This window comes from Hymenobacter elongatus (assembly GCF_004745955.1).
GTDB classification, from domain to species: Bacteria; Bacteroidota; Bacteroidia; order Cytophagales; family Hymenobacteraceae; genus Hymenobacter; species Hymenobacter elongatus.
The window spans coordinates 57672-115342 of the sequence record NZ_SRLD01000004.1 but is presented as its reverse complement, the minus strand read 5'-3'; the positions used below and the strand labels follow the sequence as shown (position 1 = coordinate 115342).

The 57671-nt window shown below is 58.2% G+C and carries 53 protein-coding genes (2 of these 53 cut by a window edge); 28 read left to right on the top strand and 25 right to left on the bottom strand.

Annotated features, from left to right (window positions below; translation table 11 throughout):
* From E5J99_RS03530 to E5J99_RS03520, 3 genes are all read left to right on the top strand, one after another.
* Positions 1-69, top strand: partial view of a ferritin-like domain-containing protein gene (locus E5J99_RS03530; RefSeq protein ID WP_135496335.1) — the 3' end only. It extends 735 nt beyond the left edge of the window; the window shows 69 of its 804 coding nt (coding positions 736-804); its start codon lies beyond the left edge, outside the window; it ends in the stop codon at positions 67-69.
* Between the two features lie 111 nt (positions 70-180).
* Complete coding sequence (locus tag E5J99_RS03525) at positions 181-573, top strand: hypothetical protein (RefSeq protein WP_135496334.1); 393 nt, start codon at positions 181-183, stop codon at positions 571-573.
* Between the two features lie 116 nt (positions 574-689).
* On the top strand, positions 690-3062 hold the full coding sequence (locus E5J99_RS03520) for a transglycosylase domain-containing protein (RefSeq protein WP_135496333.1): 2373 nt from the start codon (positions 690-692) through the stop codon (positions 3060-3062).
* Between the two features lie 78 nt (positions 3063-3140).
* Here E5J99_RS03520 and E5J99_RS03515 read toward each other — a convergent pair whose 3' ends face one another.
* The 4 genes from E5J99_RS03515 to E5J99_RS03500 form a co-directional block, all read right to left on the bottom strand.
* Positions 3141-3638, bottom strand: a complete 498-nt coding sequence (locus E5J99_RS03515) for a hypothetical protein (RefSeq protein ID WP_167851961.1) — start codon at positions 3636-3638, stop codon at positions 3141-3143.
* A gap of 23 nt (positions 3639-3661) precedes the next feature.
* The gene (locus tag E5J99_RS03510; RefSeq protein WP_135496331.1) at positions 3662-4576 is read right to left on the bottom strand and encodes a TIGR01777 family oxidoreductase; all 915 of its coding nucleotides are present in this window, start codon (positions 4574-4576) and stop codon (positions 3662-3664) included.
* 108 nt (positions 4577-4684) lie between these two features.
* Positions 4685-5362: a GTP cyclohydrolase I FolE gene (gene folE / locus E5J99_RS03505; protein ID WP_135496330.1), complete on the bottom strand. Its 678-nt coding sequence runs from the start codon at positions 5360-5362 to the stop codon at positions 4685-4687.
* Positions 5355-5762: a 6-pyruvoyl trahydropterin synthase family protein gene (locus E5J99_RS03500; protein WP_135496329.1), complete on the bottom strand. Its 408-nt coding sequence runs from the start codon at positions 5760-5762 to the stop codon at positions 5355-5357. Before E5J99_RS03500 ends, folE begins: the two co-directional genes overlap by 8 nt.
* Before the next feature lie 286 nt (positions 5763-6048).
* Here E5J99_RS03500 and E5J99_RS03495 point away from each other — a divergent pair, with 286 nt between their 5' ends.
* Positions 6049-6759, top strand: a complete 711-nt coding sequence (locus E5J99_RS03495; RefSeq protein ID WP_135496328.1) for a DNA repair ATPase — start codon at positions 6049-6051, stop codon at positions 6757-6759.
* A 91-nt stretch (positions 6760-6850) separates the two neighbouring features.
* On the opposite strand, the gene E5J99_RS03490 is transcribed toward E5J99_RS03495, so the two are convergent.
* The gene (locus tag E5J99_RS03490; protein ID WP_135496327.1) at positions 6851-7441 is read right to left on the bottom strand and encodes an inorganic diphosphatase; all 591 of its coding nucleotides are present in this window, start codon (positions 7439-7441) and stop codon (positions 6851-6853) included.
* A gap of 10 nt (positions 7442-7451) precedes the next feature.
* Positions 7452-10415 carry a M1 family metallopeptidase gene (locus E5J99_RS03485; RefSeq protein WP_135496326.1) on the bottom strand — a complete coding sequence of 988 codons (2964 nt, stop codon included), beginning with the start codon at positions 10413-10415 and terminating at the stop codon, positions 7452-7454.
* Positions 10416-10558: 143 nt separating this feature from the next.
* Here E5J99_RS03485 and E5J99_RS03480 point away from each other — a divergent pair, with 143 nt between their 5' ends.
* Positions 10559-10951 carry a hypothetical protein gene (locus E5J99_RS03480; RefSeq protein ID WP_135496325.1) on the top strand — a complete coding sequence of 131 codons (393 nt, stop codon included), beginning with the start codon at positions 10559-10561 and terminating at the stop codon, positions 10949-10951.
* Between the two features lie 87 nt (positions 10952-11038).
* On the opposite strand, the gene rplS is transcribed toward E5J99_RS03480, so the two are convergent.
* From rplS to E5J99_RS03440, 8 genes are all read right to left on the bottom strand, one after another.
* On the bottom strand, positions 11039-11395 hold the full coding sequence (gene rplS / locus E5J99_RS03475) for a 50S ribosomal protein L19 (RefSeq protein WP_135496324.1): 357 nt from the start codon (positions 11393-11395) through the stop codon (positions 11039-11041).
* Positions 11396-11577: 182 nt separating this feature from the next.
* Positions 11578-12255, bottom strand: a complete 678-nt coding sequence (gene trmD, locus E5J99_RS03470; RefSeq protein WP_135496323.1) for a tRNA (guanosine(37)-N1)-methyltransferase TrmD — start codon at positions 12253-12255, stop codon at positions 11578-11580.
* A 5-nt stretch (positions 12256-12260) separates the two neighbouring features.
* A complete protein-coding gene (gene rimM / locus E5J99_RS03465) occupies positions 12261-12887 on the bottom strand; it encodes a ribosome maturation factor RimM (RefSeq protein WP_245318686.1) in 627 nt (208 codons plus the stop codon).
* Between the two features lie 76 nt (positions 12888-12963).
* Positions 12964-13509: a 30S ribosomal protein S16 gene (locus E5J99_RS03460; RefSeq protein ID WP_135496322.1), complete on the bottom strand. Its 546-nt coding sequence runs from the start codon at positions 13507-13509 to the stop codon at positions 12964-12966.
* Between the two features lie 198 nt (positions 13510-13707).
* Positions 13708-14466 (bottom strand): acyl-CoA desaturase, encoded by a 759-nt coding sequence (locus E5J99_RS03455; protein ID WP_135496321.1) that lies wholly within the window; start codon positions 14464-14466, stop codon positions 13708-13710.
* 235 nt (positions 14467-14701) lie between these two features.
* The gene (locus E5J99_RS03450; protein WP_135496320.1) at positions 14702-15415 is read right to left on the bottom strand and encodes an RluA family pseudouridine synthase; all 714 of its coding nucleotides are present in this window, start codon (positions 15413-15415) and stop codon (positions 14702-14704) included.
* Between the two features lie 128 nt (positions 15416-15543).
* Positions 15544-16359, bottom strand: coding sequence for a 3-methyl-2-oxobutanoate hydroxymethyltransferase (gene panB / locus E5J99_RS03445; protein WP_135496319.1), 816 nt, complete (start codon positions 16357-16359; stop codon positions 15544-15546).
* A gap of 159 nt (positions 16360-16518) precedes the next feature.
* Positions 16519-19335 (bottom strand): putative LPS assembly protein LptD, encoded by a 2817-nt coding sequence (locus E5J99_RS03440; RefSeq protein WP_135496318.1) that lies wholly within the window; start codon positions 19333-19335, stop codon positions 16519-16521.
* 147 nt (positions 19336-19482) lie between these two features.
* Here E5J99_RS03440 and E5J99_RS03435 point away from each other — a divergent pair, with 147 nt between their 5' ends.
* The 10 genes from E5J99_RS03435 (at position 19483) to E5J99_RS03390 (ending at position 28587) form a co-directional block, all read left to right on the top strand.
* A complete protein-coding gene (locus tag E5J99_RS03435) occupies positions 19483-20289 on the top strand; it encodes an N-acetylmuramoyl-L-alanine amidase family protein (RefSeq protein ID WP_135496317.1) in 807 nt (268 codons plus the stop codon).
* A gap of 73 nt (positions 20290-20362) precedes the next feature.
* Entirely contained in the window at positions 20363-21373 is a 1011-nt protein-coding gene (locus E5J99_RS03430; RefSeq protein WP_135496316.1) for an MlaD family protein, read from the top strand.
* 379 nt (positions 21374-21752) lie between these two features.
* Positions 21753-23381 (top strand): acyl-CoA carboxylase subunit beta, encoded by a 1629-nt coding sequence (locus E5J99_RS03425; protein WP_135496315.1) that lies wholly within the window; start codon positions 21753-21755, stop codon positions 23379-23381.
* A gap of 31 nt (positions 23382-23412) precedes the next feature.
* A complete protein-coding gene (locus E5J99_RS03420) occupies positions 23413-23841 on the top strand; it encodes a hypothetical protein (RefSeq protein ID WP_135496314.1) in 429 nt (142 codons plus the stop codon).
* A gap of 144 nt (positions 23842-23985) precedes the next feature.
* The gene (locus tag E5J99_RS03415) at positions 23986-24321 is read left to right on the top strand and encodes a hypothetical protein (RefSeq protein ID WP_135496313.1); all 336 of its coding nucleotides are present in this window, start codon (positions 23986-23988) and stop codon (positions 24319-24321) included.
* A 7-nt stretch (positions 24322-24328) separates the two neighbouring features.
* On the top strand, positions 24329-24916 hold the full coding sequence (locus E5J99_RS03410; RefSeq protein WP_135496312.1) for an AAA family ATPase: 588 nt from the start codon (positions 24329-24331) through the stop codon (positions 24914-24916).
* A complete protein-coding gene (locus E5J99_RS03405; RefSeq protein WP_135496311.1) occupies positions 24894-25076 on the top strand; it encodes a hypothetical protein in 183 nt (60 codons plus the stop codon). Before E5J99_RS03410 ends, E5J99_RS03405 begins: the two co-directional genes overlap by 23 nt.
* A 457-nt stretch (positions 25077-25533) precedes the next feature.
* Complete coding sequence (locus E5J99_RS21575; RefSeq protein WP_210114397.1) at positions 25534-26316, top strand: hypothetical protein; 783 nt, start codon at positions 25534-25536, stop codon at positions 26314-26316.
* Positions 26317-26802: 486 nt separating this feature from the next.
* Positions 26803-27324, top strand: coding sequence for a hypothetical protein (locus tag E5J99_RS03395; protein WP_135496310.1), 522 nt, complete (start codon positions 26803-26805; stop codon positions 27322-27324).
* 387 nt (positions 27325-27711) lie between these two features.
* Entirely contained in the window at positions 27712-28587 is an 876-nt protein-coding gene (locus tag E5J99_RS03390) for a transglutaminase-like domain-containing protein (RefSeq protein WP_135496309.1), read from the top strand.
* Positions 28588-28872: 285 nt separating this feature from the next.
* Here the strand turns inward: E5J99_RS03390 and E5J99_RS03385 are convergent, their stop codons facing one another.
* Both E5J99_RS03385 and E5J99_RS03380 read right to left on the bottom strand, forming a co-directional pair.
* Entirely contained in the window at positions 28873-29484 is a 612-nt protein-coding gene (locus E5J99_RS03385; protein ID WP_135496308.1) for a redoxin domain-containing protein, read from the bottom strand.
* Positions 29485-29497: 13 nt separating this feature from the next.
* Positions 29498-30166 (bottom strand): 4'-phosphopantetheinyl transferase superfamily protein, encoded by a 669-nt coding sequence (locus E5J99_RS03380; protein ID WP_135496307.1) that lies wholly within the window; start codon positions 30164-30166, stop codon positions 29498-29500.
* Positions 30167-30322: 156 nt separating this feature from the next.
* On the opposite strand from E5J99_RS03380, the gene E5J99_RS03375 reads away from it, so the two are divergent.
* From E5J99_RS03375 to E5J99_RS03335, 9 genes are all read left to right on the top strand, one after another.
* Positions 30323-31267 carry a WD40 repeat domain-containing protein gene (locus E5J99_RS03375; RefSeq protein WP_135496306.1) on the top strand — a complete coding sequence of 315 codons (945 nt, stop codon included), beginning with the start codon at positions 30323-30325 and terminating at the stop codon, positions 31265-31267.
* Positions 31264-32283 carry a DivIVA domain-containing protein gene (locus E5J99_RS03370; protein ID WP_135496305.1) on the top strand — a complete coding sequence of 340 codons (1020 nt, stop codon included), beginning with the start codon at positions 31264-31266 and terminating at the stop codon, positions 32281-32283. Before E5J99_RS03375 ends, E5J99_RS03370 begins: the two co-directional genes overlap by 4 nt.
* Positions 32284-32774: 491 nt before the next feature.
* Complete coding sequence (gene folB, locus E5J99_RS03365) at positions 32775-33146, top strand: dihydroneopterin aldolase (RefSeq protein ID WP_135496304.1); 372 nt, start codon at positions 32775-32777, stop codon at positions 33144-33146.
* Positions 33147-33387: 241 nt separating this feature from the next.
* Positions 33388-33810, top strand: a complete 423-nt coding sequence (locus E5J99_RS03360) for a BlaI/MecI/CopY family transcriptional regulator (RefSeq protein WP_135496303.1) — start codon at positions 33388-33390, stop codon at positions 33808-33810.
* The gene (locus E5J99_RS03355; protein WP_135496302.1) at positions 33797-36412 is read left to right on the top strand and encodes a M56 family metallopeptidase; all 2616 of its coding nucleotides are present in this window, start codon (positions 33797-33799) and stop codon (positions 36410-36412) included. Before E5J99_RS03360 ends, E5J99_RS03355 begins: the two co-directional genes overlap by 14 nt.
* Positions 36413-36572: 160 nt before the next feature.
* A complete protein-coding gene (locus E5J99_RS03350) occupies positions 36573-39119 on the top strand; it encodes a DUF5916 domain-containing protein (protein WP_167851960.1) in 2547 nt (848 codons plus the stop codon).
* A gap of 594 nt (positions 39120-39713) precedes the next feature.
* Positions 39714-43115: an Ig-like domain-containing protein gene (locus tag E5J99_RS03345; protein WP_135496300.1), complete on the top strand. Its 3402-nt coding sequence runs from the start codon at positions 39714-39716 to the stop codon at positions 43113-43115.
* Between the two features lie 58 nt (positions 43116-43173).
* Entirely contained in the window at positions 43174-43371 is a 198-nt protein-coding gene (locus tag E5J99_RS03340; RefSeq protein WP_135496299.1) for a PID-CTERM protein-sorting domain-containing protein, read from the top strand.
* A gap of 156 nt (positions 43372-43527) precedes the next feature.
* Positions 43528-43908, top strand: coding sequence for a VOC family protein (locus tag E5J99_RS03335; RefSeq protein ID WP_135496298.1), 381 nt, complete (start codon positions 43528-43530; stop codon positions 43906-43908).
* A 4-nt stretch (positions 43909-43912) separates the two neighbouring features.
* On the opposite strand, the gene meaB is transcribed toward E5J99_RS03335, so the two are convergent.
* From meaB to E5J99_RS03310, 5 genes are all read right to left on the bottom strand, one after another.
* A complete protein-coding gene (meaB, locus tag E5J99_RS03330; protein ID WP_135496297.1) occupies positions 43913-44887 on the bottom strand; it encodes a methylmalonyl Co-A mutase-associated GTPase MeaB in 975 nt (324 codons plus the stop codon).
* Positions 44888-45335: 448 nt separating this feature from the next.
* Positions 45336-46439: a YncE family protein gene (locus E5J99_RS03325; RefSeq protein WP_135496296.1), complete on the bottom strand. Its 1104-nt coding sequence runs from the start codon at positions 46437-46439 to the stop codon at positions 45336-45338.
* A 123-nt stretch (positions 46440-46562) separates the two neighbouring features.
* On the bottom strand, positions 46563-47591 hold the full coding sequence (locus E5J99_RS03320) for a hypothetical protein (RefSeq protein WP_135496295.1): 1029 nt from the start codon (positions 47589-47591) through the stop codon (positions 46563-46565).
* 107 nt (positions 47592-47698) lie between these two features.
* Positions 47699-48235 carry an NUDIX hydrolase gene (locus E5J99_RS03315; RefSeq protein WP_135496294.1) on the bottom strand — a complete coding sequence of 179 codons (537 nt, stop codon included), beginning with the start codon at positions 48233-48235 and terminating at the stop codon, positions 47699-47701.
* Positions 48236-48341: 106 nt separating this feature from the next.
* Positions 48342-49085 (bottom strand): L,D-transpeptidase family protein, encoded by a 744-nt coding sequence (locus E5J99_RS03310; protein ID WP_135496293.1) that lies wholly within the window; start codon positions 49083-49085, stop codon positions 48342-48344.
* A 242-nt stretch (positions 49086-49327) separates the two neighbouring features.
* On the opposite strand from E5J99_RS03310, the gene E5J99_RS03305 reads away from it, so the two are divergent.
* The 3 genes from E5J99_RS03305 (at position 49328) to E5J99_RS03295 (ending at position 52206) form a co-directional block, all read left to right on the top strand.
* Positions 49328-50293 (top strand): alpha/beta hydrolase, encoded by a 966-nt coding sequence (locus E5J99_RS03305; RefSeq protein WP_135496292.1) that lies wholly within the window; start codon positions 49328-49330, stop codon positions 50291-50293.
* Positions 50294-50343: 50 nt separating this feature from the next.
* Positions 50344-50730 carry a nuclear transport factor 2 family protein gene (locus E5J99_RS03300; protein ID WP_135496291.1) on the top strand — a complete coding sequence of 129 codons (387 nt, stop codon included), beginning with the start codon at positions 50344-50346 and terminating at the stop codon, positions 50728-50730.
* A gap of 729 nt (positions 50731-51459) precedes the next feature.
* Positions 51460-52206: a J domain-containing protein gene (locus tag E5J99_RS03295; protein ID WP_135496290.1), complete on the top strand. Its 747-nt coding sequence runs from the start codon at positions 51460-51462 to the stop codon at positions 52204-52206.
* Positions 52207-52310: 104 nt separating this feature from the next.
* Here the strand turns inward: E5J99_RS03295 and E5J99_RS03290 are convergent, their stop codons facing one another.
* Together E5J99_RS03290 and E5J99_RS03285 are read right to left on the bottom strand one after the other, a co-directional pair.
* Positions 52311-53939 carry an SBBP repeat-containing protein gene (locus tag E5J99_RS03290; RefSeq protein WP_135496289.1) on the bottom strand — a complete coding sequence of 543 codons (1629 nt, stop codon included), beginning with the start codon at positions 53937-53939 and terminating at the stop codon, positions 52311-52313.
* A 777-nt stretch (positions 53940-54716) separates the two neighbouring features.
* Complete coding sequence (locus tag E5J99_RS03285; RefSeq protein WP_135496288.1) at positions 54717-55448, bottom strand: metal-dependent hydrolase; 732 nt, start codon at positions 55446-55448, stop codon at positions 54717-54719.
* Between the two features lie 333 nt (positions 55449-55781).
* Here E5J99_RS03285 and E5J99_RS03280 point away from each other — a divergent pair, with 333 nt between their 5' ends.
* Positions 55782-56159 carry a DoxX family protein gene (locus E5J99_RS03280; protein ID WP_135496287.1) on the top strand — a complete coding sequence of 126 codons (378 nt, stop codon included), beginning with the start codon at positions 55782-55784 and terminating at the stop codon, positions 56157-56159.
* A gap of 642 nt (positions 56160-56801) precedes the next feature.
* Here E5J99_RS03280 and E5J99_RS03275 read toward each other — a convergent pair.
* On the bottom strand, positions 56802-57218 hold the full coding sequence (locus E5J99_RS03275; RefSeq protein WP_167851959.1) for a hypothetical protein: 417 nt from the start codon (positions 57216-57218) through the stop codon (positions 56802-56804).
* Positions 57218-57671 carry the 3' portion of an AAA family ATPase gene (locus tag E5J99_RS03270; RefSeq protein ID WP_135496285.1) on the bottom strand. The gene runs 845 nt beyond the window's last position, so the window shows 454 of its 1299 coding nt (coding positions 846-1299); the start codon falls outside the window, past its right edge; the stop codon is at positions 57218-57220. The genes E5J99_RS03275 and E5J99_RS03270 overlap by 1 nt, the downstream gene beginning before the upstream one ends.

Sequence of the window (57671 nt, the reverse complement as noted above, 5' to 3'; positions counted from 1 at the left end):
CGCCCCGCTGGCCCGACAGTCTGCTATGCCACTGCTCCCACCTTCCGGGCCCTCTGGGCGGGCGAGTGAGACGGCCCGGCAATCGGACACCAGCCAGCATGCCCCAGCCGCCCCAACAGCACATTTTCCTTAGCTTGCCTACCCAGCCGCTAACGTAGGTGGTAGGCGTAGCTGCTTTGCATGGCCCGTACTTCGTTGCTTATTCTGTTGCTTCTCGCCCTGCTCATCGAGTTGGTACTCACCGTCGGCGGCTTCCTGGCACCTGATCTGCTGCTGGCTAAATTCGGGGTGGGGGTCAACGCCGATACGCGGTTTATGGGCTATGCGCTGGCGTGGCTGCTGCTGTTCGTGTCGCTCGTCGATGCTACGGCGCTGTGGCAGGTGTGGCGGCGGGCGGCTCACTACCATACGCTGTGCTACCTGCTCGGCTTCTGGTGGATTGGCATCGGCCTGGGCCTGTACGTCAGCTATGACCGGGTAGATAATCTGCTGCTCGATTCGGGCAAAGGCCTGCTGATTGTGCTGGCTACCTGGCAAAGCCGCAAGCAGCGCCCGGGGGCAGGAGCGAGCTGAAATCGGGCAAATACTACGCCGGCACTGCCCCGACGCATACGGGGCCGCGCCTAACTGGTATATTTGCTACTTCAGTTGCCGGGAGCCCAGGCTCCTTCTGCCTCTATCCGTCCCGAATGTCCGCTTCCGAACAACCGAAAACCGCTGCTGCTTCCCGCCCCCCGCGCCGCTGGCCCAACATCGTGGCGCGTACCGTTTGGGGGCTTTTCGTAATCGGCGTCGGCGTTTTTCTGCTCTACCCGATTCTGGTGAAAAGCAACTTCCTGTTCCTGTTTGGCAAGTCGCCGAGCCTGGAGGAAATGGAAAGCCCGAAGGTGGAACAGGCCTCCGAGCTGTACACCGCCGATGGCGTGCTGCTGGGCAAATACTTCCGCGAAAATCGCTCGCCGGTTCCCTTCAGCAAGATTTCGCCTCTGCTCATCAAGGCCCTGATTGCCACCGAAGATATCCGGTTCTACGAGCATTCCGGCATCGACCTCACGGCCCTGGCGCGGGCCGTGGCCGGTGGTGGCCGCAACGGCGGCGGCTCCACCATCACGCAGCAGCTGGCCAAAAACCTCTACAAAATCCGGCGCGGCGACCGAGGCCTGCTCGGCTATATTCCCATCGTCAGCACACTCATCAGCAAAACCAAGGAGTGGCTCACGGCCGTGGAGCTGGAGAAGCGCTACACCAAGGAGGAAATTCTGCGGATGTACCTCAATACCGTTGAATACGGCTCCCAAGCCTTCGGTATTAAAGTAGCGGCCAAAACCTTCTTCAATACCTCCCCCGACAGCCTCAACGCCGAACAGGCCGCCATGCTGGTCGGGATGCTGAACAACCCGACGGCTTTCAACCCGCGCTTCCACCCCGAAACGGCCCTCAAGCGCCGCAATCTGGTGCTCGGGCGCATGGGCCAGGCCCAGGTGCTCACCGCCAAAGCCGCCGACTCGATTCAGCAGCGCCCTATCGTGCTGCACTACCGCGTCGAAAAGCACATCGATGGCCCCGACACCTATTTCCGGGGCGCGGTCAGCCAGTTCGTGAACAAGTGGTGCGAGGCCAACGGCTACGATATGTACCGCGACGGCCTGAAAATCTACACCACCATCGACTCGCGCATGCAGCAGCACGCCGAGGATGCCGTGCAGAACCGCATGAAAAACCTCCAGCAGCAGTTCGACCGCTTCTGGAAAAACCGGGGCGGCAACCCCTGGGTAGACGATGAGGGCAAGGAAATTCCTAACTTCATCGAAACCCAGATGAAGCGCACCGACCAGTACAAAATCCTGGCCGCCCGCTACCAGGGCCAGCCCGCCCGCCTCGATTCGGCCCTGCACGCCAAGCGCCCCATGAAGGTATTTACCTGGAAAGGCGACGGCGACACCACCCTGGTTTTGTCCCCCCTCGACTCGCTGGCCTACTACAAGCACTTTCTGCACGCGGGCATGATGACGATGGACCCCTTCACGGGCCACGTGAAAGCCTGGGTGGGCGGTATCAATTTCCGCTTCTTCAAGTACGACCACGTTAAGCAGGGCCGGCGGCAGGCGGGCTCCACCTTCAAGCCCTTCGTCTACCTCACGGCCCTCGACAACGGCTACACGCCCTGCGACCGAATCAGGGACCAGCGCGTGACCATCAACTACGTGGAAAACGGCCAGCCCATGGAGTGGAAGCCCGACAACGTGACCCGCGAATATACGGGCATCAACATGACGCTCCGCCACGCCATGGCGCGTTCCGTCAACTCCGTTACGGCCCAGCTGACCGAGAAAGTAGGCTGGAGCAACGTCGTCAAGTACGCCCACAACGTGGGTATTACGAGCCCGCTACTCTCAGTGCCCAGCATTGGCCTGGGTTCGGGCGGCGACGTGAACGTGTACGAAATGGTGGATGCCTACAGCACTTTCGTCAACAACGGTTTCCAGAGCGAGCCGCAGTTCATTACCCGCATCGAGGACCGCAACGGCAACGTCATTCACCAGTTCGACCCCAAGCAGAAGCGCGTAATTCCTTCCGAAACGGCCTGGTTGATGCTCTATATGCTGCGCGGCGGCATGGACGAGCCCGGCGGCACTTCCCAAGCCCTGTGGGAGTATGACCTCTGGGACAACAACAACCAGATTGGCGGCAAGACCGGCACCACTTCCAACTATTCCGACGGCTGGTATATGGGCGTCACCAAAGAGCTCGTAACAGGCGTTTGGGTGGGCGGCGAAGACCGTAGCATTCACTTCGTGGGCTCGCAGCAGGGCGAAGGTGGGCGGATGGCACTACCCATCTACGGCACCTACATGGAGAAGCTATATCAGGATAAAGACCTCGATATTACGATGGGTCCGTTCCCGAAGCCCACCAGCAAAATCAGCAAAAAGTACATCTGTGTATCCGAGTCGGAGCCGCGCCGCCGCCGGGTAGAGGCAGTGGATACCATTGCTACCGATAATCTGCTGGAGCAGTTGAATAGCGAGGGTGCGACCTTACCGGATAGCTTGAAGCTGTAGCAGCACTCAGTACCCGAAACCAACACAGCTGTTTTTGAGTGTAGTGAGCTACCGCGTATCCGATGGTAGTAACCACTACTAGTTTTTTCGTTGATAAGCTACGCTGTCCATGATCAGCCGGTCTGGATAGACCATTACCCGATACGACTCCCGGAACGCACCGGAATCAAGTACCAGCATACCGCGCTTCAGCTTTTCTTCGAAGCTCAACGATGACGCACTGTCTGCTGGGTTTACCATATGATAACCAATCAGTACGTAGTCGTGGTTGACTAGCAGAAAGTGAGCAACGAGTGAATCACGGTATTGGCTAATCTTGCCTCGAAAGCTGTAAAACCCACCATCGGACGCCGAATACGACTTTTCCTGCTCTTTAACAACAACGGGGACTTGTTCCAAAAAAGCGGAGTCGCCCCGGAAAGTCAACCTATTTTCGTGGTACCAATGGTCTGTGGTGTCATCGGGCGTAATGTCATCACGACTCGACCCCATGCTTTCTAAGCCGATGTAAGAGCCAGCGGCCGGCAGTGCCAGCTGGTCCGAGGGCTGGCTGCAGGCTTGAGCCAGTAGTATCACTACGAGGCTAGTACCAATTCTCATTACTCGTCCCCATAAAACGACTCAAGGGCCGCCTTCAGCTGTGGGTATTCGAACTGAAAACCAGTTTTTAGCACCTTATCAGCACTTACGCGCTGGGAGCCCAGCACGATTTCACTCATCTCGCCCATCATCAGCTTGAGGCCGAAAGCGGGAACTTTGGGGAGCACTAGCGGCCGGTGCATCACCTCGGCCAGTGTCTCGGTAAACTCCTGGTTGGTTACCGGATTGGGAGCCACGGCGTTGTAAGTGCCCTGCCAGCGGGCATCTTCCAACACTTGAATGAACAAGCGGCACAAATCGTCGAGGTGAATCCAGGACATGAACTGCCGGCCCGAGCCCAGCGGAGCACCAGCCATCATTTTCACCGTGCGCGCCAGCGGTACCAGCGCTCCACCTTCCGTGCTCAGCACAATGCCAATGCGCATCAGCACCGTCCGGATTCCTAACGCCTGGACCTGCTGCCCGGCTTTCTCCCACTGCTGCGACACGGCCACCAGAAAGTCACTGGCTGAAGCGGGCGGGGTTTCTTCTGTCACCAGTTGGTCGCCACTGTCGCCGTAGATCCCAATGGCCGAGGCCGACAGGAACGTGCGCACGTGCTGGTTATTCTTCGCCAGCTCCCGTGCTATCAGACTGGTACCCTGCAGCCGGCTGGTCAGAATGTCGCGCTTACGCTCAGTAGTCCACTTGCCATCCGCCACGCTGGAGCCCGCCAGATTGATAATATAATCGGCGTAGGGCACGGCTGCTTCGTCGATAGTGCCCGCACTGGGGTCCCAGCGGAAGCTGCGGTAGCGGCTCTGGCTGGGTTGGCGGCTCAGAATAGCCACTTCGTAGCCGGCATCAATAAGCATGTCGGCCAGGCGGGTGCCAATCAGGCCAGTACCACCGGTGATAAGAACTTTTCGGGACATTTTCGGGAGTGCTGTCGGCGAGTGGCTACCAGCAAGTGGCGGTTTCGTAGCGAAGTAGGTAGAAAACAGGCCGCAAGCTACTACCTAATAGCGAACAGGCGCTCATTTTCATTTCCCAATGAAGCGCAAAAATTCGGCCCGCAACGCCTGATCTTCTTTGAAGATACCCCCGTACTCGGCTGTTAGCGTGCTGCTGCCCGTGTCGTTTACGCCCCGACTCATCACGCACAAGTGGTCGGCTTCGATGAGCACGGCCACATTTTCGGTGCGCAGTGAGTTTTTCAGCTCTTCGGCAATCTGGCGGGTAAGCCGTTCCTGTACCTGCGGCCGGCGAGCATAGTACTGCACAACCCGGTTGAGCTTCGACAAGCCTACGACGTGCTCTTCGGGGAGATATGCAACGTGCGCCTTACCCATAATCGGTACGAAGTGGTGCTCACAGCACGAAAACACCGTAATGTCGCGCTCCACGAGCATCTGCTGGTAGCCATAGCGGTTTTCAAACAGCTTCACATCGGGCCGGTGCTTGGGGTCGAGGCCCCGAAACCATTCCTGCACGTACATTTTGGCCACGCGGCGGGGCGTGCCCTGCAGGCTGTCGTCGGTAAGGTCGAGGCCCAGCAGCTGCATGATTTCGTGAAAGTGTCCGGCGATGCCAGCAATTTTTTCCTCATCCGACAACGCAAAAGCATCCGGGCGAAGAGGAGTGCGCAGGTCCGGCGACAGATGGGCGTCGGCGGGCCCAAAGCGGTGCGCGGCGGCAGCCGCAGGCACGGAATTATCCATGGTATTCAACAAAATTGCGGGCAGTCTCATACAGCGTGACCGACAAGGTCAGATGCGGCTCCACGTGAGTCCGCAGCCGGTTCCAAATCACGACAGCAATATTTTCGGCGGTAGGGTTGAGCGCCCGAAAGTCCTCGGTGTCCAGATTCAGGTTCCGGTGGTCAAAGGTATCCAGAATCTCGTGCTTGATGAGGTCACTCAAGCGCTTGAGGTCATATACGTAACCCGTTGCCGGATCGACTTCGCCCGTGAGGCGAATCGTCAGCTCGTAGTTATGGCCGTGATAATGAGGGTTATTGCACTTGCCGAATACCTGCGCATTTTTTTCGTCGCTCCAGGCTGGGTTGTGCAGGCGGTGAGCAGCATTAAAGTGCTCGGTCCGGCAGACAGTTACTTTCATAGTCGTTCTGAACCGGTGATAAGTTCTTTTGTTTTGATTTCCAAACTACGTTACGCAGGTTCTGCTTACGGAGGTGAGTTTTCTAATTCCTCGTTTAAAAGCATGTATTTTGAATTATTGCAATAGTTGATAGGCTCTATCTAATAAAATGAATATTTGTCGAAAAAAATCCAGGTACAGTGCGTCAACATCAGGGTAGTCTGGTTAAATTTGGTGAGTTGGATTCCTACGCCGGAACCAACCCCACCTTTTGTAATCTCTTTCTTTTCTAACTACTTCATTTCATATGAAACCAGGCGTACTCCTCTCTCTGCTACTGATGCTCTTGCTGTCGGTAACTGGCTACGCGCAGAAATCGCCCGTAGATGAAACAGACATGGCCATCAAGGGCATTCCTCGTAAAGGACAGCGCGTGACTATCCAGCTGGATAGCAAGCGGGTTGACGAATCGTGGCAAAAGCAGCTGAGCGAAAAGTTCGGCAGCAAGTTCAAGTCCGATAAAGGGGTATACACGATGGACAATGTTGTCATCGAAGATATTTCCAAGACGCCGATCCGCATGATCAGCAAAGTAGATGCTACGCCCACCGGCACGACCGTATGGTGGTCTATCGACTTGGGCAACGCTTACTTGAGCAAGGATGCTACGCCCGTGCAGTGGAAAGCGTCGGAGAAATACCTGAAGGATTTTGCCCGCATGCTCTACCGTGAAGACTTGGCCGTACAGGTCTCGGAAGCTGAAAAAGCACTGGTTTCTTCGCAGAACAACCACATGGCCGTTATCAACAAAGCTGACGCCATCAAGAAGGACATTGAGAAGAACAAGCTGAAGAAGCAGGAAATTCAGCAGCAGCTGGCCCAGAACGCCGCCGAATTGCTGCAGTATAACAACCTGATCGACTCGAACCTGAAAGAGCAGGAAGCTGCTCGCGCCGACATTGTTAACATGCGCGTAGCGCTGGAGGCTGTAAAGGAGCGTATGAACAAGATTGAGTAGTTCTTGTAACTACTCCATAAAAAAGCCCGGTCAAGCAATTGACCGGGCTTTTTTTATGCGCCATTCCTACAGTACTACAGTATACGTGAGCTTATTTCATGGCTAAACGCACTTGCTGATCAGCAGCCTTCTCGTCTTTCCAGCCCACGAGCCGAACTTCACCTAACCGGCCCTGGTGCTGAAACCATTGTCCCACCATCTCGCGGGCGCTGGGATATTGCTTGGTAAGGGATTTCCAGGAAGTAATGCCCGGCAGGATTTGCTGACTTGGCCGGGCCGGTACAGCCACCACTACTTGCTGCATGGTGCCATTATCATCTAAGGTCAGCAGGCCAATAGGCAAAATTTCCATTACTGTACCTTCCGCCTGGGTTTCGGCCAAGATGAGGGCTTGCAGGGGCAGGCCAGTGCCTTCGGTGCGAGTGCCCGGAATGAAGCCCTGATTACCGGGGCAAGGCAAAAACTCCACGATATGGTCGAGGCCGGCGCGACGCACCGGATGGAAGGCTTTCTTGGCGGGGTCGTAGCGCTGGGCCCGGTTGGTGCCCGCTGGCACTTCCACTACTACCTGTAGCAGCTTGCGCTCGGTCGAAAACGTAGGTAGGTGAGCATAATCAGTCTGACAGCCGATCATGCCCACACTACACAAGCTCAAAGCCGTTATCCCGAAGGCAAGCCGCATAGGCGAGAAGTTACTGCGCTAGTAGTTGATTGAGCTGCCGGAACGGATTCAGCTGCTCCAGGTGAAGCACGAATCGAATCTGGTCGGTGAAATTCTTACGGCTGCTGGGGAGGCCGTTCTGGTAGTTTGACCCCGCTACCGGAACATACAGTTGAAAGATATCCGGAATCACGGGTATCACCAAGCCCGCATCGTAGAATACCCGCTGACTACTCGATTTTCCTTCGAGCTGCACTTGCTCGTCGGTAGCGCCCAAGTCGGCGAATACAGCCAGGCGCGTCACCGGCAGATCGGCTTGCAGGTTGAGGGTGCTGAGCCATTTTTGGCTGAATACTGGCACAAAGGCTTTGAAGGCGCCATCCCGGTCATCCGTTTGGTGCGACTGGGCGGTGAAGGCGTGGGAAATCTGCTGCCGGTCGAGGAAAGCCGTTTGGCGGCGGTAGTCAGGGCTGCCGCTCAGGCCCATGACGAAATCAGAAGAACTTTTCAGAAACCGCCCACCAAACAAGCGTACCGATACCCGTTTCTTAGGCGAATAATACCGCTGATACGTAGCGAAAGCCCGCAGCAGCGTGGCTTGGGCGGAGTTGGTTTCCTGCGAAATCACGGAAGTCAGCTGGTTGAGCTCCACGTGCGCGGCCCATTTTTGCAAGGCATTGCCGCCCGTCACGTCGTACTCGCCCGTCTGGATGCTGGTCGTCTCGTTGTCCCGGTCCTGATCTTTAATAGCGGTATTGGCCAGGCGTACGGTGTGCTGGGGGCCGCTGTGCGCCGATTTGGGCAACACAACAGTTATGCTGGGCTCTACCTTGAGGTAGCGCTCAAAGCGTTGCACGGTCAGGCCCGTAACAATTTGCCGGGCCACGGAGCCTGGTAGCACACTCACGTTGACGTTGGCAATACCATTGAGCTCGTTGCGCCGGAAGCTGTACATGGGCATGGCCAGAAAATTCAGGTTCTTGTTCTGTACCGGGCTGTTATAAAAAGCCGCGCCAAGCATGAATTTATCGGATGTATTGGCTCCAATAACTGGCACCCAGTTGATGGTCGACCGGTCCCAACGCTCGATGCTGATCAGCGGCTTAATGCGCAGGGGCTCTAAGCGCCGAAAGGAGCCAGTTAGCTTCATGCGGTCGTCGCGGCGGTTGAGCTGGGGCGTGAGGTACTCCGCGTCAACTACCACGGCCGTCACGCCTTCTCTGCGGAAGTTAAGCTGAGCTTCGTCCTGCTCATCCTCGGTGCCGATCAGGGTGGTCCACTGAGTTTCCAGCACTTTGCCCTGCGCATCTACTGTGCTGACGGGCACGGCAAAGGGAGCAGGCGAATCATTGCGCACCAGTACTTTTACCTCCGTGTCGGTCAGCTGTATATCCGATAAGGCCGCGTCGTAACGATAGGTATTGAGCAGCATATCCTTGAAAAACCAGTCGAGCGGCTGGCCAGTCGACATTTCGAACACGGCTTGCATATCCTCGGGGTACGGATGCCGAAATTGCCACGTGTCGTAGTAGGTGCGCATGGCCTTATCGAAGCGCTCTTGCCCCAGATAGCCCGCCAGGTATTTCAGGGCCGCTGCTGTTTGCGAATACACGATGATACCGTAGTTCAGCTTGCCATAGCGGTCGGCCCGCACGCCGCCCACGGCTTGATCGAGTCCGCGGCTGGCCACGGCTTGGTAGGGCACTTGATTCAGGGCCGACGCGGATAAGCCTTCCACTCCGACAGCGCCCGAAAACTTCGACTTGAGCAGGCCTTTAAACTGCCCGGCCTGCGGGTCTTCGCGCTCCGTTATGCGGTTTTCGATGTACGAGTTTACACCTTCGTCGAGCCAGGCATGCTCCCGCTCGTTGGAGCCCAAGATGCCGTAAAACCAGTTGTGACCTACCTCGTGCACGATGGCCGCCGGCATTGTCACGGTCACCATGGGGTACTCCATACCCGAGCCCGCGCTAAGGGCCCCGTCGACGGCTGTAGCGGCAGCATAAGGATATTCGCCTACCCACTGGGAATAGTAGGTAAGCGCTTCATTTACGTCCTGTAGGCCTTTTATCCACTTCTCCGAGTCAGCGTTTGTAAACAGGACCCAAGAGGTCACCTGACGGCCGGAAGGCAGCGTAACGCCGCCTTTTAGCACATTAAAGCGCTTGTCGGCAAACCAGGCGAAGTCGTGTACGCGGTCCTGCACGTAGCGCAGCGTTTTTACCTCCGAGGAAGATGCTGGAAACGACAAATCTTCGCCGAAGTCGGCCTTGGTTTTTTTCAGGGCCGTGGCTGCTGCCAGCTGATCCAGGCGCTGTTGCTCATCGGGATTTTGCAGTACGCCGGTAGCGCCCACAGTATAGTTGGCGGGCAGCGTAATGCGCACGTCGAAGGAGCCAAACTCAGAATAGAACTCGCCCTGGTCGAGGTAGGGCATCTGGTGCCAGCCTTTGCGGTCGTATACGGCCGGCTTAGGATACCATTGCGTCACTTGGTATGACTGCTCGACGTGCCCGAAACGGGAAAATGAATCAGGAATCTTAACGTGGAAAGGCGTAGAAATAGTGGCCTTCGCGCCCGGAGCCAGCGGCTGGGGCAGAATCAGCTGGGCCATATCCGGGTTTTCGGGGTCGTAGGCCAGCTGGGCACTCTGGCCATTCACCTTGAAGTCAAGCTGGTCGATGTAGCCGCGCTGCGCGGCTTTCGCAAACTGGAACTTGCGGTTGCCGTTGCGAAGCTGCTGCTTGGCAAAAGCGGTGGTGTTGTCGCGGTAAGCGTTGGGCCAGAGGTGAAACCAGATAAACGTGAGCTGGTCGGGCGAATTATTGGTGTACTGCAACTCCTCCGTCCCCTTCAGCTCGTGCTGCCGGTCGTCGAGCGTAACATCTATCGAATACGTTACCTGCTGTTGCCAGGAAGCAGAAACAGCGGCTTGCTGGGCAAACGTCAGATAAGGCAAGGCGGCCAGTACGAAGCCGGTTACTATTCTTTTCATAAAGCGGGAACAGGGGAGAGGCAAATGCGCAGCGAAAGTACGTCTTCGGCCCGGAAAAGGTGCGCCGCAGATAACCCCACCGCGTCGGGGCCGTTAGGCTATGCAGAGTACACGCTCTATCTCACCGCCAAAATTCCGCATTCATGGAAAAGACCGAAGTTCAAAACCAAGTTCATCTCGACGCCGCCACTACGCTGCTCACCGGTAATCTGCAGGAAGAAGCCACCCGCGCTGGCCTCGATAACACGCTACAGCGCTGGATTCAGGATATTAAGGATGCCAACAACCCCGAGATGCACCAGATAGTAGTCGACCTACAGGATCTGAAAGCCCATTTTGGTTCCGGCACGCTCGATAAGGACGTTATTGGTCGTCTGCTCACTCGTTTGGGCGAAAACACTCTGAAGGCTGCCGTATTCGCTGAAGGCAATACCAAGCCCCGCGTTGAGCAGCTCGGCGAAGCGCTGTTGGCTGCGGCCAAGCAGGTGCAGCACCCCAGCACTTCTACCGAAGATGGGCTGCAAAACGGCAACTAGCCCAGCGGATTCCAATTCTGTCGTAAACACGCAAAAGCCGGCTCCCGTAAGGAAGCCGGCTTTTGTATGATGGGGTGAGGCGAAGGCCTAACCGCGACGCTCTTTGATCTTGGCTGCTTTGCCCGACAGGCCACGCAGGTAGAACAGACGGGCACGACGTACCTTACCGCGACGCACCAGCTCGATTTTATCGATGTTGGGCGACAGCAGGGGGAAGATACGCTCGGTACCAATCTGGTTCGAGATTTTACGCACGGTGAAGGTTTCGCCGTTGGTGCTGGCGTTTTTGCGCTGAATCACAACACCCTGGAACTGCTGAACGCGCTCCTTGTTGCCCTCGCGAATCTTCACGTGGACGTTGACGGTGTCGCCGGCGGCGAAAACAGGGAAGCTGGCGCGGCGCTCCTGGGACTCCTGCTGGATAAAATCGAGTAATACGCTCATGGCTGGAAAAACTAAAAAAAAGGACGGCGCCGCCGCCCAAGGGGTTTCGCTTAAAGAGGCGCAAATATAGCGCTCTGTTTTGATGATTACAAATGAATGGAACTGTTCACTTACTGATTTGCGGGCTAGGTATGGCTCTACGGCGCAAAAACCAACAATCAGCCCCCGAACCAGTTAACAATTTATTCATTCAGCAGGTCGGGTCGGCGCTGACGCGTCCGTTCCAAGGCCTGTTCGTGGCGCCAGACATCTACCAGCGGCGTATTGCCGGACAGTAGAATATCGGGCACCTTTTCGCCCCGCCACTCAGCCGGCCGGGTATATACCGGCGGGGCCAGCAGGTCATCCTGAAATGAGTCGCTGAGTGCCGATTCCTCGTTGCCGAGTACGCCGGGTAACAGCCGCACTACGGCGTCTACCAGAATAGCCGCGCCTAGTTCGCCCCCGCTCAGCACATAGTCGCCCACGCTGATTTCATGGGTGATATAGGCCTTGCGGATCCGCTCATCGACCCCTTTGTAGTGGCCGCACAGAATGAGCAGGTTGCCGGCCAGCGAAAATCGGTTGACCAGCGGCTGCCGTAGCGTTTCCCCATCGGGCGTCATGTAGATGACGGCATCGTAGGAGCGCTGCGCCAGTAGCTCATCCAGGCAGGCCGCAATCGGCTCAACCCGCAACACCATGCCGGCCCCGCCACCGAATACATAGTCGTCGATCTGGCCGTGCTTGTTGATGGCAAAGCGGCGCAGGTCGTGGACGTGGATTTCGGCCAGCCCTTTTTCCTGAGCCCGCTTCACGATGGAAACGGCGAAAGGGCTGATTAGCAGCTCCGGCTGGCAGGTGACGATGTCGAGACGCATTGAGCTTACTTTTTCTCCGCCGGCCCGATATCCGGACCGTCGAATTCGTCGGGCTCGTCCTGCTCGCGGGAAGCCGGACTCAGATACACATCGAGCAAGCCTTCGGGCAGGCTAACAAAGAGCTTTTTAGCTTCCTGGTCGGCGTGCAGAATCAGCTCATCCACCACTGGCACTAATACCTCCTGGCCCTGGTAGCGCATGCCCATCAGGTCCTGCTGGGGCATCTCGTAGAAGGTTTCGACCACGCCCAACTCTCCCAGCGTCGCATCAACTACGGTGTAGCCGATAACGTCGTGAAAATAGAACTGGTCGTCTTTCAGGGCCGGTAGCTCGGCCAAAGGACGGTAGAGCTTCGCATTGCGCAAAGGCTCGGCTGCTTCTATCGTGTCGATACTAGTGAGTTTGAGCAACGCCTTCTCGTCGGTTTGGGGCTGCAGTTTATCTACCCCGAACTCAGTGAGCACACCCGGCTTGCCGACCATTTCCAGATAAACAGACTTGAGTTTGCGGTACTGGTCCAGATCGTCGACTTCCATAAAGGCTACCACAAAGCCTTTCAGGCCGTGTGTTTTGCCAATGGAACCCAATAGGTAGCAGTCATCGATGGTCATGCGGAGGGAAATAGAGGTCAAAAAAGTAGGGAGTTCGGAAGTCGCGCTGCTTGTCACAACGCCTACCTTCCAAACTCCCTAACTCTGAAACTAACGCTTAGGCGCCAGCTTCCTCGGTCGTATCGGCCGAAGCAGCAGCTTCCGTCGTTTCGCCTTCAGCAACAGCCGCTACGGGCTCAGCCACGGGCGTGTTTTTCTTGCGAATGGCTTCAGCACGCGCTTCTTTCACTTTGGTCTCAGCAGCCAGGGCCGACTTGCGAGCCTCGTCTTTGGCCGAGCCCAGCGAGGTGCGCTTGCCTTCGATTTTAGTGTCTTTCTGCTCTTTCCAGCTAGTGAAACGCTCGTCGGCAACATCTTGCGAAATGGCACCTTTGATAACACCCAGTTGCAGGTGCTTGCGGTAGAGAACACCACGGTACGAAAGCATGGCCCGAACCGTATCCGTAGGCTGTGCGCCTTTCATGATCCAGTCGAATGCTTTTTCGCCGTCGAAGTTGATGGTAGCGGGGTTGGTGTTGGGGTCGTAGGTACCGATTTTCTCGATGAAACGGCCATCACGCGGAGCGCGGGCGTCAGCTACTACGATGTCAAATTGAGCGGCCTTTTTACGGCCACGACGGGCGAGGCGGATTTTAACTGCCATAAACCGGGTTGGTTAAGCGACGCAACTCGTGCGTCTGGTTGAAAAATGAGGTGCAAAGGTAGCGGAAAGATTCGAGCATTGGAACCCCAATTTGTTAGTGGCGGCACCGCTAGGCAATTCACCCACGATGGGTTTTACAAGAAGAAGCCCTAACGCTAGAACAGACGTTAGGGCTTCTTCTTGTACGAGCAGCGGTACTTACGCGGCAGCTTTCAGTTTCTGGGCGGTTACTTTGCGCTTAATCTTAATAATGCGGGCTTTATCCAGAGTCCAGATAACCGAATAGGTAGGGTCAAACTCCCACCACTTCACGCCAAAGTTGACGCGCATGGGCAATTTGTGGTGATTGTTCTGGAACAGCTCGCCGAAAGCCAGGAAATCCAGGGCCAGCGTATTTTTAGAATGGTCGTGGTTGTCGAAGTTCTGGTAGCCGTACTTGTGGCCACCCCAGTTCACGATAGCACCGTGAATTGGGCCCATTAAAAAGTGGACGGGCAGCAGCAGATACATCCACCAAGCGGTGGCGAACTGCACGTAGAACATGACGTAGAGGGCGCCCCAGCCAATACGAGAAACCGCTGTGGCACTGAATTTTTCCAGGGAAACCCACTCCGGATAATCGCCTTCAAAACGCTCAGCAGCGGCATAGTTGTGGTTCAGCACGTCGTTGTAGATCGTCTTGGTCTTCCACATCATGGAAAAGGCATTCGACGAAAACAGGGGCGAGTGCGGGTCCAGTGCGGTGTCGGAGTAGGCGTGGTGCATGCGGTGCAGCAGCGCATACGCCCGGGGCGACAGGAAAGAAGAGCCCTGGCAGATGTAGGTGAACACGAAGAAGAACCGCTCCCAGAATCTGTTCATGGTGAACATCTTGTGGGCCGCGTACCGATGCAGGTAAAACGTCTGGGTGAAGAGCGACAGGTAATAGTGCGCTACGAAGAAGATGAGGATCGGCATGGGCCAAAAAGGATTAGAGACGCAATAGGATGCAACGCAAGCAGTATTGCCCGCAAAAGCACAACGGCAGGTCATTAGTTCATACTTGCTAACACAAACCTACGGCCACGGTTATGGGTGGTCAACAAATTGACCCGAAAGGCCAAAATCTTGTTAGGGCAAGCCGCAAAATGAGTGCGTACATATACCGCAGCGCCGCCAAAGCGCTAAAACGACTACTCGTTGCTGTACGAAGCTAGCGGGTATAGAAAGCCTGGGCTGCTTCCCAGTGTGCCATTTCGGGCACCGGGGCCCGGAAGCACATGGCCTCTTTGGTCACGGGGTGCTCAAACTCCAACTGGCGGGCGTGTAGCGCAATGCTGACGTCGGGCAGGGGAGCCAGGAAGCCGTATTTCACGTCGCCGACGATGGGGGTACCCAGGCCCGTGGCGAGCTGCACTCGGATCTGGTGCGGGCGGCCCGTAATTGGGTTCACCTGAATCAGGAAGCGGTTGCCGGCTGGCCCCAACACCTGGTAGTCCAAATCTGCTTTCAACCCCTGGCCGTGGCGCTCGGTGTAGGCTTTGGTCACATTCCGGATCGGGTCCTTCACCAGCCAGTGCGTGAGGTGGCCGCTTTCGGGCTCCGGACGCTTGCCAACCAGTGCCCAGTAGGTTTTGTGGACTTTGTTGTCGCGGAACATCTCGTTGAGGCGACTCAGGGCTTTGCTGGTTTTGGCCATCGCCACCACGCCGCTCACGGGCCGGTCGATGCGGTGGGCTACGCCAATGAAGGCGGCACCCGGCTTCTTGTACTTAAAGCGCAGGTACTCGGCGGCTTTATCGGACAAAGGCTCATCGCCGGTAGCATCGCCCTGCACCAAAATGCCGGCGGGCTTATTGAGGATAAGCAAGTGGTTGTCTTCAAACAGAATTTCTTTCTGCTCCGACCAGATATTAGGACGATTCACTTTGGGGGAATTAATAACTAACAAGCAAGAATGAAGAAGGAAAAGCTGCTTGTTCAGCGCAGTAAAACGCTGACCGAAAGAAGCTCACACTCTAAATCGGTGCTTATTAATTACTCATTAGTAATTAATCAATACGCTTCCTCAGCGCTCGGAAAATTGTGGTCTTTCACATCCTGCACGTAGCGCGTCACGGCGTCGCTCATGAGGTCGGCCAGCTCGGCGTAGCGGCGCAGAAAGCGGGGCTTGAACTCCTTGGTAATGCCGAGCATGTCGTGCACGACCAACACCTGCCCGTCGACGTTGGGGCCGGCTCCGATGCCGATGACCGGAATGGTGAGCTTTTCGGCTACCTGCTGGGCCAGGGAGGAGGGAATTTTCTCGAGTACCAACGCAAAGCAGCCTAGCTCTTGCAGCAGCTGCGCATCTTCGATGAGCTTCTGGGCTTCGGTTTCTTCCTTGGCCCGCACGGTGTAGGTACCGAACTTGTAAATGCTCTGCGGCGTGAGGCCCAAATGGCCCATTACCGGGATGCCCGCCGTAAGAATACGGGTAATCGACTCCTTGATTTCCGCGCCGCCTTCGAGCTTCACGGCGTGGCCGCCCGATTCCTTCATGATCCGGATGGCCGAGCGTAGCGCCTCCGAGGAGTTGCCCTGGTAGGACCCAAATGGCATATCGACTACTACCAACGCCCGCTTCACGGCCCGCACCACCGAGGAGGCGTGGTAGATCATCTGATCCAGGGTAATGGGCAGCGTGGTTTCGTGGCCCGCCATAACGTTGGAAGCCGAGTCGCCGACCAGCAGCACGTCGATGCCCGCACCGTCGAGAATGGTTGCCATCGAGAAATCGTAGGCAGTAAGCATCGAAATTTTCTCGCCGCGCCGTTTCATGGCGAGTAGTTGATGCGTAGTGACGAGCTTAACTTCTTTGTGCTGCGACATCAGAGGGAGCTGCTAAAGCGGAGTGAGGAGAATAAGGGCAAAGCTGCGTATTTTTTCCATATCCAGCCCGCGCAATGCCCGCAAGGGAGCTTAGGAAGTCCGTAGCGGCAGCACCTCGGCCCGCACGACGAACTGCGGTACAAGCTGTCCACTCTGGTGTTAGCGGTTCATGAAGGAGCGGTTGCGGTTCAGCTTCAGGTCTTGTAATAAGGACGACTTGGCCGCAATGGTAACGAAGTAGCCGCGCTGCAGACCAAAGGGCCGCCAGTTGCCCGAAATCTGCCAGCAGTGCAGGTCGCGGTAAAAATCGAGCGAGGGTGCTACTACCTGCTTGCTGACAAAGTCGTAGCTGGCATTGTAGCCGAAGCGGAAATTGCTGGTCAGCTTCACCGAGCCGCTACCCGTGATGGAAGCGGAGGTAATAGGCCGCCGCAGCCGGGTGCCGCGGGCCGGGAGCGGGCCGGGGTCGGTGTAGGCAGTTGTGAAGCTGGCCGACAGTTCCCAGGGAATCTCGAAGTCTACGTAGTCTTCATAGGGGTTCACCCGATTGGGCGTGCCCAGGGTGGGGTCGTTGGTGGGCGGCAGGTTGCGCGGTATCGCCGATTTTTTCTTGCCCTGCGCGGGGTTGAACTGATAGCTCAAGGACAGATCAGCCGATACCAGGCGGGCCAGGCGCCGATTGGGCTGCTCCAACAGGTACCGGTCGATCAGGCGCCCGGTGGAGTCGCGCTGATAGACCGAGAAGGCGGCGTTGGCATTCACGTTGAGCTTGCGGGCGACCTGGGTGTGGAAAGCCGCGCTCAGGCCCTCCAGCTTGAAGGAGTCGGCCGCCAGGTTGTAGCTGGTATTGAAGTCGAGGCCATCAATGAGGCTGACTTTCTCGAAGGGCGTGGTGCCGGTAGTATCGTTGTTGTTGCGCACCTTCATTTCTACCTGGTTCTGGAGCGAGAAGCTCACGCGGCTGGCTTCGATGCCGCCGGGAGTGCCATACAAAAAGCCATTGTAGCGCGAGTAGCTTATGGGGTTCAGAATCTGACCGTTGGCGGGATTCACCTGGTTATAGCGCTGGCCCTGGCTGTTGGTCAGGTCGCCCAGGGGCTGATTGTTGTTGGTAAAGTACAGGCTGCTGCGCCGGGTGTAGTCGGGCGAGTAGCTGTAGTTGACGCTGGGCGTCAGCTTGTGGCGGATAGCCTGAATCTTGCGCGTGCCTTTGCGCACCAGCGTGCCGTAGATGTTGGTGCCCAGGTTGACCCCGCCCGACCAGTTGTATACCCGGTTGAAGCCCCGTACGGTGTCGATCCGGATGGCGCGGGCCACGTTGTTGTAGGAATAGTCGAGGCGCTTCCCATACCATACTTCCCCGTAGTTGACGGAAGGGGAGATGTTCAGGTGCTTGAGCACCGTGTAGCTGCCCAGCGCAATCTGGAACTGGTGCTGGACGCCGGTTTGGGCATTGCGCAGCAGTGGGCTCAGGTTGGAAAAGCGCACCGGCAGCTGGCTCGACTCGCGGGTGCCGCCCAGCAGCGGAATGTCGCCGCCGAGGGTGCGGGCGGGCAGCGCGTTACTGAGCCGGTTCTGGCCGGTGAAGGTGTAGGCAATAGAAAACTGCTCGTAGAACCGGCCCCGGGGCTCAATGCCCAGCAGCTCGTAGGGATATTGCCGGGCCACGCCCACCGTTACGTCGGGCAGCGTAAAGTCCATGCTGCCTGTGGCCGTGTTCTGGCTTTGGCTCAGCTGCAGGGAGTAGTTGACGGGCGAGTTGCGGATCTGCTTCTGGTAGCTGATGTTGGAGCTAAAAGCAGGCGTCAGGTAGCGGCGCTGGTCGAAGCTGTTCTGCTGGTTGTAGTCGCTGCTGCCGGCTTGCACGCTGGCCGAAAAGCGGCCACCGCCGGGGCGGGGCGTCGGATTGTGGCTCCAGCTCAGCCAGAAGGTGCGCGGCGCGCGGGGGCGGCGGTATTCGGGGTTGGTATTGACCGTATTGGAACGCAGAATCAAATCGGGAGGGCGCTGGCTGTAGCTGAAGTTCAGCAGCCCGGTGTAGGAATAGCGCTTCAGGTACTGCATTTCGGCCGTGGTAGCAAAGCCCCCAAACGAATCGGCGTTGCCGGAGTAGATGTCCCCGGTCACGCGCACGCCGATATTCTGGTTGACGACCCAATAATAGCCGCCGTTGCGCAGGGCAAAGCCCCGGTCGGCTGTTTGCCCGAACGTGGGAATCAGCAGGCCCGAGGCGCGGCTTTTGCCCGGCGTGGGAAAATAGCCGAACAGAAAGCCCAAGGGCGTCGGAATATCGCCGATAACCAGGTTGAAAGGCCCCGTCACGACCTTTTCCTTCGGGATGACCTTCATTTTGGTAGCGTTGATAAAAAAGTGCGGGTGCTCCAGGTTGCAGGTGGTATAGCGCCCGTTGCGGCCGAAGATTTCGTTCAGCTCGTTCTTCTTAATCACTTCCGCGTGCACATAGCCTTCGCCCTGCTGCGTAACGGCGTCGGCAATTTTGCCGCGCTTGGTTTTGAAATTGTAGTTGATACGGCCGGCGGTGTAGGTGCCGCCCCCATCTTTGAACACGGGTTTGCCCTGCACTTTGCCCGTCGTGTCCTGGGCTCCCTCCGCCGTGAGCAGGTTTTTGCTGTAGTCCACCGTAATGCGGGCGGCTTTCATGTCCATCGTCCCGTAGTCGATGCTCGACTTGTTGTAGAGGCGAGCTACTTTGTTCTGCACCTCAAACCGAATCGAGTCGGTGGCGGCATACTTAATAGTGGTTTCGATGTCGCCTTTGGGCCGGGCCGACACGCGCAGGGAGTCGCCGGTGGCGCTGGTGTCGGTGGCGGCCAGCAGGCGCGTGCTGCGGGTAGTGTCGGGGCGCACGTCGGTAATGCGGCGCCCGCTGGGGTCGAGGCGGGGCACCGCAGTGGGCAGCCCGGGCTTCTGGACGCGCTGGCTCCAGGCCTCGGAACTACTGCCCAGCCAGAGCATGGCGACCAAAAACAAATGGTGCCACTGGCGGACACAGGGACGGAAACTCGGCAGGATAGACAGCGTAGTCGGGGCCACGTGATTTTTATCGTTTATTTTGTGGCTGTTTGCAAAGATAACGGGTAGCTACCCCAACTAACGAACTCCGTGCGGAATATTGTCGCTCTTTGCGTATCGGGCCTATTGTTTCTTTCTGGCTCGTCGGGAGCCGTAGGGCCGGGAGCATCCGGTCTGCCGCCCCGAAAGTATCATTTGCGTACCGTGGTGCTCGATGCCGGGCATGGCGGGAAAGACCGTGGCTGCGCCGGGGTGAAAGCCCGCGAGGCCAACGTGTCGCTGAAAATCATCCTGGAAGTGGGCCGCCTCATCGAGGAAAATATGCCCGACGTGAAGGTGGTGTATACCCGCAAAACCGACGTGTTCGTGGAGCTGGCCGACCGGGCGGGCATTGCCAACAAGCACGGGGCCGACCTTTTTATCAGCGTGCATTGCAACGCCAGCGCCCCGTCGGCCTACGGCACGGAAGTCTGGACGATGGGGCCCCACAAGACCGACGCCAACCTCTCGGTGGCCAAGCGCGAAAACGCCGTTATTCTGCAGGAAGACAACTACAAGGAGCGCTACAGCGGTTTCGACCCCACGTCGCCGCAAAGCCACATCCTGTTTTCGCTCTACCAAAGCGCCCACATGGTGAACAGCCTGCGGTTTGCCCAGCAAATCGACCGGCAGTTTCGCACCACCGTGGGCCGCCACTCGCGCGGGGTGAAGCAGGCGGGCTTTCTGGTGCTCTGGAAATCGACCATGCCCTCGGTGCTGATTGAGGCCGGCTTTCTGACCAACCGCGCCGAAGAGCAATACCTCAACGATAAATCGGGGCAGTCGTATATGGCCTCGGGTATCTACCGGGCTTTCCGGGACTATAAGAAAGAACTGGAAGCCATGAACGGGGAATAAACGGCCTTCACCCACGTTAGCCAGCGGTTATTGCCGCCTCATACCACACCACACACTCAAGCCCTGACGCAGCGTGTCAAAAGAAATTAAAGTGGCCCTGCTGGGCATTGTTGCCCTGGCAGCCTTATACATTGGATTTAGCTTTCTGAAAGGCAGCAACCTGCTTTCCTCCGACCGTACCTACTTCGCCAAATACGATAACGTGGACGGCCTGACCGTAGGCAACCCCGTGATTCTGAACGGCGTGAAGGTGGGGCAGGTGAAAAACATGGAGCTCATACCCGAGGAGCGCAACCGCATCAAGGTGTCGCTGGAGCTGCAGAAGGGCATCACCGTCGGCGACTCGACCGTGGCCAGCCTTTCGGGCTCGTTGCTGGGTAGCAAAACCATTACCCTGTTTCTGGGCAAAAACTCGAAAGTCTACGAGGGTGGCCAGGAGCTGAAGTCCTACACCGTGGCCAGCATCACCGATGCTTTCCAGGCCAAAGCCCTGCCCGTGCTCGGCACCGTCGACTCGACGCTGATTAAGGTGAACAGCTTCCTGAGCAAGGAGGCGCGGGTGAGCCTGCAGGCTACGCTGCTCAACGCCCAGGGCTCGACGGAAGCGCTGAAGAATCTGCTGATTATGAACCAGCGCAACATCAACCAGATTACGACCAATATGGCCAAGCTGACCAGCGACCTGAACACGACCAGCAAAAAGTTCGACCGGATTGCGGCCAACTTCGCCGTGCTCAGCGACTCGCTGAAAAGCGCCCCGGTGGGGCCGGCCATGCGCAAGCTCAACGCCACCATGACCGAAGCCCAGACGGCTATGACCGGCGTGAACAAAGCCCTGACCGACCAGAAAGGCTCGCTCGGCAAGCTCATCAACGACACGCTGCTCTACAACAACCTGAACTCGACCGCCCGCAGCTCCGACGCGCTGCTCAAGGACTTCAAGGCCAACCCCAAGCGCTACGTCCACTTCTCGGTGTTTGGCGGCGGAGCTAAGGAGAAGAAAACCAAAACCGAAGTGGAAACCACGGCCACCAAGCCCAACGGCGCGGAAGTCAGCACTGAAACCAAAACGACGGTGAAATAAGCGTCGGTCGCCTGAATTCAGAATATCCTACCTTTGAATCCGCCCCGCTCCGGGGCGGATTTTTTGTGCCCGCACGGTGAAACCGGGGGCTGGTAAACTAGTCTGTGTGGACAGTAATCGAGAAAGCAGTCTTGGATGCTTTGTGAACGTCATGTCGACCAGCGGGAGACATCTCGCGTGCGGTCATTTGCAGTACTACTCCTACGTCCGCACGCGAGATGTCTCCCGCTGGTCGACATGACGTTCTTTGTCCTTACTGTCCACACACCCCGGCCGGCCGTGTGTTCGGCGCGGACTTCCACCGTGGGGCAGTAAACTCACCAGCGTCTCCTTTCATTGCCCCACCACCTCATTCTCTCCATTTCTCCATCCCACCCGCATGAATCTCGAGTTTAACAAAAACGAAGACGGTAGCAAGCAGCTCAATTTTCAACTTTCCCAGCGCCTGAAGAAGGTGCAGCTCGGTGGCGGCGAAAAGCGCATCGAGGCCCACAAGGCCAAGGGCAAGCTCACGGCCCGGGAGCGGATAGCCTACCTGATCGATAAGGAGTCGCGGACGGTGGAAATTGGGGCGTTTGCGGGCGAGGGAATGTACAAGGAGGAGGGCGGCTGCCCTTCGGGGGGCGTGGTCGTCGTTATTGGCTGGGTGCAGGGCCGGCAGTGCGTCATCGTGGCCAACGACGCCACGGTGAAAGCCGGGGCCTGGTTCCCGATTACGGCCAAGAAAAACCTGCGGGCCCAGGAAATTAGCATCGAAAACAAGCTGCCCATTATCTACCTCGTCGACTCGGCGGGCGTGTACCTGCCGATGCAGGACGAGATTTTCCCCGATAAGGAGCACTTCGGCCGCATCTTCCGCAACAATGCCGTGATGAGCTCAATGGGCATCGTGCAGCTGGCCGCCATCATGGGGCCGTGCGTGGCCGGTGGCGCGTATCTGCCGATTATGTCCGACGAAGCCATGATTGTGGACGGCACCGGCTCGGTGTTCCTGGCGGGCTCTTACCTGGTGAAGTCGGCTATCGGCGAAACCATCGACAACGAAACGCTGGGCGGCGCTACCACCCACTCCGAAATTTCGGGCGTGACGGACTACAAGTTTGCCACCGACGAAGAATGCCTCACCCATATCCGCAATATCTTCGACAAGCTCGGGGCCAACCCCACGGCCGGCTTCTCGCGCAAAGCGGCCGTGGTTCCGGCCAAAGACGAAAAGGAAATTCTGGGTCTGCTGCCCTCGGACCGCGCCAAGCCCTACGATATGATGGACATCATCCATCGGCTGGTCGATAACTCGGAGTTTGAGCCTTACAAGGACCTTTACGGTCAGACACTGATCTGCGGCCTGGCCCGCATCGATGGCTGGGCCGTGGGCATCGTGGCCAACCAGCGCAAAATCGTGAAGACCAAGAAAGGCGCCATGCAGATGGGCGGCGTTATCTACAGTGACTCGGCCGACAAGGCGGCGCGCTTTATCATGAACTGCAACCAGAAGAAGATTCCGCTGGTGTTTCTGCACGACGTGTCGGGCTTCATGGTGGGCTCGCAGAGTGAGCACGGCGGCATCATCAAGGACGGGGCCAAGATGGTGAATGCCATGGCCAACTCGGTAGTGCCCAAGTTCTCGGTTATCATCGGCAACAGCTACGGGGCCGGCAACTACGCCATGTGCGGCAAGGCCTACGACCCGCGCCTCATCGTGGCCTGGCCCACGGCCCAGCTGGCCGTGATGAGCGGAGCCGCCGCCGCCAACACGCTGCTCCAGATTCAGGTAGCTTCCCTCAAAGCCAAGGGCGAAGTCATCACGCCCGAAGCCGAAAAGGAGCTGCTGGACCGTATCAAGGCCCGCTACGACGAGCAGCTCTCACCCTACTACGCCGCTGCCCGCCTCTGGGTCGATGCCATCATCAACCCGCTGGAAACCCGCAAAGTCATTTCGGAGGGAATTTCAATGGCAAATCACGCGCCGATTGAGAAGGCGTATAATGTGGGGGTTATTCAGGTGTGATATTCAATTTCACTAAATAATCTCACTAAATATGGCTAATTGGTCAGCAGCAGATTGGGCAGGGGTAATAGGTGCATGTGCGTGGGTGCCTATTATTATTTCGTTTATTAAATCCCGGCTTACTAAGCCTAAACTAAATATCATCCTCCATAGAGAAGCCGAATTAGGGTACACTACATTTGGCCCGATTTTTAATGTGAGCATGGCATTGTCTGCTGAAAATGCAGAGTCATTGGTTAATAAAATTGAAATCGACATACAAGGTCCAAATCAGGAGAAACATCGGTTTGCATGGGATTGGTTTGAAGAAAGATTCTATGATATAGAATATACAGAGATAGGCTCAACTCCTGTTACTAAAAGGCAGAATGCAGTTGCTATTAAAGTTGCCAAAGAAGGTATTGCTGAGAGAAAAATTGGCTATAGCGGTTTCGTGAACGGTGGAACCCGGCTGATGTAGAGACGCGTATTCGCGTCTCATCGTTCGTGCCGCCTGCCCGGTTTCGTTCAACGACGAGACGCGAATACGCGTCTCTACATCGGGTGTCTACGGTTTGCGAAACCGCTATATAATGAAGAGGTTTATAAAATAAATTATAATAGATTGTTTTCTGCTACAAATGAAATGTATGACAATATAAAAAATGGTGAGCAAAATATACAAAGTTTGAAATCAACTAAAGAATATAACGATTTAAAAAATATACTATCGGGTTCTATGCTATGGAAGCAAGGAAAATACAACTGCGTAATGAAGGTTGGTGTACTAAATTTGAAAAAGCCCTTTATTAAAGAATTTAATTTTGAATTATCTGTATTAGAAGTTAAGCTGTTGCAGAAAAACATAAAGGTTTGCGAAGGTATTTTGGATAAACATTACTTTTCAAATGATGAAGCGACTCCTGTAACTTGGAATTGGGTCAATCCTAAACTTATATGATAGGCGCATGAAAACCCTCTACCTCCTGGCCGGCTGCAACGGCGCGGGCAAAACCACGGCTGCCTACGCCCTGCTGCCGAATCTGCTGGATTGCCGGGAGTTCGTGAATGCCGATGAAATTGCGCGGGGCCTCTCGCCGTTTCGGCCGGAGACAGTGAGCGTGCAGGCCGGGCGGCTGATGCTTACGCGGCTGCAGGAGCTGCTGGCCGCCGGCGAAACCTTTGCGCTGGAAACCACGCTGGCTACGCGTATCTATCTGCCGTTTATCGAGCAGGCGCGGGCGCAGGGCTACGCGGTGCACCTACTGTTCTTCTGGCTCAGTTCCGCCGATCAGGCGGTAGCGCGGGTGAAAATACGGGTGCGGGAAGGCGGGCATAACATTCCGGAGCCGGTGATTCGGCGGCGCTACGAAACCGGGCTGCGCTACTTTTTCAGCCGGTATCGAACCGCTGTCGATACCTGGCTATTCGTAGATAATACCACCACGCCCGGCAAAGTGGTGGCCGAGGGCACACCGGATGAAATACTCGTGTCAAATGCGGAAATTTGGCCCCGTCTAACGACCATCTACCATGACGAAGCAGGAAGATATTAACCACGTTCGGCAGCAAGTGCGCAAAGGCTTGCTGGTAGCTTCCGAAAATCTACTGGCCTTTAAGCGCTACAAAAAAACGCCCGTAGTCATTATCCGCGACGGACAAGTGGTGGAAGTTGAACCCGATGCGCTGCCATCGGCCGCGCCGAAAGCGGCATAAGTCCGCCGCTGTAGAACTACTTCCCGGCCCGCCCGCAACCTCCGTTGCGGCGGGCCGCTTTGGTTTCGGGGTTGCAAGTGGCGCTGGCTCCCTGGTCGGTTTTCGCTGCTTGTGGCTACCGGGTATCGTGGGAGTTACACAATCGAAATTTTTTTTTCGATTGTGTAACTCCGCCAGCTCCTCTTCTGAAGGCACTGCGAGCAGTCGCTTGGCGGGGCCGAGTGACGCCTGCGCCTGAGCGGCCGTGCTGCGAAGCAGGCCGCGCCCCAGGAACGGACCCAGCCGCACGCAAACTGCTAACTTGGGCCTGTTGTGCGGCATAGCCAGGCGACTGCGGCAGTTTACATTTACCGCCACATGGATAGCTGACAAGAAATGAAGCTGTTTAGGAGGTCGTTGAAATCAAATAGGACGCCAGATCAAGCATGACGTTCGATAAACTTGTTAAACAGCTTCAATGGGAGTTTTTGGCACCGCACTATTTTCTGACGACCTGGCCGCTGACATTCGGGCTGAATTCAAAGAGCTCATTGGCGATGGTAAGACGCCACAAGAGGCAACGGATGCCTTGGCAGTGACCTATGCGGCGTCACTACATGATGAGGATGAAGCAACCGTTTTTTGGCTGGCGCTGGCCGCGACACAGTGGAAAACGGGCCGCCTCTTACCCGCTGTCAAAGACGAAGCCATCCGCATCATCGACACCGGAGCCGATCTGAACAGGTGGATTGCGGAAGGGGATATAAAGCAAGTGGAGAAGCGAAAAGCCGTATTGCAGCAGCTTCAGGAGCAGCTCCACTCGCCGCTACCGGCTGCTAAGCGCTTGGCCAAGGTCTATAAGAGTTCCACTCCTTTCGAAGTTGGGGACGTATTTAGCTACGCCCATTCTTCGGGCAATTTTGCCTTGCTGCGCGTATTGGGGCACGCCGTCGATGCTGGTGGCTGTTCTCCGCGATGCGAATTGCTGGATTTCTTTGCCAAGGATATTCCGCAGGCGAATGAGGTGTTGGAAAAGCTGCCTTTCGTCATTCTTAGCACCACTTTACTCCCTACGCCAGAGCACACAACTCAACTACGGATAGGAGATATTGCCCGTAAGCATGAGCCGAAAGAGAAAGTCAGGCTGGTGGCTAAGGGCATACAAAGCCAACAGCGAAACATCGGCCCGTGGTGTTGCTATCTGTGGCGGAATTTCGATGAGAAACTGACATCCATTTTCTTAGATACAACGGTTTCGTGAACCGTAGCCACCCAATGTAGAGACGCGTATTCGCGTCTCGTCGTTGACCGAAACCGGGCAGGCGGCGCGGGCGACGAGACGCGAATACGCGTCTCTACAGCAGCCGGGTTGCACCGTTCACGAAACCGCTATAGCTAGTAGGCTTGTTCCTGAATAAAGTGAAACGAAAAAAGAACGTCATGCTCATCTGGCGTCCGCTTGTCGAAGCATCTCTACCGCAGTACCAATTAGATACTACTGCGGTAGAGATGCTTCGACAAGCGGACGCCAGATAGAGCATGACGGCCTATTCGAAACCGCTTTAAGAACGTGTGTGGGAGTTGGTAAAAATCCTGTTTGCGTCCTGCTCATCTGGCATCCGCGCAGCGGAGTCGAAGCATCGCTACCGCTTCGGCGAAAAGCCATTACCGACGCAGTGAGACTACGAGCAAAAGTGGCGGCTTTTCGTTACTTTGTATGTGTCAGCGAGTGTAAAATGACGGTGCTATGGCGACGCATACGAAGCAACGGCTCATCAAGAGGCTGCGGTGGTACCAGCCGGCCGAACTACTCAATGCCGTGCTGGCTACGGGCCTCACGCTGTACGTGCTGCTTGAATATCGGCTGGCCGACACCTACACGCTGGTATTTGGGCTGCTGCTGATGACGTTTATCCTCTACCAAGGCGCGTACTACTGGAAGCTGAAGCTGAAGTCGCTGGCGGGAACCTCGACGCTGAAGCCGGACTCCGTGGACCGTTTCGCCGCCTTCAAGCGCCTCAACGAACTCATGATCGGCAGCGGCCTACTGCTGCTGGCGGTGCAGTTCGTGAGCAACGGATTCAGTTTTCGCCCGGAAAACAGCGCCGGGTGGGCACTGGCCGCCAATGGCTTCGGAATACTGGAATACATCAACTATTACCACCGGCAGCTGATGATCGACAATATGTATGACGTGAGCTACCTGCTGCGCAACAAGCGGCTGAAAATAGCAAGCCTACGCAAAGACCTTGATGACAATCAGAAATAACAGTTGGGTGGCAGCTTGAATTCAGGCTTGGTAACTGCTGATGCTGTTCAGGTCGTGCCAACCTCCCAGAACGTCCTGCTTCGACAAGCGCAGCATGACCCGAAAAGCGAAACCCCAAACACGCTCTAACAGAGTCGGGGACTTCGCGTAATTTTACTGACCGCTCCGAAAAAGCCAGATCCGGCACGCGCAACTGCCCCTAACCCGGATTGCCTGCTGCCGGACCGAAGCAGCCGCGCTCCACAACTCGCTCCGGAATTGAACATTACCCCCCGGCTGATATGTTAATTTCAAGCACCAAGGACCACGATGCGGCTTGGGTTGCCTTTCTTTGCTATTTCCCGTATGCCGGAAGCCCGCTAGCAGCGCCGATCCGCTATCCAATCCATGACCAATAAAGAAATCAAAGCTCTAATCTCCCTGCTGGACGATCCGGAAATCGCCCCGCAGATTCAGGACCGTATCCAGACGCTGGGCGAGAGTATTATTCCATTTCTGGAGGAATCGTGGGAAGAAAGTCTCGACCCCCAGCAGCAGCAGCGCCTTGAAGACCTGATTCACAACCTGCAGTTCGATGGCCTGCAGCAGCGCCTGCGCGTGTGGCGCGACTCGGGCAGCGAAAATCTGCTGGAAGGCATGTGGCTGCTCAATTCCTACCAGTACCCCGATGCCGACCTGCAGGCCCTGAACCGTGCCATCGAGCAGCTGCGCTTCGAGGTCTGGACCCTGCTGCGCCCCGAGATGCACCCCGCCGACCAGATACAGGCGCTGAATTCCGTGTTTTTCCGGACGCACAAGTTCGCGGCCAACACTCAGAACTTTCATTCGCCGGCCAACTCCATGCTGCATCTGGTGCTGGAAACCCGGCGTGGCAATCCGCTGACGCTGTGCGTGATTTACCTGCTGGTGGCTCAGCGCCTGGAGCTGCCGCTCTACGGCGTGAACCTGCCCAACCTGTTCGTGCTGACGTACCGGCCCAAAGACCGCACCGTCCTTCCGTTCTACATCAACTGCTTCAACCGGGGCCTGATTTTGTCCCGCACCGATATTGAGCACTATGTAGCGCAGCTAAACCTGTCGTCGAACGATATTTTCTTCGACCCATGTTCCCACCTCGACATCGTGCGCCGTGCCCTGCGCAACCTGATGCTGAGCTTCGAGAAAATGCAGGAACCCGCCAAAGCGGCCGAAGTCAGCAAGCTGCTGGCTATCCTCATCGACGAAAGCGGCGCGGCCACCGACGCGGCCACGGAAGAGGAATAATAACTACTGATTGCAGCGCGGAGACTTAAAGCGAAGAGTCAAAACATGTGCCCTATTCACCGGAACGCCCCAGCATCTATGCAGATGTTGGGACGTTCCGGTGAATAGGGCACATGTTTGAGTTGTTAAAAACGGTCATGCTGAGCGAAGTCGAAGCATCTCTACCGCTTCGTTGGACTGCTTAAACGAAGCGGTAGAGATGCTTCGACTTCGCTCAGCATGACCGTTTCAGTATTTTTTTGCTAGCTCAAATAGCTCCTAAGACGTGTTGCCAACCGTGAATACTTACGGCTTTTTAATCAGGCAGCCGGCGGCGCGCTTATCTGCCACGCCCACGGGCCGGCCGGCCAGGATATTGTCGAGGGCCTGGGCCAGGTAGCGCTCCTTGGCATACGCTTCCACTTGGGCGTTGTCGTCGATGGCCCCTTTGTAGCGCACCACGAAACCGGTAGCGGTGGGTTGCAGCAGTACGGCCTCGGGCGTTTTAGTGGCTCCCAGCAGCGCGCTCACCTTCTGGCTTTCGTCGGTGAGGTAGGGGTAGTCGTCGGCCCCGGTTACTTTCATCTTCAGTTTCTCCACGTCGGCGGCTTCGGCGGTAGCCTCCAGGTTGATGGGCGTGTTGATGAACAGAAACTGCACCCCCCGGCCGCTGTACGCGGCGTTCAGCGCGTTCAGCCGGTTTTGGTAGAGCTTGGAAAACGCGCAGTTTGGATTCACGAAAACCACCACCACGGCCTTGCTTTGGGCATAGCTGCTGAGCGTAACAGTAGCATTGGTGGGGCTTTGCAAGCTAAAGTCGCTGACGGTCCGGCCATCCTGGGCGCGGGCTACTCCCACGGCGAGGGTACAGAAAACCAGGGCCACGGCGGCAATAAGAGAGATTCGGCGAAAGGTCATAGTGAGGGTAAGGTCAGAGAGAAGGAGGCAGTACGGCTTCTACGCAATGCGTGAGCACATACTCAGGCGTGAGGCGCTGGTAGTAGATCTGGTGTTGGCTGCGGGAGTTTTCTAGCAGCAGGTGTCCCGTCAATACACCGGCCTCCCGCAGCTCAAACGGATTGAGCTGAATTTGCTCCTTGAACACCAGGCCCCGGCGACTGTGCAGCTTATAGAGCGTCTCTTTGGCACTCCAATAGAGACTGTGTTTGGCTACGTCGTCGCCGGTGTTGGCTAATTCGGCTTTCGATAAAAACCTGGTAGCCAACTGTTGCGCTTTGGGGCGTATCAATTCAATATCTGTGCCAACGCGTCCTTGCGTGGCCACGATGCCGGCCAGCCACCGGCCCGAGTGCGACAACGACACGGCATAGTGGGGTAGTTGCTCGAAGAAAGGGCGGCCATTGGCATCGTTGCGCAGCACGGCCTGCGCGCCGGGTGTCACTTGCTGTAGTAAGGCGTGGGCCAGGGCCCGGCCTGCCAACCACTGCAGGCCCCGGTTTTCGTCGCGGGTGACGGGCTGGAGCTGGCTATACAGCTCGGGTCGGGGCACCTGGCGCAATAAGTCGGTCGCCAGGTCCGTGAGCTGCCACAGCCCCAGCAGGGCGTGTTCGGAAAGCGGCGTAACGGAGTGCAAAGGCATAGCGACTATACTACGGGCGCGGCCCGGCCGCCAGATTGCCCGGCCCAAGAATAAAGTGGAGCAGCGGTAGAAAGCAGCAAAGCCGGTTTTCGACTGTCTTATGGGCTCTGCTCGTCAAATCTGAAGTATTTTTGTTCCAAATCCTAACCCAACGCTATGCCGCTGCTCTTTCGTCCGGAGGTCAAGAAACTCGCCACGCTCAGCGGCCACCGCGACTGTGTGTACGCCCTGGCGGGGGCGGCCGGCGAGTCGGTGGTCTACTCCGCCGGCTCCGATGGCTTTGTGGTGGCCTGGAGCAGCGACGCGCCCGAGCAGGATGGCGAGCTGGTGGCCCGGGTCGAAAACTCGGTGTATGCCCTGCGCTACCTGCCCGAGCGGAACCTGCTGCTGATTGGGCATAATTTTCAGGGCGTGCAGGTTATCGATCTGGCCGAGAAAAAGCTGGTGCACGCCACCGCGCTGCCGCCCGTGGCCATCTTCGACATTGCCTACTCCCATACCCGGCAGCGCCTCTACGTAGCCCTGGCCGACGGCACGCTGGCCGTGCTCCACAGCCAGGACTTTCGGCTGCTACAGCTGCTGCGGCTATCTGACAAGAGCCTGCGCTGCCTGGCCCTGCAGGAGGAGAGCGGCGAGCTAGCCGTGGGCGGCAGCGACACGCTGATTCGGGTGCTCGACGCGGCTTCGCTGACGGTGAAATACACGCTGGCCGGCTCCACCAATTCCGTGTTTACGGCCGCTTACTCGCCCGATGGCCGCCACCTGCTCACGGCCGGGCGCGATGCGCACCTGCGCAGCTGGGACGTGGCCGCCGGCTACCAGGAGCGGCAAAGCATTGTGGCGCACCTCTTTACTATTAATAACATTGCCTACAGCCCCGATGGGCAGTTTTTTGCCACCTGTAGCATGGATAAGTCCATTAAGCTCTGGGATGCCGAAAGCTTCCGGCTGCTGCGCGTGCTCGACAAGGCCCGGCACGCCGGGCACGGCACTTCCGTGAACAAGTTATTTTGGTCAGGCCGCCGGAATCGGCTAGTTTCGTGTAGCGACGACCGAAGTCTTGCCGTGTGGGAGCTGCACGTCGCCCCCAATTCCTTATGAAAATTACCGCCCTCGATATCCGGCAGAAAACCTTTGAAAAAGCTTTTCGGGGTCTCAACAAAGAAGAAGTAGAAGCCTTTCTGGTAACACTCTCGCAGCAGTGGGAGCGAATGGGGGATGAAAACCGGGAGCTGCGCGTCAAGCTGGACCATGCCACGCAGGATGTGAGCAAGATGCGGGAGGTTGAAACCTCGCTGTACCGCACCCTGAAAACGGCCGAGGATACCGGCAACAGCATTACTGAGCAGGCCCAGCGCGACGCCGAGCTGCGGGTGCGCGAAGCCCAGCTGAAAGCCGAGCAGCTGCTGGCCGATGCCCGCCAGAAAGCCCAGAGCGTGGTAGACGACGCCTACAAGCAGGCCGAGAAAACCGTGGCCGAGATGAAAGCCGAAGTCACGGGGCTGGGGCAGGAGTGCCAGCGCCTGGAAAGCCAGCTCGAAAGCCTCGTGCGGGATTTGGAACGCCTGGCCAACGACGCTCTCGACAAAGTGGAAAAGGTGAAGGCCCGGCCGAAAACCTCGGCGGCGGCCATCCTTTCGCGGGCCGCGAGCGTAAAGGTGAGCAGACCCGATTCCTCACCCGAAACCCCCACTGCCATGTACGTAGGCTCTGCTTCCACCTCTTCCGTAGCCGCCGTTGCGGGGGCTGCTGCCACCACAGGCGGCACCAGTGCCGACAACCAGCCGGCCGCGCGCCCCATCGGCCCGCAGCCGGGCAGCTACAACCCCAAGCCCGGCCAGCAGCCCGACCCCGGCGCGCCGGCCCAAACGCCCGGCCCCGACATTGAGCCGAACCGCATGCCCAACGAAAATCCCGGTCATGTGGAGCCCTCACGCATCTATCAGCCCGAGCCGAGCCGCGTGCCCGACCCCAGCGGGCCCCGCATCGAGCCCACCGCCCCGGATATTCAGCCCATCGGGCCCAACCACCCCGAGATTTCGCCGCCGTCGCCTGCTACGCACCCCGGTATGGCGGCTGCGGCCCCAACAGAAAAATCGTTTTTTGACGAAATCTAGGTAGTCGTATCTTGCCTCAACGGATAGAAGCTATGAAGCTGTTTAGTAGGTAGACTGCTCGTCATGCTGAGCTTGTCGAAGCATCTCTACCGCACCATCAGCGCCAGCCAGCGAAGCGGTAGAGATGCTTCGACAAGCTCAGCATGACGGTGTGACTGATTTTAATGACTTCCTAAACAGATTCTATTCAGGAATTCGTAACGACCTCAATTTCTCAGAACGTTCGGCTTCATCTGGCACCTGCCTGCCGAAGCAGCACCCGAATTCATGACCAGCTTCACAAAAAAGTGAGACTTCCACAATCCGGAGTCTCACTTTTTTTATTCGCTTTGCTCTCGGTCGACTACTGATATTGAGCGTAGCAGATCCCCGAAGAGTTGTTGTGGATGTTATGGGCTTATCCGGCTTTCTTGTGTCGGTTACAAAACAGCTTTACCCCAAGCGGAGTACCTACTTGGTTTCGCTTTTACCTTTTTACTACACCACTACACATGGGCCAGATTGCACTGGAGGGAATGGAGTTCTTCGCTTTTCACGGGTATTATGATGAAGAGCAGAAAATTGGCAACAAGTACGGCGTCGACCTCTACATCCGCACGAATCTGCACGCGGCCGGCACGTCCGACAAGCTGGATGAAACCGTGAACTACGAAGTGCTGTACCGGCTGGTAGCGGAAGAAATGCTGGCCCCGGCCCGCCTGCTCGAACACCTGGGGCATCGGATTCTGGACCGGATTCTGGCCCGCTTTCCCCACGTGCAGACTGTGAAGGTGTGCGTGTCGAAGTTCAACCCGCCGCTGGGCGGTATTTGCCACCGGGCCCGCGTCACGCTCACGCGCAAGCGTCCGGCGTTGCAACCGTAAGATTCGCCTGTAAGTCCCTAAGAAGCTGTTGGAGTTATTAAAAGCGGACGCCAGATAAGCATGACCGTCTTTTTTGCTACGGTTACTTTTGCTTGAGTACTTAAGAAAACCAGCCACTCAGCTGGTTTTTTTGTGAGTACCCATGTCGTACGAAATAAATCGTAGATAAAACTTGCTTCTACGATTCACTTCGTATATGTTTGACCTACGAATTAGTTCGTACCAAATAAAGCCTTCCGCTATGAGTAAAGCAGCCCTCCCTAAACCCACCGAATCGGAACTCGAGATTTTGCAGGTGCTCTGGCAGCATGGCCCCAATCCGGTCCGGTTCGTGAACGACGAGCTCAGCCGCAAGCGCGACGTGGGCTACACCACTACGCTGAAGCTATTGCAGCTCATGCTCGACAAGGGCCTCGTGCTGCGTGACGACGACAGCCGCACGCATGTGTACCGGGCCGCTGTGCGCCAGGAAGAAACCCAGGGCTTGCTGCTCGACCGGTTCGTGGATGCGGCCTTTGGGGGCTCGGCTATGAAGCTGGTGATGCAGGCTCTGGGCAATCGGCGCACTTCCAAGGAAGAGCTGCGTCAGATCAGGACGCTACTCAATGAGATAGAAAACGAGAAACCCGAAACGGAGAAAGGAGGACCTAATGAGCTGGTTTGAGCATATCGTGTCGCCGGAGCTGGTTCGGGCGGTAGGCTGGACGATTCTGCATTCGCTGTGGCAGGGTGCGGTAGTGGGGTTGGCGTTGGTGGGGCTGTTGCTGGTGCTGCGCCGGCATTCGGCTCAGGTGCGCTACAACGTGGCCGGCCTGGCACTGCTCACGCTGCTGGTGCTGGCGCTGGCTACGTTTGGGCGGCACTACGCCGCTGCCCTCACTAGTACTGCCGCTAGTGGGGCTGCCGTGGCCCCGGCCCCGGCCGTCAACACCTTAGGCTTTTTGCAGTCTCCGGCGGCTACTGCTGACGTTGTCGTCGATTCATCGGGCTCCCTGCTGGAAATCGGGCGACAGTATTTCGACCAGCACCTGCCCCTGATTGTGGCGGCGTGGTTTCTGGGCTTGCTGGCCATGACGCTCCGGATGCTGGGCGGCCTGGCCTACGTGCAGCGTCTGCGCCACTACCGGGTCGAGCCGCTGTCGGAGCACTGGAACGAGCGGTTGAAGGTCTTGGCTGATCGGGCGGGACTAAAGCGCACCATTACGCTGCTGGAGTCGGCGCTGGTGAAGGCCCCGCTGGTAGCGGGCCACCTGAAACCCGTCATTCTGCTGCCCCTGGGCACGGTGCTGGGCCTGAGCCAAGTGCAGCTGGAAGCTATTCTGGCCCACGAGCTGGCCCACATTGCCCGCCGCGACTATCTGATGAACATTGTGCAGTCGGTAGCCGAAATTCTGTTTTTCTACCATCCCGCCGTGTGGTTTATCACGGCCTGCCTGCGCACGGAGCGCGAAAACTGCTGCGACGACGAGGCCACCGCCATTTGTGGCGACCCGCTGACGTTGGCCAAAGCCCTGGCCGCTTTGGCCGAGATGGGCCAGGATGCGCATCCGCTGCCGCAGCTGGCTTTGTCGGCTGTGGGGCCTAGCGGGTCGTTGCTGGGCCGCATCCGGCGGTTGGTGCAGCGCCGCGCCGCGCCCACGTTTTCGGAAGGCTTTATGGCCGCTCTGGTCGTCATCGGGGGGCTGAGTTTGATTGGCCTGACTACAGCCGTATCGATGGCCAACCCGCGGCCGTGGCCGGATACGACCAAGGCTTTCGTGGGAGCCGTTTTTGGCCCCGATACCTCGCTTTGGGTCAATGGCCTGCATCCTTTTCAGGCCGATGTGGCACCCCCGACCGCGCCCGGGGCGCAGGACGATGAGGAGGATAAAAAGAAGCGCAAAAGCAAATCCAAGGGCAAAGACGACAAGCACGTCGTTATTGTGCGCGATGCGACCGACGGGCAAACACTGCACCGGGGTACCGATGGCGGCACCGTCATTGTGAAGCGCGACAAAAAAGGCCGCGTGACAGAGCTCTACGTGGACGGCCAGCGCATTGCCATGGACCAAAGCAAGCCCAAGGAAAAAGGCACCAGCACCGAAATCATTCGCCTGGCTCCGGAAGGGCGTTCCAGTCGTCGTGCCACAGCCTCTGACAACTTCACCGCGCGTGGCTACGGGCTTTCCGACAAAGACCAGGAAGATCTGCGCCGCTCCATCCGGCGCATGGAGCTGGATTTGGCCAGGAATGAAGCTGAGCTGCGGCGCGGCGCGGCCAATCGGTCGTACATTTTCAACGACGGCAACCGGGTAGAAGTACGCACCGGTACCAACGGTAATTTTATCGATGTTGATAAAATTGCTCAGAAGGCCTTGAAAGATGCGGAACGCTCGTTGCGGGAGGCGGAAAGAACCGAAACCGATAAGGTAGCCCGGGAGGAAATCCGGCTGGAGCTGGGCCGCATTGAGGAGCGCCGCATGGCGCTGCGCGAGCGGCAGGAAGAAGCCCGGAGCCGGGAAATAGAATGGGGCGAGGCGGCCCGGGACCGGGGCCAAATGGAGCGCGAACGGGCACAGATGGAGCGGGAGCAGGCGCACATGGACCGCGAAAGTGCCCGCGCCGAGCGGGAGAAAGTGCGGGCCGCCCGCGACGAGCGCACCCGCAAAACGGAGGAAGCCATCATCGATCAGCTGGTGAAAGACAAGCTGATCAAGGATCGGAAATACTTCCAGCTGGTGCTGAATGCCAATGGGCTGGTAGTGGATGGCCAGAAGCAGCCGGCAGCGGTAGCGGCGAAGTACCGGCGGCTGTTTGAGAGTGGTATGGGCCACACGGTGAACCTAAACAGCTCGGTGGTGCTCAGCAACGCGGGCAACACGACCAGCCGCAGCTACACTGAGCGCAACACCTCCGACATGCCACCACCACCTACGCCGCCGGCACCACCCGCCCCGCCCCGCTCATCGCGGGCCACCCGCACGCCCCGGAGCGGCATGGTGCCGCCGGCTGCTCCGGTAGCACCACTGCCTCCAGGGGCTCCATCAGCGCCAGCAGCACCCAAAGTCCCACGCGCCCCGAAAGTAAATTCGGTGGCCTTGGGCGATGAGCTGCGCAAAGACGGCCTGATTGACCAGAATGCGCGTTCGTACCAGCTGCAGCTGAACGCATCGGGCATGACGGTGAACGGCCAGCGCCAACCCGAGGAAACAGCCAGGCGCTACCGGGAGCTGCTGGGCAAAAACGACGGCAATAGTTTCAATATAAACGTCGTCGTCAACGAATAATAGTCGGCGCTGACAACAGGCCTGCCGCACGGCAGGCCTGTTTTTATTGCCTTACCTTAGCAGTTTGAGCAACCATTATCCGCTGGGGGGCATCTATTCCCCGGCTTATTTACTATTTTTTTCCTCTGGCCTCATGTTTTCACGAGTACTTCTCTGTTGTTTGTTCGGATTACTCGTGCGTACCGGCGCGGCCCAAACTACGCCTGCGGCCCCTGTTTCGGCCTCGGCACTGGCTCCCAAAAAGCAGCTGCAGGCCTTGCGCATCACGGAGGCCATCAAGCTCGATGGGCAGCTCGATGAGGCCATGTGGCAGCAGGCGCCTATTGCCACCGACTTCATCCAGAACCGGCCCAACCCCGGCCCCCCCGAAAAGCACAAAACCGAAGTGCGGGTACTCTACGACGATGCCAACCTCTACATCGGGGCCGTAATGCACGACGTATCGCCCGACTCCATTCTGCGGGAGCTAACGGCGCGGGACAACTTTGGCAACACCGACTTTATTGGCATTTTTCTCGATACCTACCACGACAACCTCAACGGCTACGGATTCTTCGTAACCACCGGCGGCGTGCAGATGGATGCCCGCTATTCGCCGGCCGGCGGCGAAGACTTCAACTGGAACGCCGTCTGGGACTCGCGCACCAGCCTACGCGGCACCGACTGGGTGGCCGAGCTGCGCATTCCCTACTCTGCCATCCGCTTCAGCCAAACAGCCGAGCAGCTCTGGGGGCTGAACTTTATGCGGCAGCGCAAGCGCGAAAACCAGGCGTTTTTCTGGAATGAGGTGAAGCCCGCCGTCGATGGCTTCGTGAACCAGTGGGGCACGCTCGGCGGGGTGCGCGACGTGAAGCCGCCCCTGCGCCTTTCGCTGACGCCCTACATTTCGGGCTACGTGAACCACAACCCGATAAGTGAAGAAGGCACCCGGCGCACCACGACGAGCTTCAACGGCGGGGCCGATGTGAAGTGGGGCATCAACGAGAGCTTCACGCTCGATGCCACGCTGGTGCCCGATTTCGGGCAGGTGCAGAGCGACAATCAGGTGTTGAATCTGTCGCCGTTTGAGGTGCAGTTCAACGAAAACCGGCAGTTCTTTACCGAAGGCACCGAGCTGTTCAACAAAGGCAACCTGTTTTACTCGCGCCGCGTGGGCGCTACGCCCATCGGCTTCTACAGCGTGCAGGCCGGCGACAAGGAGAAAATTCTGAAAAACCCGGCCGAAACCCGCCTTCTAAACGCCACCAAAGTGTCGGGGCGCACCAGCAAGGGACTGGGCATCGGCGTGTTCAATGCCGTGTCGAATGACGTGTACGCCACCATTCGCAACAATGAAACGGGCGAGGAGCGGGAGGAACTGACCCAGCCTTTCAGCAACTACAACATTGCCGTGCTCGACCAGTCGCTGAAGAACAACTCCTACGTCTCGCTCATCAACACCAACGTGACGCGCTTTGGCCGCACCTACGACGCCAACGTGACGGGCGGCCTGTTCCGGTTTGCCAACAAGAAAAACTCCTACGCCGTGGACGGCCGCGTGGTCTACTCCAACCGGCGCGGCAACGTCTTCCATTCCGACGAGCTGATTGATGACCCGGATGGCTACAAGTACCAATTGGGCATCAGCAAAATCAGCGGCAACTTCACCTGGGGCGTGAATCACGGCATCGAGTCGGATACCTACAATCCCAACGACCTGGGTATTCTGTTCGGCAACAACAACATTTCCCAGGGCATCTACGGCAACTACAACCGCTACAAGCCTTTCTGGAAAGTAAATAACCTGAGCACCTACTTCGGCATCGATCAGTCGGTGCTCTACAAGCCCACGCGCTACCAGAAAACCAATATCTACGGTGGGGCCAATACGACTTTCACCAAGAACTTCCTGACGACGGGCTTCAACTTTGACCTGAACCCAGTGAACCGCGACTATTTCGAGCCGCGCGCTTTTCCGTTGGGCAACTACTACGTGCGGGTACCGGCCAACGGCAATATCGGAACCTTTGTGTCCTCGGACTACCGCAAGAAAGTAGCCCTCGATCTGAATGCCGGCATTCGGGTGTACGAGCAGGAAGAGCGGTTTGAGCGGCCTCGCCGCTTCGGCATTGGGTTTGGCGTATCGCCGCGCTACCGCGTCAACAACAAGCTCAACTTCCGCTACAGCCTCGATTGGAGCACCAACCGCAACCAGATCGGCTACGTGAATCCTTCGCGAGGCGACAATGGCAGTCTGAGCAACAAATACCCGGAAGACGCGACGATTCTGGGGGCGTCGCCCGGGGCCATATTGCTGGGCCGCCGCCGGGTCGTTACGGTTTCCAACGTGCTGACGGCCGCTTACACGTTCACCAACCGCATGTCGCTGACGGTGCGCACCCGCCACTACACCAGCACCGTGCGCTACCTCGATTTCTCCCGCCTGACGCCCGGCGGGACAGAGGAGCCGGTAGCCTACACCCGCAACCGCGACAATACCTTCAATGCCTTCAACATCGACGCCGTGTACTCGTGGTGGTTCGCGCCCGGCTCCCAGATCAGCATTGTCTGGAAAAACGCCGGCTCTACTTTCCTGCAGGCCAATGAGGCCACGCCGCTGTATTTCGACAACCTGAACAATACCATCAACACGCCCCACAACAACTCGGTGTCGGTAAAAATTCTGTACTACCTGGATTACCTGGCCATCCGGCCCCGTCGGGCGTAAGCCGGCAGCCCCACTGGAAAGGCCCCGTGGTGGCACCCGACAGGGTGCCGCCACGGGGCCTTTTGCTGGAAGATGAGCTAAGCCTGAGAGCCTGCGCAATGCTATGGGCCAACTATTTCGGCTATGCGCTATGTCGTGTGTGCCACCATTTGCAGCGTTGCGTATTGAGCTTCGGGGCTAAAATGTAATTGTATAGTGATTATTATATATTCGTAAGGTGCTTTCATGGAATCACACTAGTGTTAGGTAACTAAAATAACACGAGTGAACTCGGCAATTGTGTCGTAGCTTAGCACCCGATTATCGCATAGTATCTAGGATTTATCCTGTGCCGAGCAGTCCCTTTTGCCCTGTTGATGTCATTTCCCCTTTTTCTTGCTTTGTCACTTCACCCGTAAGGGGTGTTGGTTCTCGTCGGCTGCCGTTTAGCGAGCTGCTGGTTTAGGATCCCGTGTTTTTGTAGCCGGTTTAGTTAGCCGAGTTGCTTTTTGGTTTGCTTCAGCTGCATCGGCTGTGCTTTATACTGGTGTGGGGTGGCTACGGCTATTCTTCGCCCAGTGCTTTGCAATCTTTTTCACTTCTACCTATTGCCGTATGCCAAATTTCTCCTCTTTGCTTACCTCCAGGCTGTTCCGGCTGCTGACGCTGCTGGGGCTGCTGTCGTCGCTGGCGGCTTCGGCCATCGGGGTTCCCCCGGTGGTGTCTCAACCCACCAACAACAGTACCGTCAACACCATCCGGCCCGTGTATAGCGGCACCGCTACGGCGAGCAGCAGTGTAAGCGTGAAAATCGACAACTCATCGGTTACGCTTGCTACCACTTCCGATGCCAGCGGCAACTGGCAGATAACGCAGCCAACTGATCTGGCCGCCGGTTACCATAACGTTTACGTCATCGTAACTTCTCAGAATAGCAACGTCGTAAACTTTACCGTTGTGCCGCCACCGCCGACCATCACCTCGACCACGCCCGGGGGCGGCCCGGATGGCGACACCTTCGCCCTGAACGGCACCAACCTGCAGGGCGTGACCACCATTACCTTCGATAAGAATCCGGCGAATCCTAACCCTGTTACCGCTACCTCGGGCTTCACGATCAATGCCGCCGGCACCCAGATTACGGGTATTGTAATTCCGGTAGGAGCCCGGAACGGCAATATGACCGTCACCAATAGTGGCGGCACCAGTAACGCCATCTTCTTCGACGCTTACATTCGCAACACCGTAACCAGTCTGCGGCGCAAAACGCCTACTGCGGCTTCGACCAATGCCAACAGCGTGGAATTTCAGCTGAATCTTTTTATTGGTCAGATAGCCTCGCTTTCACCCGGCAACTTCACGCTGGTGACCTCCCCGGGCATCACCGGAGCCAGCATCACCAGCGTTACCGGTGCGTTCGGGCCCTTTACGATTACCGTAAATACCGGCACGGGCGAGGGTACGCTCAGCCTGCAGGTGACTTCCAATGACGCCAACGCCCCCCGCAAGATCAGCAACCTGCCCTACACCAGTGGGGAAACCTACACCATCGACCGGACGGCCCCTGCCGCGGCGGTGCTTACCACGCCGGCCACTAGCGCCACCACCAGCGGCCAGCCCGTGTACAGCGGCACGGCCGAGGCGCTGAGCCTGGTTACCGTACTGGTTGATGGTGCCAGCGTCGGAACCGCCACTACCAACGCCTCCGGGGCCTGGACGCTCACGCAGCCTACGCCGCTCACGGCCGGCTCGCACTCGGTAAGCACTACCATCAAAGACGCGGCCGGCAATGCCGGCCCCGCCAGCGCGGCCACCCCGTTCACGGTTGACCTCACGCCCACGCTGACTACTCTCACGCCCGGTTCGGCCCCGGAAGGCGGTACTATCGCCCTGACGGGCACTAACCTGACGGGCGCTACGACGATTACCTTCGAGAAAAGCCCTTTCGTTCCGACTTACCCAACGACTACCTCCGGCTTCGTAGTAAATGCCGCCGGTACTCAGATTACGGGCATCGTGGTACCGGTAGGAGCCAAGAGCGGCCCGCTAACGGTAACCTCGGCCAATGGCACCAGCAATTCGGTGTTCTTTAGCCTGATCCGCGACCTGGTCGTGACCGGCAGCCAGAGCATCCCGGCGGGCAGCTACGTCAGCATCACTATCGGCAGCGGCAGCACGGCTACGCTCACCGGCAACGTGACGGTGAGCAGCAGCCTGACCATTGCCGATGGCGGAACGCTGAATACCGGCACGTTTGTGGTCGGTGGCTTCGGCAGCGCCACGCTGGCGGCGGGTGGTACGCTGAGCACGGGCAACGCGGCCGGTATTACGGCCAGCGGCGCTACCGGCGCTATCCAGGTAACGGGTCTCCGCTCGTTTTCTTCCGATGCCAGCTACGTGTATAACGGCACCACGGCCCAGGTAACGGGCTCGGGCCTGCCCAGCCAGGTGCGCAACCTGACGACTACCAACAATTCGGCCGTAACCCTTTCCGGCCCGGTGAGCATCTCGCAGGTGGTTACGGTTGGCGGCTTTGGTAATCTGGTGCTGAACGGCAACGCCCTGACGCTGCTTTCCAGCAGTGTGGGCACGGCCATGGTGATCAACAGCAGCTTTGGCGTGGTAAGCGGCAACACCGCCGCCGTGCAGCGCTACATCGACCCGAGCACTAACCCCGGCCTGGGCTACCGCCACTACAGCTCGCCGGTGGCCGCTACCACCTTCTCCGACCTGGCGACGGGCACCTACACGCCCATCGTGAACCCCGACTACAATACGCTGGGCAACACGGTGAATCCCTTTCCAACGGTATACGGCTTCAACGAAGGCCGCATCGTGGGCACCAGCGCCGCCACCCAGGACTTCGACTACGGCTACTTTTCGCCCGATGCCCTGACGAGCACGCTCGTCCGGGGCCGGGGCTACACCGGCTACCTCGATGCCACCAGTCTGGTTGATCTGGTAGGTTCGCTCAACTCGGGCACTGTTGCGGTGGGCGCGCTTACTCGCGGTGCCCAGACCAACTCGGGCTGGCACCTGCTGGGCAACCCGTACCCGTCGCCGCTCGACTGGAAGAAAGCCCGGACGGGCCTGCCCACCGGGGTAATTGATGCTGTGTACGTCTACAAATCCAGTGACCAGTACAACGGCTCGTACCAGTTCTACCAGAACGGCTTCGGCACCCTGCCCGACGGCTTGATTGGCTCGATGCAGGCCTTTTACGTGCGCGTAAGTCAGCCGGTAGCTTCCTTCAGTTTCCTGAATGCCTGGCGCTCCACTACCTACCAAAATCCGGCCTTCAACCGCGCTACCGCCGACACTCGCCCTGCGGTGCAGCTAGACCTGGTTTCGGCCCAGGGCCAGCATGATCCGGCGTACGTATACTTCGAGGCAGGCGCTACCGCCGGCGTCGATGACCACTACGATGCCGAAAAACTATCTAACACGACCGGCCTGAACCTAAGCTCCGTAGCTGCTGGTACCAGCTTGGCTATCAACGGAATGCCGCTCCTGAGCGCTGCCACTATTGTCCCGCTGACCGTGGGCGTGCCCACGACGGGCACCTACACCCTGCAAGCGGCTTCGCTGCTCAACTTTGGCGCTTCCGATGTCTACTTGCTGGATGCCGTAACCGGTCAGCAGGTGAACCTCAAGCAGCAGCGCAGCTACAGCTTCTCGGCCAGCAATGCCGCCCTGATTACGGGTCGCTTCTCGCTTAGCTTCGGGGTTCTGCGTCCCTTGGCAGCAGCTAATGGCCTCACGGCCGCCAGTGTAAGCGTATATCCAAACCCGGCCCATCAGCAATTCTCGGTGCTGGTGCCAGCCGTAGGCGGTGCTGCCCAAGTGGAAGCCGAGCTGCTCAATACGCTTGGTCAGGTAGTACGCCACCAGACGGCCGCGCTGCCCGCTGCCGGGGTGCGCCTCACGGTAGATGCCACGGGCCTAACGGCGGGTGTGTATACGCTACGCCTGCGGGCTGGGGCTACCATGTTGGCTAAGCGCGTCATCCTCCAATAATACATGGCTGGCCCCACGGTGGGGCCAGCCTTTATTCTCATTTGTTCAGTTAAGAAACATGAAATATATTTTCTCCTCAACAGTGCTGGCAGTGGCTCTCATGGGTATGAGCATCGGGTCGGCCAGCGCCCAGGGCCCTGGCAATGGTGGCCCGCGGCCGAGCGCTACTACGGCCCCCATTGATGGTGGTGCCTCGCTGCTGCTGGCGGCTGGTGCTGCCTACGGCCTGCGCCGTTTGCGGCAGCGCCGGGCCTAGCCTGGCTGGTTGAGCTGTCTGGTCAAGAGCCCGCCCTTCCAGGCGGGCTCTTTTTTTGTGGGGCAGGGATAGGGTTTACCGTTGGAATGAGCTTTCAACCCGCGAAATTGCCGTAGAGCGAACCAGCGTCCCTACTACCACTTAGCCGAGCCAGCCATGCATTTGGGTTCTATAGCACTGCTGGTGCGCGACTACGATGAGGCCCTGGCGTATTACGTGGGCGTGCTGGGTTTTCGGCTGCTGGAAGACACCGACTTGGGCCACGGGAAACGTTGGGTGCGCGTAGCGCCGGCCGGGGCGGAAACCGGCTTATTGCTGGCCCGTGCCGTAACGGAGGCGCAGCAAGCCGCCATCGGCAGCCAGAGCGGCGGCCGGGTTTTCCTGTTTCTACACACCACTGACTTCCGGGCCGATTATACGCGCCTCAAGGCTCGTGGCGTGCAGTTTCTGCAAGAGCCGCGCCAGGAAAGCTACGGCCATGTAGTCGTGTTTGCCGACCTCTACGGTAATCAGTGGGACTTACTGGAATCTACCTAGCGGGTTATAAGTTCAGCAGCTCGGCCGCCGCGCCAAACGCCGATTTGCTGCCTTCCAACACCTGCTGCCGGAGCGTGGGCAGCTGCTGCTGCACGGCGGCACGGGCGTAAAACTGTTCTTCCAGGCCCTGGCGAACGGCTTCGTGCAGCCAGTGCAGGTTTTGCTCTTGGCGGCGGCGCTGAAAATAGCCGCTTTCCTGAGTTTGCTGCACGTACTTTTCTACCACTTGCCACACCTCAGCCACGCCCGCGCCCGTTACGGCCGAGCTGGTTGTCACCACCGGATTCCAGCCCGACTGGGCCAGCGGAAACAGGTGCAGCGCGTTCTGGTATTCGCGGCGGGCCAGCTTAGCCGCCAGCTCATTCTGGCCGTCGGCTTTGGTGATGGTCACGGCGTCGGCCATTTCCATGATACCTTTTTTGATGCCTTGGAGCTCGTCGCCGGCGCCGGCCAGCATCAGCAGCAAAAAGAAGTCGACCATGCCGTGCACGGCGGTTTCACTCTGGCCCACGCCCACGGTTTCGACAAAAATCACGTCGTGGCCAGCGGCTTCGCACAAAATCAGGGCTTCGCGGGTGCTACGCGTGACGCCCCCCAGGGAGCGGCCCGCCGGCGAAGGTCTGATATAGGCTTGCTGCTGCGCCGCCAACACATTCATGCGGGTTTTGTCGCCCAAGATGCTGCCGCCGCTACGCTGGCTCGTGGGGTCGACGGCCAGCACGGCCAGGCGCTTATTCTGAGCTAGCAGCGCCAGCCCCAGGGCCTCGATAAACGTGCTTTTGCCCACGCCCGGCACGCCCGTAATCCCGACCCGTACGGAGCGGCCCGAATAGGGCAGCACCCGGTCCAGGACCTGCTGGGCCAGCTGCTGATCGGTAGGCAGCGTGCTTTCCACCAGCGTAATGGCCTGGCTGAGCCGCACGCGGTTGCCGGCCAGGATTCCATCGGCGTACTCATCAACCGAAAAGCGCTTGGCCAAGGGGAAAAGGTTTGGTGGGAGAAAACGGAACGCCGCAATATTACGCCTAGCCCCAACAATTGCCTACACGTATCGGGGAGCAAGCGGGAATAAAAGGGGGTATCTCGTAGCCGAAAGCAACTGTGGAGACTTGAGAAAATACATGCTGAGTGCCGTAACAAGCGCGGCAGGAATTTGGCGTTTCAAATTCCTACGGCAAATTCGGGAACCGGGTATGGAGGTAGAGCCGTCTGCGTGCGTTTCTCGTTGAGTGGCCCAAATGCGGTAGCTCGCGCACTATTAGAGCGTGTTTGGGAATTGGTGAAAAACCCGTTTGTGTCATGCCAGATCAGGCATGACACAAAAATCAAACCCCCAAACACGCTCTTAGCAACGACGGAGACGCAAGTAGGCGTCTCTGCACGCAACTGACAGGCCTATACAAATCAGGGAACTGCGGTAGCCGGCTTTAGCGCACGAAAATAGGCAGTCCCAGCTTGCTGCGGCGGCCGCCCAGCTTGAGGCCGTCGTCAACGTAGCCACTGGCTTTGCCGGCGGCGTTCGGGTCTTTAATAACGCCCAAGAAAGGGTTGTCTTCGCGGGCCACGTATATTTTGCCGTCGGGGCCCAGCTGGAGCGAGCCAATTTTGCGGTTGGCCGAAGTGCCTATTTTCACGGCGTTGTCCTTGCTTTTGGTGCGCAGGTCAAACTGCCACACCTCGGCCTGACCGCCACCTTTGCCATTGCAGGTGCCGTACAGTTTTGAGCCATCGGGCGAAAATTCCACGCCGTAGGCTTCTTCGTAAGTGCCAAACTGCTTGGGGTTACTGACTTTGCCGGTCGTGTTGTCGAAGTCGAATACCTCGAACTTATTGCTTTCGCGCCACAGGGAAGTGGCGAGCTTGCTGCCATCGGGCGAGAACTTGATGCAGCCGATGGCATTGCGGCCGGGGCCGGCGTTCATGCTGCCCACGTTGCTCAGAATAGGTTTGGTGATGACTCCGTCGGCCGTCACGAGGTAGGTCACGAAGGCGTTGGAGTTCCAGCGGTGCCCCACCACCCAAATGTCGCGTCCGTTCTTGTGGCGTACGGCGGCCAGCTTTTCGGCCACGGGCGTGATGAGCAGCATGTTAGCTCGGGGCACGTCGCCAAAGCCGCCCTCGCGCGTCATGTCCACCACGGAGTAGCGCATGCCGTTGCCGGTGCCCTGAGGCGCGGCAGTGAAGATGTAGAACACGTTGCCGCTGCCGGGGTCGGGCACGATGAGGGCGCTCTGGCTGCTAGATTTGCTGCCCATCAGGCCTTTGCCATTGAGCATCACTTCGTGCTTGCGGTTGTAGACCAGCTCTCCGTTGGTGTAAAACAGCAGTTGGCCCTGCTGATTGGTGGCCACGGCAGAGCCTTCGTAGGTACTCAGTTTGCCGTCGAGTAGGGGAGTGGGCGCGGCGGTACCGGAAAAGCGCAGGCCGGCTTGCCCGCCAAAATACCAGATAGACTGCTCGGCCTGGGCATATACACGGGCGGGCACGGCCAGAGTGGCTACGAGAAGAAGAACAAAGGAAAGACGTTTCATAGGTGTTCGGGCTCTGCGCTGACAAGCGGTTGCCTGCTGCGGAGCGGCAAAGTAAGAATTGAAATCCGTGCCAAACTTCGCGCAGCAGTAGCAGAGTAGCCGACAGGCAGGCGGAGGAGCATTTCAGCCGGCCGCAATGGGCGCTTTCAACGGTAGGTTTTGCAGAAAATCCTGGGGGTTGTCGACGTACAGCGCCAGCAGGTACGTTTTTTTTCGCAGCCCGTAAATGCCCGTGGCCTCGATGGGCTCGGGGCAGGTAAGCAAAATATTGGGTGGCGTTACCAGCGTCTTGGCCAGGTTCAGGGTACCGGTAGGCAGCACTGCCGAGTCGTGGAGGAGCTGCCCGGTGCCGATGGCCGCCAGCGGGACGGAGAACGACCAGACGAGGCCAACCCGGATACGGAGCAGGTCGTCTTCCAGCAGCACGGCGCGCTGCACCAAGGCGGCCAGGTGCCCGACCAAGAAGACGAAGCTGTAGACACCTAGAAACAATACTACGCCCGCGGCCGTGGTACTCCAACGCACCACCAGGAAATGCACGGCCAGCATTTCTACCACGGACGTCAGCAGCAGCGTAGCCAGAATAGCGACGCAAGCCGAGTCGCGGTGCAGGGTGAAGCGCTGCCCGGTGCTCACTTCAGTGTTCCGAAGCCAGAAAAACAATCCGTAGCGCAGCAGCATAATTTCGCTCACTGCTATTCGCATCGGATTGCCAAATACGGCTCGAAAACCCGCTTCCAGCGCAAGCTCCAGATTCTGCTGCTGCTGGCGGGCCTGCCGGTAGGCTCCGACAAAGCGTCGCAGCCGGTAGAGAACAAGCAGCGCCAGGAGCGGCTCGGCCAGCATCCACGCCTGCTGCACCCACGCCAGATAATACTGATGCCCGGGCGGCAAAACCCAGGCGGCCACCAGCACCGCCAGCGCGAATACGCCGGTCAGCGTCAGTGGGCTAATGCGGTACTTTCGAACAATAAACAGATAATACAGCCCCGGAATCCCCACCACCAGATCTATCGTCACGGCTAGCGAAAGCGCCGGCGTGGACGCAAACTGCTGTAGCTGCGTGATGAGGCGCTCTGTCAGAATAACCAGTAGTGTAAGCGCTACAAAAGCCAGCAGGGGTTTTCGGTTGGGCAAGGCTCTGGCGGTCATAAATCGGCGACTAGGATGGTGCAGCCCCGGGCCGGGGCGAAGGATATAGCGCTAATGTACTGGATAAAATACCTGCCCTTGGCGTAGGGGGCCGACTTACGCCGTAGCTATATTTCCCACTCACCCGCCAGCAGCCGGGCCACCAGCGGCCGGATAATGCGGTAGCTGGCGCCCCACAGCTGGTATTGGCCGACACGGTAAAAATCAATAAGCTCGGGCTGGGGCCAGCCGGGCAGCTGCCACCACTCCCGGGCGTGGGTGGCGGGGTCGGCCAGGGTGCGCAGGCTGATTTCGAGTACTTCCGCAATTTCCGGCTCCTGATACCACCACACCGCCGGCCGCCGCACGCGAGCCAGAAACGGCGCAATGTGGTAGCCCGTCGTGAACGTCCGGATTTCGGGTAGCGTCGTGAGCAAGGCTATATCGGCCGGCTCCAGGCCTACCTCCTCCTGCGTTTCGCGCAGCGCGGTAGCCAGCAGAGAGGCATCTTCCGGGTCGCGCTTGCCACCCGGAAAAGCCAGCTGCCCGCCATGTACGCCCCACTCACCACGCCGCACCAGTACCAGCTGCAACTCACCCAGGGCATCCCGGTACACGGGCACTAGTACTGCCGATTCGCGCAAGGCTGCCGCTGAAGTTGTCACGAGGGTATGAGAATGCTGACGGTGCGTATTTCAGCTAGGCACGCAGCGGTAGGACTCTAGCCGTGCGGCAATGACTCGATTACATACCTCAACTACTGGAACCGGGTTACGGCTGCTGCATAAGGTAGCGCCCCGTCGGCTGCACGGTCACCACGGGCAGGCGTAGCTGCTCATCAAAATGCGCATAAGCGGGCTGCAGGCTTTGCCAGAACGCGTAGTTCACGTTTTGCCGGTAGCGCTCCATGTTTTGGGCGTTCAGTTCGAAGGGGAAAATATGCATCTGCATATCCAGCTGCCCGGCGCTGCGGGCCTCCAGCGCCAGCAGGTATACTTCCTGAATACTGTCGTCGGTGATGGGCAGGCAGCCGACGGTGACGTTGGAGCCGTGCACGAAAATGTGGTTGCCGGGGTCGTTGCCGCCCAGCGCCCGGTCGGAGGCGTTGGGGTAATCCAGGCCGAGCGACATGTAGTAGGTGCTGATGGGATTGAACCGGTCGATGTGGTAGAAGCCTTCGGGTACTTGGTTGTCGCCGGCGTGGCGCTTGGGACCCAGGCCGCCGGAGGTGCCGGCAATGTGATAGGTGCGCAGCAGCCGGAAAGTGGAGTCGCCCTGGTTGCGGCCCCAGGCTTCGAGGCGTCGGCCCACTTTAAAAGCCCGAAAAAACACTTCCAGGCGTGCCGGATCGATGCCGCGACTGTGCAGCAGCGTGCGGAGCCGGGGCCACTTGTGGGCGTAGGCCAGGCGCACCCGCGGATACGTAAGCTGATATTCCCGTAAAGCCGGATTCGGCGTAGGCGGGCACGCCGCCACCAGCGCCAGCAGGCTGATGGCCAGTAAAAAGGTTCGCATGAGGCAAAGGCCCGGCAAAAGCCGTATAAATACCCAGCGGGGTAGCTGAGCTACCGCAAAGAACGGTATAGCAACAATGGCTAGTATGCTATATAGAAGAAAGTTGAGCCGCGTTTTTTACGCGTGAGCTGCGCAAGGTTGCCTTAGTTTGGTGGCTCCAATCGGCTAAAAAACTGATTATCAAATCGGTTTTGCTTCCTGCTTACCGTTCTGTCACCTATTCATCACCTCACCGGCTTATCATGGCTGAATCCAGTTACCAGGCCGACGTGCTCGGTCCCGACTTTGAGCAGCACATCATACCGCAGCCCGCTGATTACGAGGGGCCCGTCGTGTGCACGCTCGTCCGGGCCCGCCAGCCGCTGCCCGGCACGAGAGCCGTGCTGTATGTGCATGGCTTCAGCGACTATTTCTTTCAGCGTGACATGGCCGCCGAGTACCAGCGGCACGGCTACCGCTTCTATGCCCTCGATCTGCGCAAATATGGCCGCTCCTGGCTACCCCACCAGGCGGCCAACAACGTGCGCGACCTGCGCGAATACTTCGCCGACCTCGACGCGGCCCTGACCATCGTGCGCTCGGAGGGCCACGACACCATCGTGCTGAGCGGCCACTCTACGGGCGGGCTTATCGTGGCGCTTTATGCCGACGAAGGCAAGCAGCGTCACCATATTGCGGCCCTGTTTCTGAACAGCCCGTTTCTGGCTATGCACCAGAGTTGGCTCAACCGCACCGTGGGTATTCCGGTGGCGGCGCGGCTGGGCCGGTTTGTGCCCAATCTGAAGCTTCCGGCCAACCTGCCCACGCAGTACGGCGAGAGCCTGCACCAGCGCTACCGGGGCGAGTGGGACTATCATTTGCCCTGGAAACCGATAGAAGTATTTCCGGTGACTATCGGCTGGCTGCGGGCCATTCATGCCGGGCACCGGCGCGTGGCGCGTGGCCTAGGCATTGCGCAGCCCGTTTTGGTACTGCACTCGGACAAAACCGTGAGCCAGCCCGGCTGGAGCGACCAGTATTTCGAGGCCGACGGGGTGCTGAACGTGCGCCATATTCGTCAGCTCAGCCCCGGGCTCGGGTCGCACGTCACGGTGCAGGCCGTGGCGGGCGGCATGCACGATTTGGTGTTGTCGCGGCCGGCCGTGCGGGTTCAGGTGTATCAGCAGCTGTTTCAGTGGCTCCAGACCGTGCTACCCGGTGTAAAGTAAATCCGGCGCGTGGTTTTTCGTGTTTCCAATCCTCTTCATTCACTACGCCCATGCCCGCTACTCCAGCCCAGAACAAGCAGAGCGCCGTTGCTTTCTACGACCTGATGTTCAACCAGAACCAGCCCGCGCAGGCCGTAGCCCACTACGTTGGTTCCGGGTATCGGCAGCACAACCCGCACGTAGCCGACGGTAAAGCGGGGTTCATTGCTTATTTCGAACGCATGGCCCGGGAATATCCGGGCAAGCGGGTCGAGGTGAAGCGCGTGGTGGCCGAGGGCGAATACGTGGTGCTGCACTGCCATCAGCACTGGCCCGGCGACCAGGACTACGCTGGTATCGACATCTTTCGCTTCGACGAAGCCGGCAAAATAGTGGAGCACTGGGACGTGCTGCAACCCATAGCCCAGCATGCCGCCAACGACAATACTATGTTTTGAAGCGGCCTAACGCAAAAGCCCTGTTGCTACCCATCGTTGGCTGTCGACGGAAGTACACAGGTGAATAAGCCAGATAGAAAACAGGAGCATTTACATAGCGGGAAGGGCAGTTGAGCAAAAGAAGTGGCACGGCGACGACCCTTTGCTTCTCTTTAGGATACCAGCAGGCGTGGGGCAGTGGGCCACTTGCTCCACTATCTTCCCTGGGGCTATCGATGCGCATCCATACTACTATTTTCCGCTGGGTTTTCGCGCTGGGAGTAGTGCTGGTAGTTCTTGCGCGCCTGTGGGGCCCGTGGCCGATGCTCCGGACTTGTACGCGCTGTAGTGCGGCGGCCGGAACCTGCATTACCCCGGTTGGCGACGCCACCCTGGCAACGGCAGATACCCCGCGCCAGGTCTCAGAAAATAAGAATCGGCCACAGGCCCCGCGCCAACCAGTACCCGCCCGCAAACCATTGCCGTGTATATTTGAGTACGCGGGACTCTAAATAATGTACCGGGCTATCCGGCCCGTGTTCGTTACTTTAAGAGTGTGTTTGGAGTTTTGCCTTTCGTGTCATGCTCATCTGGCGTCCGCGCAGTCGAAGCATCTCTACCGCAACGGCAATCAGGTTACTTTGGTGGTAGAGATGCTTCGGCTGCGCGGACGCCAGATGAGCATGACGGAATCGGCGTTTTTTTAAATTCCCAAACACGCTTTAAGCCTTTGGCCGAACGAACACGCCGATGCAGGATTATTACCGTCTTCTGGGCGTAGCCGTTACCGCCACTCCGGCCGAGATAGAGCAGGCGTACCAGCGGCAAAAAGCCCGCCTGAGCCGCCGCACGGTCGATCCGGCGATGCAGACCCGACTACAGGAAGTGCATACCGGCTACGAAATTCTGGGTAATCCTTTGCGGCGCTTAGCCTACGATGTGCTGCTGGCCCAGGAGCCGCCCAGCCCCGCGCCGCGCCCCGATGCCACGGCTCTTATGATGGCGCGCTATGCGCCGGCGGCCCGCTGGCTCAATGGCCTGCTGGTGGGGCTGTGCCTGCTGCTGGCCCTCGACTGGGCACTGCCGCTCCGGAGCTACGCTGATGAGGTGGTTATGAGCCGGCAGGTTGTGTCCGTTTCTGCTTCGGCTTCCAACCCACAGATGGCCTACGATGTGACGACGCCCCGCACCGCGTTTCGGGTGCCGAGCCGCCTGGGGCACCGCGTCCGGAAAGGCGCGCGGCTGACGGTGCAGCGAACAGCGGTGCTGGGCATCGTGCGCCGCGTAAGCGCTGATGCCCGCCCGGCTGGTGAGCCCGCTGGGTTCAAACCCTACGGCGGCAATATTTACGGCTCTTTCGTGTGGCTGCCGTTGGCCTTGCTCGTCGTGGCTGTGCTGGGGGTGCTGCCCGGCCGCTCCCCCGAAATGCGCGTCAATACCGCCGTAGCCGCTACGCTGCTGGCCGTGGTGGCACTGGTCATCATACTCTGGTTCTGAAGCGCCCCGTCGGTACACGTAAACGCATCTTGCCCGTAACAACCGTCCCCACCACACGGTGGAGCCGGTTGTTACGGGCAAGATGCGTTGAATAGCCAGCGCCGCTACCGGACCGTGACCAGCTGAGTGGTTATCTTCTGGTTGTGCTCCAGATTCAGAACATAAAGGCCGCTGGGCAGGCCGGAGGTATCGAATACGGTTTCGGCGCTGCCTGCAGCACTCTGTAGCGTTTGCCGCGCTACTATGCGCCCGTGCTTATTGTACAGCGTAGCCTGCATGGGCTGACCGGCATCGGGAGCCTGCACCCGGAGCGTAAACCGGTCCTCAACCGGGTTGGGGAATACACTCGCTTCCAGGGCCAAGACCGGGCTTTCCGGGCGTGCGGCCGACGGACTGGTCAGGCCAAAGCGTCCTAAGTAGCTGGCCGTGCTGGTGCCGGAAGTAGCGTGCGGCCCAAACTGGCAGCTACCGGTGGCTATGCCAGCCGTGTACACGGTATTGCGGCTATCCAGCGCCAGGCAGCTGCCCGTGCTGGTGCCGGGGCCACCCACCAGCGTCGTGCGGACTATTTGGCCCGTAGCCTGCAGCTGGGTAATGAAAGTTTGGTTGGCGGAGGTAATGCCTTGCGAGCCGGTAACGTAAGCCTGCCCCGCTGCCTGGTCGACGGCTATATCGGTGGGGAAATCATAGTTGGGGCCGCCCATAGCGGTGGCCCATTCGCTCTGGCCCTGGGTGTTGTAGCGTGCCACAAAAACGTCGGCGCTGCCGGCGCTGGTGAGGGTGGTAGCGCCGAAGGAAGCCGTGCCGCTGAAGCTATCGGCTACATACACTTTGCCGGCGGCATCGGTGGCCAGCGCTTTTCCATCACCATAGCCACCGGGGGCTTTGGCCCACCGCAGCTGGCCCTGGCGCGTATCAAAGCGAACCAGAAATAGGTTGCTCTCGGAGTTGGCGGGCTGTAGGGTGGTGCCGTCTATGGTTAAGGTCGTGGAGAAATTGCCACTCACGTAGCAGTTGCCGGCTCCATCTACGCAGGTGGCGCGCCCCGCACTGGCGGCGAAGCTGCCGGCGGGAGCATCCCAGAGTTTTGCCCAGCGCACCGTGCCCTGACCGTCGTAGCTGGCCAGGAAGGCCTTATTTTGGCGGTTGGCGAAGCTCAGGCTGCCAAACCGCACAGCGCTGCCGCTGACGCTGCCAGTAACGTAGCTGTTGCCCGAAGCATCCACAGCCACCGACCAGCCCTGGTTTTGGGTGGCATACTGTTCGGGACCCGTGCTGCTGGCTTGCCGCACCCAGCGCACCGTGCCCTCGGGGCTGCATTTCAGCAGTAGCACGTCATCGGCGTTAGGGCTTTGGGACGTGATGCGCCCGCTGCTGCCATACGTCAGGGTGCCGCGAAACGAGCCCGCGACGTAGCAATTGCCGTTTCTGTCTACCGCTAGGCTAGTGGGCAGTACGTCGGTACTCACGTTGAGCTGCGTGGTTTTGAGCACCCGGCCACTGGCATCGAGGCGGGCAATGTAGAGGCAGCGGCCGGGGCTGGTCAGGCGGCGGTTGTTCAACTGCAGGCTATTATCGAAGCGGCCGGTTATGTAAAAGTCGCCGGTAGGGGCAATGGCAATATCGGTGATGGAGTTTACCCCTTCAACGGATTGGAGCCAGTTCCAGGTGGGAGTTTGAGCGGGCGCGGCCAGGGCGGCTAGTAGGGCGAAAGCAAGGAAAAGTTGTTTCATAAGAAAGTAGCGCGGTTGGGAAGTGAGGGAGAACTAGTGAAAAAGACGGAATCAATTGAAATAAGGCGCTATGGTAAGCTGCGGCAAACAGTCAGCTCGCCGCAGGCCCCGTAGAAGCGGCCTGAAAACTATGGGAGGAAGTAGGGAAGATGCTTGCCTTGACCAGCCGCAGCGGCGGCACAGGCCGCAAACCAGGCGGCAAATAGTCTGAAAAGCCCGCTGACGTTGCTTTCCTGCCGGTTTGCGGCAGCGCGGGAAGTATCGGTACTAGCGTAGCTGCTCAGCGCCACGCCACAATAGGGACATTGCCAGCCGTTCGGCCAGAATAACAATCTGCTAAAATGTTCTTACGCTTACACCTACCCAACGGCACCTGGTAAATCTCCTCCCAGCTGCTGACCAACACTCGTTTCAACGTAGTGAAAAACTGTTGATGCCCCGATCCACTTCTCTATTGCCTAAATGAAATTTATTAAAACTTATACCGAAATACTATTATCCAATAAAAAAGAATTTTGGCTTTTGACCCGTGGCCTGTACCTACTGTTGTGCTTCGCAGAACCCAAAAACTTCAATATTTTATGCCAAAAAGTGGCCGGAATGCCTCTCGGAACTGATCATGCGCTGTACTCCGCATTGTTTCAGGGGAGCAGTACTCCCGCATTTTCGCCCCAATAATTACTGCCTGCCGTGCAAGCGTTGCTACACGTGTGCATTGCTGCCCCAGCACAACGAGCGACACAAGGTGCCGCCGCGCCCCGGCGGCGGCGGCAGAAGCTACAAGCTATTCAGTGCCAGCGTTTCCCCGGCCCGTAACGGGTGAATGGTTACGTTGTCGGCGGGCGTGAGGTGGGCGCGGAGCTGCTCCGGCGTACCCACCAAGGATGGAAACGTGCCGTAGTGGAACGGCACCACATGATGCACCCGCAACAGCCGGGCAGCGTGGGCGGCTTCCAGCGGCCCCATCGTATACCGGTCGCCGATGGGCAGCAGCGCCACGGTGGGCTGGTAGAGGTCGGCCAGTAAGCGCATATCGCCGAACAGGCCCGTGTCGCCGGCGGCGTAGAGCACCGTGCCATCAGAGAAGCGCAGAATATAGCCCACGGCCTCGTGCGGAAAGCCGGTTTTATTGCCCGGCAAATCGACGTGAGCCGCGTGTTGTGCTACAGTCATGGTCAGGCGCAGGCCCAGCACATCGATGCCGCCGCCCACGTTCATCGCCTCACACTGTTCGGGCGGAACGCCCTGCTCATAGAGGTAAAACCGTACCGGCGCGGGTGCCACCACCTTCGCGCCGGTGCGGGCCAGCAGCGCCGGCAGTTCGGGGTCGAAATGGTCGTCGTGGCCGTGGGTGATGAGCACCAGGTCGGCGCGCTCGGGCTGGCGCAGGGCTTCGGGCATGTAGGGGTTGCCGGTCAGCCACGGGTCGAGCAGGATAACAAGGGCTTCGGGCGTGGTGATGCGGAAGCTGGCGTGGCCGAGCAGCTGGAGCTGGGTAGTGGCGGGCATGGCAGAAACGAGCTAAAAAGCGAGAAATGGCAAGGTAATCTACCTGGTCGTCTGCGTCACGCAAGGCCAGGCTACAATTTTTGTGTTGGGTCAGCCTGAGTCGAGTTGAAGTCCAAGGTTACTCAGATTATATAGCTGGCAGAAATACCTCGGCCAGTAGCGGCTGGAGTGAGCAGGATAATTTCCAAGCGCACATGCACGCTATGTCGGAGGAAGCCCAGGCCCGGCAACGGCACTCCAGCGTTTACCGGAACCCCGCGTCTTACCCGAGGCTGACCCTATCTCCAAGGCATGCGTAGTAGCGGTATCGTTAATCTGAACTTCCTAACCCCCATGAACGACACTATTTCGCGCTACTCTCCCTACGCCTACGCCCTGCTGCGCATTGTCGTCGGCCTGCTCTTTGCCATGCACGGCAGCCAGAAGCTGCTGGGCTTCCCCGGCGACAAACCCGCCGTCGAGCTGGCCTCTCTGATTGGGGTGGCCGGCATCATCGAGCTGGTTGGGGGGCTGTTGAGTATGGTGGGGCTGCTCACGCGCATCGCCGCGTTTTTGTGCAGCGGCACGATGGCCGTGGCCTACTTCATGGCTCATGCCGGCAACGGCCCACTGCCCATCCTGAACGGGGGCGAGCCGGCCGTGATTTACTGCTTCGTCTTTAGACTTGTTCCTGAATTAGGACCCGATGCTAAAATTTGGCTGTCATGCTGAGCTTGTCGAAGCATCTCTACCGCAATGCTACTTACCACCGCGGTAGAGATGCTTCGACAAGCTCAGCATGACGGCCTTTTTTCGTTTCGCTTTATTCAGGAACAAGTCTTTTCTCTACATCTGCACCCACGGCCCCGGCATCTGGAGCCTTGATGCTATGATACGCCGCCCCGAACCGGTGGCGGCGCGGTAGCTCACAACTGCCACGCATACAAACAGCCCCATTTGCGTCTACGGAAGGCGCAAATGGGGCTGTTTGTATGCGTGGCAGTTGTGTATTTGGGAGAGTGCATCGACTAGTGGATGCCAGATCAAGCAGGATAGTCAACGATAAAATGCCACAGCCACTTTAAGCTACAATCACCCGGCTGTCCTCTCGTTATTCCGGCCTGCCGGTTTGGGTGATGCCTGCCTGGATAAAACTCCCGGTAAACGAAACAGGCCCCACTTGCTGGCCGAGCCTGTTGGTAGAAACATGGATTGGCGCTTCAAGCGGTACTCTGGGCGGCTGCCTTTTCGGGCCCGCGTACTTAATCAGCTCGGCCAGTTCAGCCTGGTCACGGGTGAAGCAGCCCAAGTGACGGGAGAAGCGGCGGGGGCGAGGGGCAACGAAGCCGGCCCGCTGGTGGGCGGGCCGGGAAGTCATAAAGAATGCTCGCAGTGTTGCGTTTTAGGTTTAATAGTGCATTTGTTTCGCCGTCCGAAGTCTAGTAGCAACTTCTGCATTTTAGTATCGATGCTAGGAGAGCGGCGAATCACCACAAAGCATTTCTTAGGTTGCAGAGGAGACTTGAGCAGCTTGATTGTATTGGCAAGCTGCTCAAGAGCATGGAGAAAGTCGCTGCCTTTTAGCTCTACATATATTTCAGCTGATGCGGCTGGTGCTTGAAATACAAAGTCGCAATTCCACTGGCCAGTCGGAAAGAACTGCTCCGGTTCCAGCACGGTCACTTCTAGCCGCTTAGGATTGAGCAAGGTGAAAGTGCTGGCAGCTCTTGGCGTCTTAACTGAAATCTTAGGATTGTTAGTAACGCGCTTCTGATGGTCAGGAATTGTCATCACGGCTTGGTCGTGGGGTCGAGGGCCATCAGGTCGCCAAATTGGTCGGCTGTAACATCGGAAGCACTATCGAGTAGAGAGGCCGATATCAAACCTAGTTCATAGTCGATAAGCGAAATTGCTTTACCATTTTCAAGGCCGTATACCCGGAAATCCGACAAGGGAACCTGCTGGCTTTTGGGGACTATTTTGTAGAGCTTCTTTAACTCGGTTGGTTGGTCGTGCAGGCGTTCAGCGAGTTGGTGGGCGTAGATGAGGTTGTTAAAGGATGTGAGAAAGTAGGGGCTATGTGTGGTGATTATATATTGCAAATGCCAAGGGCTTTGTTTGTAAATAGCTGCCATTAAATAAGCTATAGCCTGCTGAGATTCTGGAAACAAGTGCGCTTCAGGTTCCTCAATATATAATACTTGACTTTCATCGTCTATCGGACCATACCTATCTTCCTCTTCT

Excerpts from the sequence above, each read along its gene's own strand:
- E5J99_RS03525 (WP_135496334.1), top strand. The coding sequence starts at position 181 with ATGGCCCGTACTTCGTTGCTTATTCTGTTGCTTCTCGCCCTGCTCATC.
- E5J99_RS03520 (WP_135496333.1), top strand. The coding sequence starts at position 690 with ATGTCCGCTTCCGAACAACCGAAAACCGCTGCTGCTTCCCGCCCCCCG.
- E5J99_RS03510 (WP_135496331.1), bottom strand. The coding sequence starts at position 4,576 with ATGTCCCGAAAAGTTCTTATCACCGGTGGTACTGGCCTGATTGGCACC.
- folE (WP_135496330.1), bottom strand. The coding sequence starts at position 5,362 with ATGGATAATTCCGTGCCTGCGGCTGCCGCCGCGCACCGCTTTGGGCCC.
- E5J99_RS03500 (WP_135496329.1), bottom strand. The coding sequence starts at position 5,762 with ATGAAAGTAACTGTCTGCCGGACCGAGCACTTTAATGCTGCTCACCGC.
- E5J99_RS03495 (WP_135496328.1), top strand. The coding sequence starts at position 6,049 with ATGAAACCAGGCGTACTCCTCTCTCTGCTACTGATGCTCTTGCTGTCG.
- E5J99_RS03490 (WP_135496327.1), bottom strand. The coding sequence starts at position 7,441 with ATGCGGCTTGCCTTCGGGATAACGGCTTTGAGCTTGTGTAGTGTGGGC.
- E5J99_RS03485 (WP_135496326.1), bottom strand. The coding sequence starts at position 10,415 with ATGAAAAGAATAGTAACCGGCTTCGTACTGGCCGCCTTGCCTTATCTG.
- E5J99_RS03480 (WP_135496325.1), top strand. The coding sequence starts at position 10,559 with ATGGAAAAGACCGAAGTTCAAAACCAAGTTCATCTCGACGCCGCCACT.
- rplS (WP_135496324.1), bottom strand. The coding sequence starts at position 11,395 with ATGAGCGTATTACTCGATTTTATCCAGCAGGAGTCCCAGGAGCGCCGC.
- trmD (WP_135496323.1), bottom strand. The coding sequence starts at position 12,255 with ATGCGTCTCGACATCGTCACCTGCCAGCCGGAGCTGCTAATCAGCCCT.
- E5J99_RS03460 (WP_135496322.1), bottom strand. The coding sequence starts at position 13,509 with ATGGCAGTTAAAATCCGCCTCGCCCGTCGTGGCCGTAAAAAGGCCGCT.
- E5J99_RS03455 (WP_135496321.1), bottom strand. The coding sequence starts at position 14,466 with ATGCCGATCCTCATCTTCTTCGTAGCGCACTATTACCTGTCGCTCTTC.
- panB (WP_135496319.1), bottom strand. The coding sequence starts at position 16,359 with ATGTCGCAGCACAAAGAAGTTAAGCTCGTCACTACGCATCAACTACTC.
- E5J99_RS03440 (WP_135496318.1), bottom strand. The coding sequence starts at position 19,335 with ATGCTCTGGCTGGGCAGTAGTTCCGAGGCCTGGAGCCAGCGCGTCCAG.
- E5J99_RS03425 (WP_135496315.1), top strand. The coding sequence starts at position 21,753 with ATGAATCTCGAGTTTAACAAAAACGAAGACGGTAGCAAGCAGCTCAAT.
- E5J99_RS03420 (WP_135496314.1), top strand. The coding sequence starts at position 23,413 with ATGGCTAATTGGTCAGCAGCAGATTGGGCAGGGGTAATAGGTGCATGT.
- E5J99_RS03410 (WP_135496312.1), top strand. The coding sequence starts at position 24,329 with ATGAAAACCCTCTACCTCCTGGCCGGCTGCAACGGCGCGGGCAAAACC.
- E5J99_RS03405 (WP_135496311.1), top strand. The coding sequence starts at position 24,894 with ATGACGAAGCAGGAAGATATTAACCACGTTCGGCAGCAAGTGCGCAAA.
- E5J99_RS21575 (WP_210114397.1), top strand. The coding sequence starts at position 25,534 with ATGGGAGTTTTTGGCACCGCACTATTTTCTGACGACCTGGCCGCTGAC.
- E5J99_RS03395 (WP_135496310.1), top strand. The coding sequence starts at position 26,803 with ATGGCGACGCATACGAAGCAACGGCTCATCAAGAGGCTGCGGTGGTAC.
- E5J99_RS03390 (WP_135496309.1), top strand. The coding sequence starts at position 27,712 with ATGACCAATAAAGAAATCAAAGCTCTAATCTCCCTGCTGGACGATCCG.
- E5J99_RS03385 (WP_135496308.1), bottom strand. The coding sequence starts at position 29,484 with ATGACCTTTCGCCGAATCTCTCTTATTGCCGCCGTGGCCCTGGTTTTC.
- E5J99_RS03380 (WP_135496307.1), bottom strand. The coding sequence starts at position 30,166 with ATGCCTTTGCACTCCGTTACGCCGCTTTCCGAACACGCCCTGCTGGGG.
- E5J99_RS03375 (WP_135496306.1), top strand. The coding sequence starts at position 30,323 with ATGCCGCTGCTCTTTCGTCCGGAGGTCAAGAAACTCGCCACGCTCAGC.
- E5J99_RS03370 (WP_135496305.1), top strand. The coding sequence starts at position 31,264 with ATGAAAATTACCGCCCTCGATATCCGGCAGAAAACCTTTGAAAAAGCT.
- folB (WP_135496304.1), top strand. The coding sequence starts at position 32,775 with ATGGGCCAGATTGCACTGGAGGGAATGGAGTTCTTCGCTTTTCACGGG.
- E5J99_RS03360 (WP_135496303.1), top strand. The coding sequence starts at position 33,388 with ATGAGTAAAGCAGCCCTCCCTAAACCCACCGAATCGGAACTCGAGATT.
- E5J99_RS03355 (WP_135496302.1), top strand. The coding sequence starts at position 33,797 with ATGAGCTGGTTTGAGCATATCGTGTCGCCGGAGCTGGTTCGGGCGGTA.
- E5J99_RS03345 (WP_135496300.1), top strand. The coding sequence starts at position 39,714 with ATGCCAAATTTCTCCTCTTTGCTTACCTCCAGGCTGTTCCGGCTGCTG.
- E5J99_RS03340 (WP_135496299.1), top strand. The coding sequence starts at position 43,174 with ATGAAATATATTTTCTCCTCAACAGTGCTGGCAGTGGCTCTCATGGGT.
- E5J99_RS03335 (WP_135496298.1), top strand. The coding sequence starts at position 43,528 with ATGCATTTGGGTTCTATAGCACTGCTGGTGCGCGACTACGATGAGGCC.
- E5J99_RS03325 (WP_135496296.1), bottom strand. The coding sequence starts at position 46,439 with ATGAAACGTCTTTCCTTTGTTCTTCTTCTCGTAGCCACTCTGGCCGTG.
- E5J99_RS03320 (WP_135496295.1), bottom strand. The coding sequence starts at position 47,591 with ATGACCGCCAGAGCCTTGCCCAACCGAAAACCCCTGCTGGCTTTTGTA.
- E5J99_RS03310 (WP_135496293.1), bottom strand. The coding sequence starts at position 49,085 with ATGCGAACCTTTTTACTGGCCATCAGCCTGCTGGCGCTGGTGGCGGCG.
- E5J99_RS03305 (WP_135496292.1), top strand. The coding sequence starts at position 49,328 with ATGGCTGAATCCAGTTACCAGGCCGACGTGCTCGGTCCCGACTTTGAG.
- E5J99_RS03300 (WP_135496291.1), top strand. The coding sequence starts at position 50,344 with ATGCCCGCTACTCCAGCCCAGAACAAGCAGAGCGCCGTTGCTTTCTAC.
- E5J99_RS03295 (WP_135496290.1), top strand. The coding sequence starts at position 51,460 with ATGCAGGATTATTACCGTCTTCTGGGCGTAGCCGTTACCGCCACTCCG.
- E5J99_RS03290 (WP_135496289.1), bottom strand. The coding sequence starts at position 53,939 with ATGAAACAACTTTTCCTTGCTTTCGCCCTACTAGCCGCCCTGGCCGCG.
- E5J99_RS03285 (WP_135496288.1), bottom strand. The coding sequence starts at position 55,448 with ATGCCCGCCACTACCCAGCTCCAGCTGCTCGGCCACGCCAGCTTCCGC.
- E5J99_RS03280 (WP_135496287.1), top strand. The coding sequence starts at position 55,782 with ATGAACGACACTATTTCGCGCTACTCTCCCTACGCCTACGCCCTGCTG.
- E5J99_RS03275 (WP_167851959.1), bottom strand. The coding sequence starts at position 57,218 with ATGACAATTCCTGACCATCAGAAGCGCGTTACTAACAATCCTAAGATT.